Origin of the sequence: Pseudomonas asplenii (assembly GCF_001293465.1) — a bacterium.
GTDB classification, from domain to species: domain Bacteria; phylum Pseudomonadota; class Gammaproteobacteria; order Pseudomonadales; family Pseudomonadaceae; genus Aquipseudomonas; species Aquipseudomonas fuscovaginae_B.
In genome coordinates, this window is sequence record NZ_JSYZ01000019.1 from 92,537 (window position 1) to 150,207 (window position 57,671).

At 61.3% G+C, this 57,671-nt stretch carries 48 protein-coding genes and 1 tRNA gene (1 of these 49 cut by a window edge); 31 read left to right on the top strand and 18 right to left on the bottom strand.

The window, feature by feature from the left end; genetic code table 11:
- Positions 1-57: 57 nt before the first annotated feature.
- Genes PF66_RS23760 through PF66_RS23785 form a run of 6 tightly spaced genes read right to left on the bottom strand, consistent with a single transcriptional unit; the run spans position 58 to position 6,797 of the window.
- Complete coding sequence (locus PF66_RS23760) at positions 58-1,389, bottom strand: DUF58 domain-containing protein (protein ID WP_054063989.1); 1,332 nt, start codon at positions 1,387-1,389, stop codon at positions 58-60.
- A gap of 13 nt (positions 1,390-1,402) precedes the next feature.
- The gene (locus PF66_RS23765; protein WP_054063990.1) at positions 1,403-2,419 is read right to left on the bottom strand and encodes an AAA family ATPase; all 1,017 of its coding nucleotides are present in this window, start codon (positions 2,417-2,419) and stop codon (positions 1,403-1,405) included.
- Complete coding sequence (locus PF66_RS23770) at positions 2,416-3,579, bottom strand: DUF4350 domain-containing protein (RefSeq protein ID WP_054063991.1); 1,164 nt, start codon at positions 3,577-3,579, stop codon at positions 2,416-2,418. Before PF66_RS23770 ends, PF66_RS23765 begins: the two co-directional genes overlap by 4 nt.
- Positions 3,576-5,108 carry a DUF4129 domain-containing protein gene (locus tag PF66_RS23775; protein WP_054063992.1) on the bottom strand — a complete coding sequence of 511 codons (1,533 nt, stop codon included), beginning with the start codon at positions 5,106-5,108 and terminating at the stop codon, positions 3,576-3,578. The genes PF66_RS23770 and PF66_RS23775 overlap by 4 nt, the downstream gene beginning before the upstream one ends.
- Complete coding sequence (locus tag PF66_RS23780) at positions 5,095-6,075, bottom strand: stage II sporulation protein M (RefSeq protein WP_054063993.1); 981 nt, start codon at positions 6,073-6,075, stop codon at positions 5,095-5,097. The genes PF66_RS23775 and PF66_RS23780 overlap by 14 nt, the downstream gene beginning before the upstream one ends.
- A complete protein-coding gene (locus tag PF66_RS23785; protein ID WP_054064103.1) occupies positions 6,072-6,797 on the bottom strand; it encodes an RDD family protein in 726 nt (241 codons plus the stop codon). Before PF66_RS23785 ends, PF66_RS23780 begins: the two co-directional genes overlap by 4 nt.
- A gap of 162 nt (positions 6,798-6,959) precedes the next feature.
- On the opposite strand from PF66_RS23785, the gene sbcB reads away from it, so the two are divergent.
- Entirely contained in the window at positions 6,960-8,426 is a 1,467-nt protein-coding gene (gene sbcB, locus PF66_RS23790) for an exodeoxyribonuclease I (RefSeq protein WP_054063994.1), read from the top strand.
- A 62-nt stretch (positions 8,427-8,488) separates the two neighbouring features.
- Here sbcB and mvaT read toward each other — a convergent pair whose 3' ends face one another.
- Positions 8,489-8,866 carry a histone-like nucleoid-structuring protein MvaT gene (gene mvaT, locus PF66_RS23795; RefSeq protein WP_054061133.1) on the bottom strand — a complete coding sequence of 126 codons (378 nt, stop codon included), beginning with the start codon at positions 8,864-8,866 and terminating at the stop codon, positions 8,489-8,491.
- A gap of 328 nt (positions 8,867-9,194) precedes the next feature.
- Between mvaT and purU the strand changes: the two genes are divergently transcribed.
- From purU to PF66_RS23805, 3 genes are all read left to right on the top strand, one after another.
- Positions 9,195-10,043, top strand: a complete 849-nt coding sequence (purU, locus tag PF66_RS23800; protein ID WP_054061143.1) for a formyltetrahydrofolate deformylase — start codon at positions 9,195-9,197, stop codon at positions 10,041-10,043.
- Positions 10,044-10,084: 41 nt separating this feature from the next.
- On the top strand, positions 10,085-10,261 hold the full coding sequence (locus PF66_RS33225; RefSeq protein ID WP_192842815.1) for a hypothetical protein: 177 nt from the start codon (positions 10,085-10,087) through the stop codon (positions 10,259-10,261).
- 228 nt (positions 10,262-10,489) lie between these two features.
- On the top strand, positions 10,490-11,977 hold the full coding sequence (locus PF66_RS23805) for a helicase HerA-like domain-containing protein (RefSeq protein ID WP_054063995.1): 1,488 nt from the start codon (positions 10,490-10,492) through the stop codon (positions 11,975-11,977).
- Positions 11,978-11,981: 4 nt separating this feature from the next.
- Here the strand turns inward: PF66_RS23805 and PF66_RS23810 are convergent, their stop codons facing one another.
- Positions 11,982-12,437: a DUF721 domain-containing protein gene (locus tag PF66_RS23810; protein WP_054061135.1), complete on the bottom strand. Its 456-nt coding sequence runs from the start codon at positions 12,435-12,437 to the stop codon at positions 11,982-11,984.
- A gap of 308 nt (positions 12,438-12,745) precedes the next feature.
- On the opposite strand from PF66_RS23810, the gene secA reads away from it, so the two are divergent.
- The 3 genes from secA (at position 12,746) to PF66_RS23825 (ending at position 17,867) form a co-directional block, all read left to right on the top strand.
- Positions 12,746-15,487 (top strand): preprotein translocase subunit SecA, encoded by a 2,742-nt coding sequence (gene secA, locus PF66_RS23815; protein WP_054063996.1) that lies wholly within the window; start codon positions 12,746-12,748, stop codon positions 15,485-15,487.
- Between the two features lie 120 nt (positions 15,488-15,607).
- Positions 15,608-16,825, top strand: a complete 1,218-nt coding sequence (gene argJ, locus PF66_RS23820; protein ID WP_054063997.1) for a bifunctional glutamate N-acetyltransferase/amino-acid acetyltransferase ArgJ — start codon at positions 15,608-15,610, stop codon at positions 16,823-16,825.
- A 100-nt stretch (positions 16,826-16,925) separates the two neighbouring features.
- Positions 16,926-17,867, top strand: a complete 942-nt coding sequence (locus PF66_RS23825; RefSeq protein ID WP_054063998.1) for a Nudix family hydrolase — start codon at positions 16,926-16,928, stop codon at positions 17,865-17,867.
- A gap of 130 nt (positions 17,868-17,997) precedes the next feature.
- On the opposite strand, the gene PF66_RS23830 is transcribed toward PF66_RS23825, so the two are convergent.
- From PF66_RS23830 to PF66_RS23845, 4 genes are all read right to left on the bottom strand, one after another.
- Complete coding sequence (locus PF66_RS23830; RefSeq protein WP_054061139.1) at positions 17,998-18,582, bottom strand: cob(I)yrinic acid a,c-diamide adenosyltransferase; 585 nt, start codon at positions 18,580-18,582, stop codon at positions 17,998-18,000.
- 2 nt (positions 18,583-18,584) lie between these two features.
- On the bottom strand, positions 18,585-20,621 hold the full coding sequence (locus PF66_RS23835) for a sensor histidine kinase (protein WP_054063999.1): 2,037 nt from the start codon (positions 20,619-20,621) through the stop codon (positions 18,585-18,587).
- 152 nt (positions 20,622-20,773) lie between these two features.
- Positions 20,774-21,691, bottom strand: a complete 918-nt coding sequence (locus PF66_RS23840; protein WP_054064000.1) for a putative 2-dehydropantoate 2-reductase — start codon at positions 21,689-21,691, stop codon at positions 20,774-20,776.
- Positions 21,691-22,644, bottom strand: coding sequence for a GGDEF domain-containing response regulator (locus PF66_RS23845; RefSeq protein ID WP_054056512.1), 954 nt, complete (start codon positions 22,642-22,644; stop codon positions 21,691-21,693). Before PF66_RS23845 ends, PF66_RS23840 begins: the two co-directional genes overlap by 1 nt.
- Before the next feature lie 121 nt (positions 22,645-22,765).
- On the opposite strand from PF66_RS23845, the gene PF66_RS23850 reads away from it, so the two are divergent.
- Together PF66_RS23850 and PF66_RS23855 are read left to right on the top strand one after the other, a co-directional pair.
- Complete coding sequence (locus PF66_RS23850; protein WP_054056511.1) at positions 22,766-23,251, top strand: YajQ family cyclic di-GMP-binding protein; 486 nt, start codon at positions 22,766-22,768, stop codon at positions 23,249-23,251.
- A gap of 123 nt (positions 23,252-23,374) precedes the next feature.
- Positions 23,375-24,217, top strand: a complete 843-nt coding sequence (locus tag PF66_RS23855) for a mechanosensitive ion channel family protein (protein WP_054056510.1) — start codon at positions 23,375-23,377, stop codon at positions 24,215-24,217.
- Between the two features lie 273 nt (positions 24,218-24,490).
- Here the strand turns inward: PF66_RS23855 and PF66_RS23860 are convergent, their stop codons facing one another.
- Positions 24,491-25,861 (bottom strand): OprD family porin, encoded by a 1,371-nt coding sequence (locus PF66_RS23860; RefSeq protein WP_054064001.1) that lies wholly within the window; start codon positions 25,859-25,861, stop codon positions 24,491-24,493.
- 948 nt (positions 25,862-26,809) lie between these two features.
- Between PF66_RS23860 and PF66_RS23865 the strand changes: the two genes are divergently transcribed.
- Both PF66_RS23865 and PF66_RS23870 read left to right on the top strand, forming a co-directional pair.
- Positions 26,810-27,241: an HIT domain-containing protein gene (locus PF66_RS23865; protein WP_054064002.1), complete on the top strand. Its 432-nt coding sequence runs from the start codon at positions 26,810-26,812 to the stop codon at positions 27,239-27,241.
- A complete protein-coding gene (locus PF66_RS23870; RefSeq protein ID WP_054056507.1) occupies positions 27,238-27,444 on the top strand; it encodes a SlyX family protein in 207 nt (68 codons plus the stop codon). The genes PF66_RS23865 and PF66_RS23870 overlap by 4 nt, the downstream gene beginning before the upstream one ends.
- Before the next feature lie 83 nt (positions 27,445-27,527).
- Here PF66_RS23870 and PF66_RS33690 read toward each other — a convergent pair whose 3' ends face one another.
- On the bottom strand, positions 27,528-28,133 hold the full coding sequence (locus PF66_RS33690) for a cold-shock protein (protein WP_054056506.1): 606 nt from the start codon (positions 28,131-28,133) through the stop codon (positions 27,528-27,530).
- 296 nt (positions 28,134-28,429) lie between these two features.
- Here PF66_RS33690 and PF66_RS23880 point away from each other — a divergent pair, with 296 nt between their 5' ends.
- The 19 genes from PF66_RS23880 (at position 28,430) to PF66_RS23970 (ending at position 52,882) form a co-directional block, all read left to right on the top strand.
- Positions 28,430-28,900, top strand: a complete 471-nt coding sequence (locus PF66_RS23880) for a Dps family protein (RefSeq protein ID WP_054056505.1) — start codon at positions 28,430-28,432, stop codon at positions 28,898-28,900.
- 240 nt (positions 28,901-29,140) lie between these two features.
- On the top strand, positions 29,141-29,476 hold the full coding sequence (locus PF66_RS23885; protein ID WP_054056504.1) for a ribbon-helix-helix domain-containing protein: 336 nt from the start codon (positions 29,141-29,143) through the stop codon (positions 29,474-29,476).
- 181 nt (positions 29,477-29,657) lie between these two features.
- A complete protein-coding gene (locus PF66_RS23890) occupies positions 29,658-29,879 on the top strand; it encodes an FmdB family zinc ribbon protein (protein WP_026145498.1) in 222 nt (73 codons plus the stop codon).
- Between the two features lie 94 nt (positions 29,880-29,973).
- Positions 29,974-31,749 carry an aspartate--tRNA ligase gene (gene aspS / locus PF66_RS23895; protein ID WP_054056503.1) on the top strand — a complete coding sequence of 592 codons (1,776 nt, stop codon included), beginning with the start codon at positions 29,974-29,976 and terminating at the stop codon, positions 31,747-31,749.
- A 134-nt stretch (positions 31,750-31,883) separates the two neighbouring features.
- Positions 31,884-32,630, top strand: a complete 747-nt coding sequence (locus PF66_RS23900) for a YebC/PmpR family DNA-binding transcriptional regulator (RefSeq protein WP_054056502.1) — start codon at positions 31,884-31,886, stop codon at positions 32,628-32,630.
- A 149-nt stretch (positions 32,631-32,779) separates the two neighbouring features.
- Complete coding sequence (gene ruvC, locus PF66_RS23905) at positions 32,780-33,304, top strand: crossover junction endodeoxyribonuclease RuvC (protein WP_054056501.1); 525 nt, start codon at positions 32,780-32,782, stop codon at positions 33,302-33,304.
- 114 nt (positions 33,305-33,418) lie between these two features.
- Entirely contained in the window at positions 33,419-34,033 is a 615-nt protein-coding gene (gene ruvA, locus PF66_RS23910) for a Holliday junction branch migration protein RuvA (protein ID WP_054056500.1), read from the top strand.
- Positions 34,034-35,092, top strand: coding sequence for a Holliday junction branch migration DNA helicase RuvB (ruvB, locus tag PF66_RS23915; protein WP_054056499.1), 1,059 nt, complete (start codon positions 34,034-34,036; stop codon positions 35,090-35,092). It abuts the gene before it with no gap.
- Between the two features lie 138 nt (positions 35,093-35,230).
- Positions 35,231-35,698 (top strand): tol-pal system-associated acyl-CoA thioesterase, encoded by a 468-nt coding sequence (gene ybgC / locus PF66_RS23920; protein WP_054056498.1) that lies wholly within the window; start codon positions 35,231-35,233, stop codon positions 35,696-35,698.
- Complete coding sequence (gene tolQ / locus PF66_RS23925; protein ID WP_054056497.1) at positions 35,688-36,383, top strand: protein TolQ; 696 nt, start codon at positions 35,688-35,690, stop codon at positions 36,381-36,383. The genes ybgC and tolQ overlap by 11 nt, the downstream gene beginning before the upstream one ends.
- 14 nt (positions 36,384-36,397) lie before the next feature.
- Positions 36,398-36,850, top strand: a complete 453-nt coding sequence (gene tolR, locus PF66_RS23930) for a protein TolR (RefSeq protein ID WP_010444249.1) — start codon at positions 36,398-36,400, stop codon at positions 36,848-36,850.
- Positions 36,850-37,908 carry a cell envelope integrity protein TolA gene (gene tolA / locus PF66_RS23935; protein WP_054056496.1) on the top strand — a complete coding sequence of 353 codons (1,059 nt, stop codon included), beginning with the start codon at positions 36,850-36,852 and terminating at the stop codon, positions 37,906-37,908. The genes tolR and tolA overlap by 1 nt, the downstream gene beginning before the upstream one ends.
- Positions 37,909-38,148: 240 nt before the next feature.
- Positions 38,149-39,399, top strand: a complete 1,251-nt coding sequence (gene tolB / locus PF66_RS23940) for a Tol-Pal system beta propeller repeat protein TolB (protein ID WP_054056495.1) — start codon at positions 38,149-38,151, stop codon at positions 39,397-39,399.
- A 52-nt stretch (positions 39,400-39,451) separates the two neighbouring features.
- Positions 39,452-39,949, top strand: a complete 498-nt coding sequence (gene pal / locus PF66_RS23945) for a peptidoglycan-associated lipoprotein Pal (RefSeq protein ID WP_054056494.1) — start codon at positions 39,452-39,454, stop codon at positions 39,947-39,949.
- 6 nt (positions 39,950-39,955) lie between these two features.
- Positions 39,956-40,780 carry a tol-pal system protein YbgF gene (gene ybgF, locus PF66_RS23950; protein WP_054064003.1) on the top strand — a complete coding sequence of 275 codons (825 nt, stop codon included), beginning with the start codon at positions 39,956-39,958 and terminating at the stop codon, positions 40,778-40,780.
- Between the two features lie 164 nt (positions 40,781-40,944).
- Positions 40,945-41,592 carry a 7-carboxy-7-deazaguanine synthase QueE gene (gene queE / locus PF66_RS23955; RefSeq protein ID WP_054064104.1) on the top strand — a complete coding sequence of 216 codons (648 nt, stop codon included), beginning with the start codon at positions 40,945-40,947 and terminating at the stop codon, positions 41,590-41,592.
- Between the two features lies 1 nt (position 41,593).
- Complete coding sequence (gene queC, locus PF66_RS23960) at positions 41,594-42,283, top strand: 7-cyano-7-deazaguanine synthase QueC (RefSeq protein ID WP_054064004.1); 690 nt, start codon at positions 41,594-41,596, stop codon at positions 42,281-42,283.
- A 63-nt stretch (positions 42,284-42,346) separates the two neighbouring features.
- Positions 42,347-42,422, top strand: a tRNA-Lys gene (locus tag PF66_RS23965).
- Positions 42,423-42,766: 344 nt separating this feature from the next.
- Complete coding sequence (locus PF66_RS23970; protein WP_054064005.1) at positions 42,767-52,882, top strand: filamentous hemagglutinin N-terminal domain-containing protein; 10,116 nt, start codon at positions 42,767-42,769, stop codon at positions 52,880-52,882.
- 473 nt (positions 52,883-53,355) lie between these two features.
- On the opposite strand, the gene PF66_RS23975 is transcribed toward PF66_RS23970, so the two are convergent.
- Positions 53,356-54,054, bottom strand: coding sequence for an RES family NAD+ phosphorylase (locus PF66_RS23975; RefSeq protein ID WP_054064006.1), 699 nt, complete (start codon positions 54,052-54,054; stop codon positions 53,356-53,358).
- Complete coding sequence (locus PF66_RS23980) at positions 54,048-54,449, bottom strand: antitoxin Xre-like helix-turn-helix domain-containing protein (protein ID WP_054064007.1); 402 nt, start codon at positions 54,447-54,449, stop codon at positions 54,048-54,050. Before PF66_RS23980 ends, PF66_RS23975 begins: the two co-directional genes overlap by 7 nt.
- A gap of 404 nt (positions 54,450-54,853) precedes the next feature.
- Between PF66_RS23980 and PF66_RS23985 the strand changes: the two genes are divergently transcribed.
- Positions 54,854-55,183 carry a hypothetical protein gene (locus PF66_RS23985; protein ID WP_054064008.1) on the top strand — a complete coding sequence of 110 codons (330 nt, stop codon included), beginning with the start codon at positions 54,854-54,856 and terminating at the stop codon, positions 55,181-55,183.
- A 174-nt stretch (positions 55,184-55,357) separates the two neighbouring features.
- Here PF66_RS23985 and gspD read toward each other — a convergent pair whose 3' ends face one another.
- Together gspD and PF66_RS23995 are read right to left on the bottom strand one after the other, a co-directional pair.
- Positions 55,358-57,616, bottom strand: a complete 2,259-nt coding sequence (gspD, locus tag PF66_RS23990) for a type II secretion system secretin GspD (RefSeq protein ID WP_054064009.1) — start codon at positions 57,614-57,616, stop codon at positions 55,358-55,360.
- A gap of 23 nt (positions 57,617-57,639) precedes the next feature.
- Positions 57,640-57,671, bottom strand: the end of a protein-coding gene (locus PF66_RS23995; RefSeq protein WP_054064010.1) for a general secretion pathway protein GspN. The gene runs 469 nt beyond the window's last position; 32 of the gene's 501 nt are visible here — the last part of the coding sequence; its start codon lies off the right edge, out of view; it ends in the stop codon at positions 57,640-57,642.

Consider the following 57,671-nt stretch of genomic DNA (forward strand, 5'->3'; position numbering starts at 1 on the left):
ATTCCGAGCCGGTTTTTAACGCCGCATAACCAAGTTTCAAGCGATCTCGTACATAGCCTAGAGGGTGCCGGCCTTTTTCCAGCTCAGATAGCGGCTGACCAGTTCGGCACCGAGCTCGCCCGGGCGGGCATCGAGCACCGGTACGCCGTGAGCGTTCAGCCGCTCATGCAGGTGGGCGCGGGCATTGAGGTAATCGACCATGCCGCAGTAGGCGAGGGCCTCGTCCAGCGTCTGCACCGGGTTCTGGCATAGCTGGTCGAGGATTTCCTCGCGCAGGCTGGCCACCAGCACGCGATGCTGGCGACCCAGGCGCTTGACCGCCGTCAGCAACTCCTCGTCGTCCTCATCACGCAGGTTGGTGATCAGCACCACCAGAGCCCGGCGTTTCTGTCGGGCCAGGACCTGACTCACCGCCGCCTGGTAATCCGCCGGGCGCTGGCTGCTGTCCAGGTCGTAGACGGCATTGAGCAGCAGGTTGAGCTGGCCCTGGCCCTTGACCGGCGCGAGGAAGCGCGGCTGGTCGCCGGCAAAGGTGCTCAGGCCGACCGCATCGCCCTGGCGCAAGGCGACATGGCTGAGCAGCAGGCAGGCATTGAGCGCGTGGTCGAAATGCGCCAGTTCGCCATCCTGGCTGCGCATCCGGCGGCCGCAATCGAGCATGAAGATGATCTGCTGATCGCGCTCATCCTGATATTCGCGGGCAATCGGCGTGCGTTGCCGGGCGGTGGCCTTCCAGTCGATCTGGCGCAGGCTGTCACCCTCGCGGAATTCGCGCAACTGATTGAATTCCAGGCCCAGTCCGCGGCGCTGGCGTTGGCGCACCCCGAGCTGGCTGAGCCAGTTGTCCACCGCCAGCAGGCGTGCGCCGTAGAGGCGGGCGAAATCCGGGTAGACCCGGGTGGCGTCATCGAGCGCCAGATAACGCCGCCCGGACCAGAGCCCCAGCGGGCTCGGCAGCTGGATTTCGCAGCGTTCGAAGGTGAAATGCCCACGGCGTACGGGGCGCACGCGGTAGCCCAGCTCGCCCTTTTCCCCCGGCCGCAGGACGATGGACTGCGGCAGGTGCTCGAAGCCCAGGCCCTCGGGGACGTGGTCGAAGACCTGCAGCCGCAGTGCCTGCGGATAATCGTGCTGCAGCTCGATGCGGATCTCGCCCCAGCGACCCAGCGCCAGGCTGCCGGGTACCTGCCGTAACAGGCGTGGTGACGGCAGGCGCCGCAGCCGCGCGGCATCGAGCGAAGCCAGCAGCAACAGCGCCAGCAGCAGTCCCCAGCCAATCGAGTCGAGACTTTCCGGCAGTTCGACGGCGAGTGCCTTGAGCGAGCCGAGCAGGATGCCGAGCCCGAGCAGCACGCCCAGCCAGGTCAGCAGCAGTCGTGACGGTTTCATCGCGGGTGCCTGCTCACAGGCGTGGTGCCGGGACCTGGTCGAGCAGTTGCCGCAGCACCTGTTCGACCGACAGGCCTTCTATGTCCAGTTCCGCAGCGATACGCACCCGATGGCGCAAGACGGCCAGGGCACAGCCCTTCACATCGTCCGGGATCACGAACTCGCCACCGCGCAACAGGGCGCGGGCACGGGCGCCGCGCACCAGGGCGATCGAGGCGCGGGGGCCGGCGCCAAGGGTCAGGCCGGGCCAGCTGCGGGTGGCGCGGGCCAGGCGCACGGCATAGTCGAGGACCTGCCCGTCCAGCGGCAGGTCGCTGGCAATACGTTGCACGACCAGCACGTCCTTGGCCTGCAGCACGGTGCGCAGCGGCTGCACGTCGAGCATGTCGGCCCTGGTCGAGCGGGCGACCTGGCGGACCATCTCCAGTTCCTGTTCGGCATCGGGGTAGTCCATGCGCAGCTTGAGCATGAAACGGTCCAGTTCGGCCTCGGGCAACGGGTAGGTGCCTTCCTGTTCGATCGGGTTCTGCGTCGCCAGCACCATGAACGGCTGGGCGATGGGCAGTGCGCGTCCCTCCAGGGTGACCTGGCGCTCCTGCATGGCTTCGAGCAACGCCGCCTGGGTTTTCGCCGGGGCCCGGTTGATCTCGTCCGCCAGCAGCAGGTTGGTGAACAGCGGCCCCTTGCGCAGCTTGAACTGTTCGGTCTGCAGGTCGTAGACCGCGTGGCCGGTGACGTCGCTGGGCATCAGGTCCGGGGTGAACTGGATGCGCGCGAACTCGCCGCCGAAACAGCGGGCCAGTGCGCGCACCAGCAGGGTCTTGCCGAGTCCGGGAACGCCTTCGAGCAGGACGTGGCCACCGGCGATCAGCGCGGTGAGCACATCGTCGATCACCGCGTCCTGGCCGATCAGGGCCTTGCGCAGCTCATGGCGCACGGCCTGGACCAGTTGGCTGGCGCGGTGGCGCTGCTGCAGGGCATGGGCTTCGGCGTCGACCGGGGTCGACGGTTCCGTTGGATGTTCGCTCATAGGGCATTCCTGAGAGTTTGCAGGTGGGCGACCTGGCGGCTGAAGTCGGCGCTGGACAGCCGCTGTTTCGGCCGCGGGCGCAAGGCCTGGCTGATGGCGCTGATGGGTTGGCGGGTCAGGCGGGCGAGCACCTGCCACTGGTCGGCGACGGCCAGTCGTTCGAAACCGGGGTGGCGCCTGCGGGCACGGCGCAGGATGTCCTGTTGCAGGACCCGCAGCAACGCCTGCTGGCCACTGCGGCGCAACAGGAAGTCGGCGCTGGCCCGCAGGTGTTCCTGCAATTGTCGACGAGCTTTCGGTGCCGGCGCCTGCAAGGGGCCATGACGCAGGCCGACATGCCACAGCCACAAGGCAATCAGCGCGGCGAGGGCCGTCAGCGCCTGGGGGAAGTAGCGCAGCAGCAGGCTGAACAGACTGTCGTGGGCGGTGTTGAACAGCAGGGTGACGGCACTGTCCTGAGCCAGGTACCAGAGCAGCCAGGCGTTGTCGTAGCGGCCGATGGCGGCGTTGGTCCAGAGGTCGGCGTCGGTCAGTACGGTGACCGAGCCCAGGCCGTAATTCATCTGCATCAGATGGGTGGAGGTGGCGCTGTTGGCCCAGGATTGCACCAGGTTCTTCGGATCGGACAGATGGAAGGCGGTGTCGAAGCTGAAGTAGGCGGGGGCTTCTTCATCCTCAAGGTACATGCGGGTCAGTTTCGGGTAGTACGGGTCTTCGGGTTCCGGTCCGTCGCCCTTGAGGTCCCGGCTCAGGGTCTGGCGCAGTTGCACACGGTCCAGCAGCAGGTCACCGCTGCGTCCCAGTTTCGGGTCCCACAGCGCTTGGGCGACGAACAGCAGGCGTCCGCCGGCCCGTGCCCAGTTGAGCACCTGGTCGGCCTGGCGTGGGGTCATGTCCGAGCGATCGCCCAGCAGCATCAGGGTGTGGTGGCGCGGCTCGAGGTCCGGCAGGATGCGCAGATCGTTGGCATGGCTGACCGCGAGACCCCGCTCGCGCAGAAAGCTTTCCGCGGCGAGATAGGGATAGGCGCGGGCCTCGGGCGAGGGGCCATGGTCGATGACCACCTCATGGGGTTCCACCCGGTGATAGACGTACAGGCCCAGGCCGAGCAGCAGGCCGCCGATCAGTCCGGTGCCGAGCAACCAGGAGCGGCGCTTCATGGGCGCACCTGCGGGCCGAACAGCACGCGCCAGCCGTTGCACAACTGCTGTTGCAGGTGAGGCGGCGGCAGGTGGTGGCCGTAGGCGAGATTCTGCCAGTGGTCGGTGAGTTGCTGGCTGAAGGCCTGGAGTGCCGGTTGCTGCAGTTGCGCGACCCGTGCCAGGACCTGGCCCTCGGTGTCGGCGCTTTTCAGCGGCAGTTGGAAATCATGCAGCAGGCGGCTCAGCAGGCCGCGATAGAGCAGGCTCATGGCCTCGCGTGGCTGGCTGGGCCAGAGCGCTTCGGCGCTGGCGGCGATGTCCTCGGGCAGGCTGTCGACGCCCAGTTCGAGACCGAACAACTGCGCCGGGGCATCGCCCCGTGGTTTGGCCGGTGGCTTCGGGCGGCGGCTGACGAAGGTCTGCAGCCAGTCGCGGTAACGCCAGAGCAGCCAGGCGGTCAGGCCGAATACCGTGCCCCAGAGCAGCACCGACAGGCCATCGGCGAGTCGGCCGAAAGTGTGGCTGTCGAGCAGGCCAAGCAGGCTCTGCAGCCAGCCGGGAGTCGCCTTGGGGTGTGGTTCTTCGGGAGGTTGCGTCAATCGCCAGCGGGTGATGGTTTCCCGGTTCCTGAAGGGGGGCGCGTCCAGCAACCGGGTGATCGAGTCATGGGCCTGCTGACTGCTCAGCGGTTGTTGCAGCAGGCGCGGACTGTTCGGTGCTGGCGGTTCGGCGGCCAGGCTCGGGCTCGGACTGCCGATCAGCAGCAGGCCGCCGATCATCAGGCTGGCAATGGCCGGTGCCAGTCGCTGGCGCAGTTGGCGGAAGATCAGCTCGATGTCCCAGGCCTCCAGCACGGTGCGCCGGTTCAGGTAGAGGCTGAAGCCGCAGGCGACGTAGACCGGCTCCCAGGCAATCAGCACCAGGGCGTAGAACAGATTGGTCAGGTGCTCCAGCCACCACCAGTCGAATTGGGCGGCGAACACCACTTTCTGCCAGTCCCAGTCGAGTTCGACCTGGCGCGGCAGCAAGAGATAGAAGAGTGCCATGCAGCCGATCCACAGCACCGTTTCCAGATGCACGCCGATCAGCGTCAGCCAGTGGGCGCCACGGCTCGCCTGGGGCAGCAGGACGCGCAGGCGTTGCTGGCGGGCCTCGCCGCCGAGCCCTTCGAGCTGCTGCACGGGCAGGGTGAAGCTGCGGCTCATGCTCAGGCGGCGCCAGGTCAGGCTCGCCAGCAGTTGCGGCTTGAGCAGTCGGGGCCAGGCCTGCAGCGCCTGTTTCAAAGTCGGGGTGTCGCCGAACAGCGCCCTGGACAGGATGTGCAGCGGCAAGCGTTCGAAGGCCGGCTTGAGCCACCAGAACAGCAGTAGGGCAATCGACGGGTGTTCCCAGAACAGCAGGCTGAGCAGGGCGAAGACCGGCAGGGTGACGATCGCCCAACTGATCATCAGCAGGCCACGGTGTTGCCGTGCGAGCAGGATGCCCAGGTCCATGGCCTCCCAGGTGCTGCGCGGGCGGATCGCGACGCTGGCGTCAGTCAGGCGCATGGCGGTTCCGTCCGGCGCAGAGCAGATAGCCGCCGACCAGCAGCCACAGGCCGCCGCCCACCAGGTACTTCACCGTGTTCGTCGGCTGGGTCAGGGAGGACCAGTAGGCTTCGATGAAGGCGGCGATCAGCAGGAACAGGATGACCCCGGCAACCAGGCGAATACTGCTTTTCGCCGCCAGGCGCAGGGCTTCGCCGCGGGGCAGGCGGCCTGGCGCCAGCAGCGACCAGCCCAGTTGCAGCCCGGCAGCGCCGGCCAGGGCGATGGCGGTCAGCTCGAAGGCACCATGGCCGATGACGAAGGACCAGAAGGTCTGACCGAAACCGATCTGGGTCAGGTGGCCGGCCACTGCACCGATCGTCAGGCCATTGAACAGCAGGAAGAACAGGCTGCCGAGGCCGAACAGCAGGCCGCCGGCGAAGGTCTGGAAGGCAATGCCGATGTTGTTCATGATGTAGTAGCCGAACATCGCCCAGTCCTCGCTGGAGGCCCGGGCGGCGGTGCGACCCAGTCGGCTGGCGTCGGGATCGTACATGCTCTGCATGTCGGCGACCTGCTGCGGGCTGACGACGCTGTAGACCAGGTCCGGGAACAGGTAGACCAGTACGCCGGTCAGCAGCAGGCTGCCGAAGAACAGCAGGCAGGCCGCCAGGACGAACGGCCATTGCTGGCGCACCAGTCGGGGAAAATCGGCAAGGACGAAGCCCAGCAACTGGCCGCCCAGGCGGCTGCGATGCCGGTAGAGTTGCTGGTGCCCGCGCAGGGCCAGTTGCTGCAGCGGGTCGACCAGGTGACTGCTGTAGCCGCGTTCCCGGGCCAGGGCCAGTTGATGGCACAGCCGCCGATAGGCTGTGGGAAACTCCGTGCTCGCATCGGCCTTGGCCTTGCCGCGCTCGAGTTGCTCGAGCAGCTCGCCGAAACGTTGCCACTCGGGCTGGTGGCGGCTTTCGAACAGACCCTGTTTCATGTCGGCCCCAACAGGCCGCGGGCAATGCCGTTCAGCTCGCTCACCGCCAGCGACGGTGGCACCCGCAGTACCGGGGCCAGCAGGCTGGCCAGTTCCTCGACCCGCTCGGCGGACAGTTCGCCCTGGCGCTCGGCAAAGCTCAGCAGGGCCCGCTGCTCGTGCAGGCGCAGGGCGAATGCCGCGGTGCGTGGCATGGCATCAGGCAGGCTGGGGCGTTTCAACGCCTGTTCGCGGTAGATCACCAGGGTGCCGCCGGCCAGGTCACCGAGGCGCTTGAACGCCGGGTGCTGCAGGCAACTGAGTGCGCCCAGGCAGTAGCCGAACGGCAGCATGTCGACGAAGCGCAGCAGGTTGCGGGTCAGCGAGGCGGACCAGCCGATCGGCGTACCGTCGTCGTGCACCACCCGCAGCCCCATCAGTTGCTTGCCGGGCGAACGGCCCTGGTTGAGCACTTCGAACAGCACCATGTACCACCAACTGACCAGGAACAGCAGGATCGAGCCGAGTCCGGCGCCCAGCTTGTCCAGCAGCGCCAGGACCGACAGCAGCACCCCGAGGATCACGCCACGTACGCCCAGGTCGATGGCGAAGGCGACCGCCCGCGCCGGCAGGCCGGCCGGGCGCAGGGGCAGGTCGATACCCTCCGGGGTTTCGACCTGGTGACGGGTGTCCAGTGGCGTTGGCAGCGGTGCATTCCTTGTCAGGCGTGAAGTCTGGCACATGATCGGCATGTGGGCCGATCCTAGCCAGCGCTGGCGGGCTGCGCAACTGAACTCTTGCTGCGCGGCCCTGCAATCGCTTGTATGGATAAGTTGTGCCGTGCGTCTGGCCCAGCGGACGGTCGAGCGCCTAGACTGCTGCAGTCTTTTGTTCAGGAATCCGCCGTGACCTCCATCTTCTGGTACGACTACGAAACCACCGGGATCAATCCGCGCAACGATCGCGCCCTGCAGGTGGCAGGCATCCGTACCGATGCCGAGCTCAACGAGATCGATGAACCGGTCAACCTCTATTGCCGGCCCAGCGAGGACATCCTGCCTCATCCGGCGGCCTGCCTGATTACCGGTATCACCCCGGGCCTGCTGGCCAGCCAGGGCCTGGACGAGGCCGATTTCATGACGCGGGTGCACGCCCAACTGGCGCGGCCGGGGACCTGCGGCGCCGGCTACAACACCTTGCGTTTCGACGATGAGGTGACCCGCTACAGCCTGTATCGGAATTTCTTCGATCCTTATGCCCGCGAATGGCAGGGGGGCAACAGCCGCTGGGATCTGATCGACGTGGTGCGTACCGCCTATGCGCTGCGTCCGGAGGGGATCGTCTGGCCGCAGGAGGACGGGCGGGTGACCCTCAGGCTGGAGCGGCTGACCGCGGCCAACGGCATCGACCATGGTCATGCCCACGAGGCCCTCTCCGATGTGCGGGCGACCATCGCCCTGGCCCGGCTGATCCGGGAAAGGCAGCCGCGGCTGTATGACTGGCTGTTCCAGTTGCGCAGCAAGCAGCGTGTGCTCGATCAGATTCGCCTGTTGCAGCCCATGGTGCATATCTCCGGGCGTTTTTCCGCCGCCCGCAGCTACCTGGGGGTGGTTCTGCCGCTGGCCTGGCATCCACGCAACCGCAACGCATTGATCGTCTGTGACCTGCATGAGGATCCGCAGCCGCTGCTGGACCTCGATGCCGAGTCGTTGCGTCGACATCTTTATACCCGCCGCGAGGACATGGCCGAGGGGCAATTGCCGGTACCGCTCAAGTTGATTCATGTCAATCGCTGCCCGGTAGTGGCGCCGATGAATGTTTTGCGCGAGCCGGACCGGCAGCGCCTGCAACTGGATATGGCGCTTTATGAATCCCGGAGCCTGCGACTGAATGCCGCACAGGAAGTTTGGCGGGATAAAGTCCAGGCGATTTACGCGGCCGAGGATTTCACGCCCAGCGAGGACCCGGAGCAGCAGTTATACGACGGTTTTCTCGGTGACCGGGATCGTCGTTTATGTGAACAAGTCCGCAATTCCGGGCCCGAGCAACTGGCTCGCGATCAGTGGCCTTTCGATGATGAGCGCTTGCCTGAATTACTTTTCCGTTATCGCGCGCGCAACTTTCCCGGGAGCTTGAGTGAAGAAGAGCAACAGCGCTGGCAGAGGTTTTGCCGAGAGCGCCTGAGTGACGCCAGCCGGGGCGCGCCGAATACCCTGGAGCAATTTCGGCAGGCACTCGCCAGCAGTTTTTCCAATGCCACGGCGGAGCAGGCAAAAGTGCTCGACGAATGGCAGCATCATGCACAGTATTTGTGCGCTCGTTTTAACGTCTCGCTGGACCGAACAGGCCGGCAGGGGAAAACGAGTCAATAAAAAAACGCCAGCAAGCTGGCGTTTTTCTGACGGAGCGCGAGGCTCTACGACGGGTCTTTCGCTTAGCCCAGCAGAGTGGCCCAGCTTTCAACCACGTCACCACCCCACTTGGCTTTCCACTCTTTCAGAGTCTTGTGGTTGCCACCTTTGGTTTCGATGACTTCGCCGTTGTGCGGGTTCTTGTACTGCTTGACCTTGCGCGCACGCTTGGTACCGGTAGTTTTGACCGCGCCGCCACGTGGGGCTTTTTCCTTGGCGTGTGGGTCGAGGATCAGTTGGCAGTCGCGCAGCGACTTGCCGTACTTGGCCAGCAGGGCGCGCAGTTGCTCTTCGAACTCCATTTCCTTTTTCAGGGCGCCGTCTTTTTCCATCGCAGCCATCTGCGCTTGCAGTTCTTTGATAGCTTCTTCAGTGGCGCGATATTTGTTGATCAGGGACATGAGGACTACCTTATGTGATTCGTGTATGACAGGGACAGTGCTGTAATAGTAGTCAGACAATTTGCCTAAGTAAACAAGTAAGAGAATGTTTGTTGCATTTGATACTTTAAACTTTGTCGATTGCCGATGTGTGCCAGTTAGATGTTGTGCCCGGCTCCCCTGAAAATAGTCTGGCGCGTGGGAGGGCTGAACTATCGGAATTGCCACGGGGCCTGTAGCTGTATGCGTCCGGTGAGGCCCGGCCGGTGTGCTCTTGCAAGGAATACTGCAGTTTTGCCGCGCAATCGCTAGAATGGCCGCCTTTGCGAAGTTCTGGAGTTTCCCCCTCATGCGCACTTTCCGGCTGGTGATCGCTTGCCCCGACCGCGTTGGCATCGTTGCCAAAGTCAGTAATTTCCTGGCGTCCTACAACGGCTGGATCACCGAAGCGAGCCATCATTCCGATAATCAGAGCGGCTGGTTCTTCATGCGTCACGAAATTCGTGCCGACAGCCTGCCGTTCGGCCTGGAGGCTTTCCGCGAGGCGTTTGCGCCGATCGCCGAAGAGTTTTCCATGACCTGGCGTATCACCGACACCGAGCAGAAGAAGCGCGTGGTGCTGATGGCCAGCCGCGAGTCCCACTGCCTGGCCGACCTGCTGCACCGCTGGCACAGCGACGAGCTGGACTGCGATATCGCCTGCGTGATCTCCAACCACGACGACCTGCGCAGCATGGTCGAATGGCACGGTATCCCCTACTACCACGTGCCGGTGAATCCGCAGGACAAGGCGCCGGCGTTCGCCGAAGTCTCGCGCCTGGTCAAGCACCATGAAGCCGATGTGGTGGTGTTGGCGCGCTACATGCAGATCCTGCCGCCGCAGTTGTGCCAGGAGTATGCTCACCAGGTGATCAACATCCACCACAGCTTCCTGCCGTCGTTCGTCGGTGCCAAGCCCTACCACCAGGCCTCGATGCGTGGGGTGAAGCTGATCGGCGCGACCTGCCACTACGTGACCGAAGAGCTGGACGCCGGTCCGATCATCGAGCAGGACGTGGTTCGGGTCAGCCACAGTGATAGTATCGAAGACATGGTGCGTTTCGGCCGCGATGTCGAGAAGATGGTGCTGGCCCGTGGCCTGCGTTACCACCTGGAAGACCGTGTGCTGGTGCACGGCAACAAGACCGTGGTGTTCTGATAGCCGTTTGATAGCCCGCTGGCGGGCCTGGAGGTTTGATCATGGGCGACCCACTCGACAAGGCCACCTCCAAGGCACCGCCGACCCTCGGTGAAGGCTGCCTCAGCCGTTACGACCCCGAGGCCATGAGCAGCGAGGACGGCACCGAGTTTCCCGGTGCCGCCGAACTCTGGCGGCAGATGCAGGAAGCCCCTGCAACCGACAAGCCCGCATCCTGAGCCCAGGCCTGTTCCCTTTCCGATATCCCCCCTACCGAGCCCGATGCTGAGCTCAGGATTCCAGTGGCCAGGCATGCGATGGAAGGTTGCGTGCGCCGAGCCGGATTGAGCCTAAGCTGATAAGGCCTCTGCTCCCCAGGGGACGTGCGGTTCGTGCTGTCGAGCGTTTGCGGATCGATCCCCTCGTTTTCAGTTGGGCAGGCTCAAGAATCGATTGGGGGAGATGACATGAATGATGCTTCGCAGCTTGTGTTCGGCGCCGGCCCCGATGGTCTCGCCGTCGGCCAGGCCTTGCGCCTGGGCAATCGCCACGGTCTGATCGCCGGTGCGACCGGAACCGGCAAGACCGTCACCCTGCAGCGCCTCGCGGAGGCGTTCAGCGAGGCTGGCGTTGCGGTGTTCGCAGCGGATATCAAGGGCGATCTCTGTGGCCTCGGAGCTGCGGGCAATCCCCAGGGCAAGATTGCCGAACGGATCGCCGGCATGCCCTGGCTCGACTATAAGGCTGGGGGTTACCCACTGACCTTGTGGGATATCCACGGGCAGTCCGGTCATCCGTTGCGTACAACCCTGAGCGAGATGGGGCCTTTGCTGATCGGTGCCTTGCTGGAACTGACGGACAGCCAGCAGTCGGCATTGTACGCCGCCTTCAAGGTGGCCGATCGCGAAGGCTTGCTGTTGCTGGACCTGAAGGACCTCAAGGCCCTGCTCAATCATCTCAAGGAGCATCCGCAACTGCTGGGTGAGGACGCGGCCCTGATGACCACCGGCTCCAGCCAGGCGTTGCTGCGGCGCCTGGCCACCCTGGAGCAGCAGGGCGCCGAGGCCTTGTTCGGTGAGCCGGCCCTGCAACTGGAGGATATCCTGCAGCCGGCCGGCGACGGTCGTGGGCGGATTCATCTGCTCGATGCCAGCCGTCTGGTGCATGAGGCGCCCAAGGTCTATGCGACCTTCCTGTTGTGGCTGCTGGCGGAATTGTTCGAGCAGTTGCCCGAGCGTGGCGATGCCGACAAGCCGCTGCTAGCACTGTTTTTCGACGAAGCGCACCTGCTGTTCGCCGGAACCCCCAAAGCCCTGCAGGACCGCCTGGAGCAGGTTGTCCGGCTGATTCGCTCGAAGGGGGTCGGGGTATTCTTCGTCACCCAGTCGCCGGGTGATCTGCCCGACAGCATCCTGGCGCAGTTGGGTTTGCGTATCCAGCATGGCTTGCGTGCCTTCACCGCGCGGGAACAGAAGTCGTTGCGGGCCGTTGCCGAGGGCTTTCGTCCCAATCCGGCGTTCGATGCCTTGTCGGTGCTGACGGAACTGGGGATCGGCGAAGCGCTGGTGGGAACCTTGCAGGACAAGGGCACGCCGGCCATGGTCCAGCGCGTCTTGATCGCGCCGCCACAGTCGCGGATAGGCCCGTTGAACGGGGCCGAGCGAGCGGCGCTGATCGCCGGCTCGCCGCTGCTCGGTCGATATGACCGGCCCATCGATCGTGAGTCGGCCTATGAAATCCTCCTGGCTCGCAACACGCCGGGGGCGGAGCCTGTGTCTCCCATTGACAAGCCGGCTGGCGAAGACCCGAGCCTGGCGGACAAGGCGGGCGAGTTTCTTGGGTCGGTGGCCGGGCAGGCGCTCAAGTCCGCCGTGCGCCAGGCCGCCAATCAGTTGGGGCGACAACTGGTGCGCGGCTTGATGGGCTCGCTGCTCGGTGGCAGCAAGCGGCGCTGACGACTCAGGCCTTGGGGCGGGCGTGGCTGGCCAGGCGTTCGAGGGCGGCGCGCAGTTTCGGGTCGCTGATGCCCTCGGCCGTCTCCTGGATGGTTTGCGCCGCGTTGGCGGAGAGGTCCAGGGTGTGACCGGCGGCGCCCTGCTGGACGGTCGGTGGTTGCACCTTGAACAGGATACGGATCAGCCCGCTGAACACGTCGAAGGCCTGCAACTGCCGTTGCAGACGCTTCTGCTGGTAGCGCAGGCGGGTCGCCCAGTGCCCGTCGGTGACGATCAGCAACAGGGTGCCTTCACGCCACGACGCCACGTGACAGTGCTCGCGGGCAGCCGGCTGCAACTGGGTTTCCACCAGTCGCTGCAGGTGCGCGAGGCGCTGGGCGTGGCCGAAAATCGCCTTCAGCGGCTTGGCTTCGCGAAGCAGGACGGCGGGCGCCCGGGCCGGGAGAGGGCGAAATGCCATGATTTGGACACCTTAGGTAACAGAGCCGCCATGGTAGCAGAAACCGCCTGCACAGCCGGTCCCCATTGATGCGGGCCGGCTTTGCCCCTAAAGTCTGCACCCAAGTTCCGGGCTTGATGGCTTGAAGTTCGGGAAAAAGACCCTATTTTAGAGTGGCCCCGTAAAAGCGCTGTGCCAGTATCGTGGAATAACGCCACTTTTCTCACCACCGTTTCCGGGTAGAATACTCGTTCGCATGCGGCCATGAGGGCTGCTCGGGCGACTCTTGGGGCCGCCCTCCATCCCTATGTGTGGAAGAACCTGCCGATATGTTTGCGCCTTTGTTAAAGAAACTTTTTGGAAGCAAGAACGAGCGTGAAGTCAAACGCATGCTCAAGACGGTACAGATCGTCAATGCCTTCGAAGAGCAAATGGTGGCCCTTTCGGACGAGCAGTTGCGCGCCAAGACCGGAGAGTTCAAGGCCCGCATAGCCCAAGGTGAAACCCTCGACAAGATCCTGCCGGAGGCTTTCGCCGTTGCCCGTGAGGCCGGCAAGCGTGTCATGGGCATGCGCCACTTCGACGTGCAGTTGATCGGCGGCATGACCTTGCACGAAGGCAAGATCGCGGAAATGCGTACCGGTGAGGGTAAAACCCTGGTGGCAACCCTGGGTGTTTACCTCAACGCACTGTCCGGCAAGGGCGTGCACGTGGTGACGGTGAACGACTACCTGGCTCGCCGCGACGCCAACTGGATGCGTCCGTTGTATGAATTCCTCGGTCTGACGGTGGGGGTGGTCACCCCGTTCCAGCCGCCGGAAGAGAAGCGTGCCGCCTACGCCGCCGACATCACCTACGGCACCAACAATGAATTCGGTTTCGACTACCTGCGCGACAACATGGCGTTCAGCATGGAAGAGAAGTTCCAGCGCGAGCTGAACTTCGCCGTGATCGACGAAGTCGACTCCATCCTGATCGACGAAGCCCGTACCCCGCTGATCATTTCCGGCCAGGCCGAAGACAGCTCGCGGTTGTACACCGAGATCAACAAGCTGATCCCGCGACTGACCCAGCACGTCGAGGAAGTCGAGGGCGTGGTGACCCAGGAAGGTCATTTCACCATCGACGAGAAGACCCGCCAGGTCGAACTGAACGAGGCCGGTCACCAGTACATCGAGGAAATGCTCACCCAGGTCGGCCTGCTGGCCGAGGGCGAGAGCCTGTACTCGGCGCCCAACCTGGGCCTGTTGACCCACGTCTATGCCGGCCTGCGTGCGCACAAGCTGTTCCACCGCAACGTCGAGTACATCGTGCAGGATGGCCAGGTGGTCCTGGTCGACGAGCACACCGGTCGTACCATGCCGGGCCGCCGCCTGTCCGAGGGCCTGCACCAGGCCATCGAAGCGAAGGAAAACCTGAACATCCAGGCCGAAAGCCAGACCTTGGCTTCGACCACCTTCCAGAACTACTTCCGTCTCTATACCAAGCTGTCCGGCATGACCGGTACCGCCGACACCGAAGCGTTCGAGTTCCATCAGATCTACGGTCTGTCGGTGATGGTGATCCCGCCGAACAAGCCGCTGGCGCGCAAGGACTACAACGACCTGGTGTTCCTGACCGCCGAAGAGAAGTACGCGGCGATCATTGCCGATATCGAGGAGTCCCTCAAGCAGGGCCGTCCGGTGCTGGTGGGTACCGCGACCATCGAGACCTCCGAGCACATGTCCAACCTGCTCAAGCAGAAGGGCATCGAGCACAAGGTCCTGAACGCCAAGTTCCACGAGAAGGAAGCGGAAATCATTGCCCAGGCCGGTCGTCCGGGCGCGCTGACCATCGCCACCAACATGGCCGGTCGTGGTACCGACATCCTGTTGGGCGGCAACTGGGAAGTCGAAGTCGCCTCCCTGGAGAACCCGACACCGGAGCAGATCGCGCAGATCAAGGCTGATTGGCAGAAGCGCCACCAGCAGGTGCTCGAGGCGGGTGGCCTGCAGGTGATCGCTTCCGAGCGTCACGAATCGCGGCGTATCGACAACCAGTTGCGCGGTCGTGCCGGTCGCCAGGGCGACGCCGGTTCCAGCCGCTTCTACCTGTCCCTGGAAGACAGCCTGATGCGTATCTTCGCCTCCGATCGGGTGAAGAACTTCATGAAGGCCCTGGGCATGCAGCCGGGCGAGGCGATCGAGCACCGCATGGTGACCAACGCCATCGAGAAGGCCCAGCGCAAGGTCGAAGGCCGTAACTTCGATATCCGCAAGCAACTGCTCGAGTTCGACGACGTCAACAACGAACAGCGTAAAGTGATCTATCACATGCGTAACACGTTGCTGGCTGCCGACAATATCGGCGAAACCATCGCCGACTTCCGTCAGGACGTGCTCAACGCCACCGTCAGCGCCCATATTCCTCCACAGTCGCTGCCCGAGCAGTGGGATGTGGCGGGCCTGGAGTCGGCCATCGAGAGCGATTTCGGCGTGAAGCTGCCGATCCAGCAATGGCTCGACGAAGACGATCACCTGTACGAGGAAACCCTGCGCGAGAAGCTGCTCAACGAGTTGCTGGCGGCGTACAACGAGAAGGAAGATCAGGCCGGCGCCGAAGCCCTGCGCACCTTCGAGAAGCAGATCGTGCTGCGTGTGCTGGACGACCTGTGGAAAGACCACCTGTCGACCATGGACCACCTGCGTCACGGTATCCACCTGCGCGGTTATGCGCAGAAGAACCCGAAGCAGGAGTACAAGCGCGAGTCGTTCACCCTGTTCTCCGAACTGCTGGACTCGATCAAGCGCGACTCGATCCGCGTGCTCTCCCACGTTCAGGTGCGCCGCGAAGATCCGGCCGAAGAGGAAGCCCGCCTGCGTCGCGAAGCCGAGGCACTGGCCCAGCGCATGCAGTTCCAGCACGCCGAGGCGCCTGGCCTGGAAGCGTCGGAAGCCGAGCAGCAGGGTGAAGAGGTCGATGTCGCCCTGGCCACCGCACCGGTACGCAACGAACAGAAACTGGGCCGCAACGAACTGTGCTACTGCGGTTCGGGCAAGAAGTACAAACACTGTCACGGCCAGATCAACTAAGGTTTCTGCCGGACACTGAAACACCCGCGCCGCGACCGGCATCAGCCGTCGCGGCGTTTTTCCATTTGAAACACTGTCCGTTGTGGCGACAGTGCATATCACCTTGAGAGGAGCGCATTCATGGCTGTTGGTCTTGGTCCTTTGCCAACGTTGCACCCGGTCGCCGGTTTTGAACTCGGTATCGCCTCGGCCGGAATCAAGCGCCCCGGGCGCAAGGACGTGGTCGTGATGCGTTGTGCCGAAGGTTCCACGGTGGCTGGCGTGTTCACCCTCAATGCCTTCTGCGCGGCGCCGGTGATCCTGGCCAGGCAGCGCGTGCAGGGCACGGTACGTTACCTGCTGACCAACACCGGCAACGCCAACGCCGGCACCGGTGAGCCCGGCCTGGCCGCTGCCGCGCGCACCTGTGCCAAGCTGGCCGAGCTGGCGGGTGTCGATGCCGAGGCCGTGCTGCCGTACTCCACCGGGGTGATTGGCGAGCCGCTGCCGGTCGAGAAGATCGAGGGTGCCTTGCAGGCGGCCCTGGACGACCTGTCCGTGGACAACTGGGCCGCTGCCGCCACCGGCATCATGACCACCGATACTCTGCCCAAGGGCGCCAGCCGCCAGTTCCAGCATGACGGCGTGACCGTCACCGTGACCGGCATCAGCAAGGGCGCCGGGATGATTCGCCCGAACATGGCGACCATGCTCGGCTACATCGCCACCGATGCCAAGGTTTCCCGCGAAGTCCTGCAGAACCTGATGCTCGACGGCGCCAACAAGTCGTTCAACCGCATCACCATCGATGGCGACACCTCGACCAACGACTGCTGCATGCTCATCGCCACCGGTCAGGCCAACCTGCCGGAAATCACCGAAGCCAGCGGCCCGCTGTTCGCCGCGCTGAAACAGGCGGTGTTCGAAGTCTGCATGGAAGTGGCCCAGGCCATCGTTCGCGATGGTGAAGGTGCAACCAAGTTCGTCACTGTCGAAGTCAACGGTGGCGGCACCCACCAGGAATGCCTGGATGTCGGTTACACCGTGGCTCACTCGCCACTGATCAAGACCGCGCTGTTCGCTTCCGACCCGAACTGGGGTCGTATCCTGGCGGCGGTGGGGCGTGCCGGCGTACCGAACCTGGACGTGAGCAAGATCGACGTGTTCCTGGGCGAAGTGTGCATCGCCAGCCGTGGCGCTCGTGCCGCGACCTACACCGAGGAGCAGGGGGCGGCGGTGATGTCCCGTGAAGAAATCACCATCCGCATCGAGTTGGGCCGCGGTGACTGCAGCGAAACCATCTGGACCACCGATCTGTCCCACGAATACGTGAAGATCAACGCGGAATACCGTACGTAAGTACCCGCGTCCCTGTGGGAGTCATCGCGAATGGCTCCCACGGCTTGCCGGACGAGGCTGTTCAGCTTCGGTGGATGGCAGATTTATAGGAGCTTTCAGCGTGAAACGCGTACATGTGGCTGCGGCCGTTATTCGAGGCAACGATGGGCGGATCCTGATCGCCCGGCGTGCCGACTCCCAGCACCAGGGTGGCCTGTGGGAATTCCCTGGCGGCAAGGTCGAGGAGGGCGAAGCGGTCCAGGCGGCACTGGCCCGCGAGCTGCAGGAAGAGCTGGGCATCGTGGTGACCGAAGCCCGCCCGCTGATCAAGGTGCAGCACGATTATCCGGACAAGCAGGTGTTGCTGGATGTCTGGGAGGTTTCGGCCTTCACCGGCGAGCCTCACGGTGCCGAGGGCCAGCCACTGGCCTGGGTGACGGCGCGGGAATTGCCGAACTACGAGTTCCCGGCGGCCAACCAGCCGATCGTCGCCGCTGCCCGTTTGCCGGGCGAATACCTGATCACCCCGGATGGCCTGGAGACTGCGCAACTGTTGCAGGGCATCCAGAAGGCGATTGCCGGCGGCATCAGGCTGGTCCAGTTGCGTGCACCGAATGGTTTCGATCCCAAGTACCGCGATCTGGCGGTCGATGCGGTCGGGCTGTGTGCCGGCAAGGCGCAATTGATGCTCAAGGGGCCGTTCGAGTGGCTGGGGGATTTCCCTTCGGCCGGTTGGCATATCACCTCCGCACAACTGCGCAAGTACGCGGCTGCCGGACGTCCGCTGCCCAGGGAGCGCTGGCTGGCGGCGTCCTGCCATGATGCCGAGGAGTTGGCATTGGCCGAGCAGATGGGCGTGGATTTCGTTACCTTGTCGCCGGTGCAGCCAACTCGGACCCACCCGGATGCGCAACCTCTGGGTTGGGAGCGGGCCGGACAACTGATCGCCGGTTTCAACAGGCCGGTTTATCTGCTGGGTGGGGTTGGCCCTGGTGATTTGTCGCGTGCCTGGGAAAGCGGTGCCCAGGGTGTGGCCGGCATTCGGGCGTTCTGGCCGGACTGATGGCCTGAAGACCAAGCCGGATTTATCCGCGGATGGCCCTCGGGCCATGTTCCAGCAGTACCGTCGCATTCGCGGATAAATCCGGCTTCCACCGTTATCCCGCTTTCACAGGAAGATCGGGAGGGGATTGTCAGTGGGAAACCGGCTTCTTGGCCGCTTCCCACAGGACCTCGGCAATCTTCTCGCGTCGGGCAATCAGCCTGGCGGTGACGAAAAACAGATCCGACAGCCGATTGATGTAGGCCATGCCCACGCCGCCCAGCGGCTCCAGGGCATTGAGCTCCTGGCAGCGGCGTTCGGCACTGCGTGCCAGGCTGCGGCAGACGTGGGCCTGGGCAATCAGCATCGACCCGCCTGGCAGGATGAAATTCTCCAGAGGGCCGAGTTCTTCGTTCCAGCGGTCGATAACGGCTTCCAGCCGTTCGATTTCGCTCTTGTCCAGCGCCTGGTACTCCGGCATGGCCAACTCGCCGCCGAGGTCGAACAGCCGATGCTGGCAAGGCGCAAGCACCTCGATCACCTCCTCCAGTTCCGGGTGGATCACCACCAGTTCCGCCAGCCCCGCCAGGAGCAGCCCAAGCTGGCTGTTGAGGCTGTCGACCTCGCCGATGGCCTCGATCCGTGGATGGTTCTTGGGTACGCGACGACCGTCGCCCAGCCCGGTTTCGCCGGTGTCACCGGTCCTTGTATAAATCTTCGACAGGCGAAAACCCATGGTTACAACTCCGTTTTATTGAGTTCGGGAAGCAGGGCCTGGTTGCTGGCCAGCGGCAGGCGCAGGGTGAAGCAGGTGCCCTGGCCGGGAGTCGACTGCACTTCCATCTGGCCCTTGTGGTTGTTGGTGATGATGAAATAGGACACCGACAGTCCGAGGCCGGTGCCCTGGCCGATCTCCTTGGTGGTGAAAAACGGTTCGAAGGTGCGCTTGCGGATGCTTTCGGGCATGCCGATGCCATTGTCCTCGACCTGGATTTCCGCCCAGGGCGGATTCAGCCGGGTGCGCAGGGTGATGCGCCCCGGTTCGCGGTCGTCGTCACGCTGGTGGATGGCCTGGGCGGCATTCTTCAGCAGGTTCAGCAGCACTTGCTCCAGTTCGTTGGCGGTACCGGGCACCGGCCCGAGCAGCGGATCGAACTGGCGGATGATGGCCTGGCCCTTGAAGTCGAAGCCGATGGCCAGGTCGAAATCGTTACCGGCGATCTCCACGGCCTGGTCGATCAGCGCCGGCAGGTCGCAAGGCGCCATTTCCCGCTTGCTGCGCCGGCTGAAACTGAGCATGTGGGTGACGATCTTCGCCGCCCGTGCCCCGGCCTGCTGGATGCCGTCGAGCAACTGCGGCACTTCGCGGCTGGTGAGGTACTGGTTGACGGTGCCCAGGTCGATACCGGCCTGTTCGGCGTATTCGAGGTTTTTCGGCAAATCCGAGGACAGGCGCCGACGGATGTTCTGCACGTTGTGCAGGATCGCCCCCAGCGGATTGTTGATCTCGTGGGCCATGCCGGCGGCCAGCCCACCGACCGAGAGCATTTTCTCCGACTGCACCATCATCTCTTCCAGGGACAGGCGCTGGGTGATGTCGTCGATCCGGATCACCACGCCGCGGCCGGCCCCCCCCATCAGCGGGTAGAAGGTCAGCGCATAGTGGCGGGCTTCGTCGTCCTTGATCCAGGTGACCCGCTCGATCTTCGCCACGGTGTGCTGCTCGACGGTGTCCTTGAGTTGCGGCAGGAAGGGCTTGAGCGGTTCGAAGGCGAGGAAGATCGGCTGGTTCAGCGCTTCGTCCAGGCGGGTCCCGGAAAGCGCGCTGGCCTCCTGGTTCCACTGGGTGACGTACAGCTGTTCGTCGAGGGCGATCAGCGCCGAGGGCATGGAGTCGATGATGCTGTTGAGGTAGTTCTGAAAGCCCGTGAGTTTCTTCTCGATCTTGCTGCGGACCTGGACTTCGAGTTCGAGCTTGCGGTTGGTATGGCGGGTTTCTTCGGCCAGCCCCTGGGCCTGGTCGTAGGCCGCCTGAGACTCGTCGCGGGCGCGCTTGAGCTGCTGCTCGCGGGCTTCGATGCGCGAGAGCATGGTATTGAAGGCTTCGGCCAGGCTGCCGATCTCATCGTGGTTGCCCCGTGATGCGCGCAGCGAATAGTTTTCTTCGCGGGTGACCTGGCGCGACAGCTCCTCCAGTTCATGGATGGGGCGGGTGATCAGTCGCTTGATCTGCCGGGCGATGATCAGCCACAGCAGCACGCTGAAGATCAGGATGCCGAGGCTGGCGGTCAGGGTCCCGGTGTAGAAGGCCACCGGCAGTTCGCTGCTGGCCACCAGCAGCAGGTGCCCGGGCGCCTGCCCGGGACGGGGCATGTCGATGACCTGGTTGCTGCGAAACTCGGTCAGGCGCCAGGCCTCGACGTGCCGATAGCGTTCCGGCAATTTCAGGCGGTCGCTGTGTTGCAGTTGGGCCAGCCGCTCGCCCTTGCCGTCATAGATGGCGGCGGCCCGCAGGGGTGAATAGGTGTTGAGTTCCTTGAGCAGGGCTTCGGCGTTGTCCGGGGATTCCAGGGCCCGGCTGGCGAGGCTCGGGTTCGATACCAGCCGGCCAATGGTCTGCAGCGCCTGGGGGGCCATGCTTTCCTGGGAGATCCAGTAGGCGGCGCTGATGAAGGTCAGGTTGGCGACCAGCAGTACGGTGATCAGCAGTACCAGCAACGCGGCGAGGAGTTTCTGACCGACCGGGAGGTTTTCTAGGCGCTGGCGCAGGGGCATCACGGGTCCTGTCTGGCAAGGGGGGAGGAAGCGGCGGGCCTCGATCGGGCCTGACCGTCACTGAGTGTATCAAACCGTCGATTTTTGCCGCGGCTTTTGCAAAGGCGCGGATTGAACGCTTCGCAGCGATATGAGGGTAGCCCGACTGTCGATCAGTCGCTTGGCAAGCCGTGGCTGGCCAGGTGCGTGGTCAGCCGCTCGTGCAGTTGTTCCAGGTGCGGCAGGCTCAGCTGGTGGCGTGCCGCCGCCGCGCAGGCATAACCCAGCAGGTAGCTGATTTCGGTACGCCGACTGTGGGCGACATCCTGGTACATGGAGGAGTAGTTCGCGGCCGTGGCCTGTATCACTCGCTGCACTTCAGCGTGCAGGTCCTCGGCGGCCGCTGGCTGGCCGCAGCACTCCAGCAGTTCCGTCAGTTCGGCGCAGAGGGTGGCCACTTCGCAATGATGCTCGAGCAGGCCACCGTTGCGGCAGCCGTAGAGCACCGTCAACGGGTTGATGGCGCAGTTCAGCGCCAGCTTGCGCCACAGCCGGGTCAGGATCCGGGTGTTCCATTCGTGGGGAATACCCGCCCGGGTCAGGTCTTCCAGCCACAGGGGCGGCTCGGGGTGGGCCGCATCGCCGAGCCAGGTGAAGCCATGGCCGGCGAACACCACCCGCCAGTCTTCCTCGCGAAACGCGCCTTCGGTGCTGGAGGCGAAGAGGCAACGGACGCCCGGAGCCAGCGCCGCCACCGCATCCTGGCTGCCGAGGCCGTTCTGCAGCAGGATCAGCTCGGCATTGTCGCTCAGGCGCGGGAGCAGCCGGGCCACCGCGGCTGGCGCGTCATAGGCCTTGCAGGCGACCAGCAGGCGGGTAATCGGTTCGTTGGCGTCGCCGGTCTCGGCGGGAATGGCGAACGACTGTGCCTGGCCCTGTTCCACCAGGGTCAGGCCGCCACTGGCCTCGTAGGCTGCCAGACGGGCCGGGTCGCGCAGGATCAGCCTGACCGGCAGCCCCGCCCGTGCCAGGCGTGCGGCCCACAGGCTGCCCAGGCTGCCGGCACCGAGGACATGCCAGGGGCTGCCCATCAGTCGCGGGCCGGCAGGCGCTTGGCGCTGACCACGCCGTCGGCATAGGACTGCGCCAGCAGTTGCGCGGCTTCATCGAACAGGGTCTGCTGGTCCAGGGGCAGGCACTTGCTGTCCAGGCCCACCAGGCTGATGCCGGCCTTCAGCTCGACCGGCCCCTCGTTGGTCATGAACGGCTTGAGATTCAGGCCGTCATACAGGCGCTTGAAGCTGCTCGGGGCGCAATCGCGCAGGTCGGGCGGCATGGTCATGAGCACGAAATGCTGGTCATCCAGGCGTGCCAGCACATCCAGCGGCCGCACCAGTTGCTGCAGGCGGCGGGCGATGCCTTGCAGCAGCTCGTCGTAGAAGTCGATGCCATACTCGCGCTGCAGCTCGCCCGCCTGCTGGACACCGATCAGCAGGTAACAGATGGCACCGCCACGGGCCTGCACCTGGCGCAGGCTGTCGGTCAGCTTCTGGCGCAGGTAGCGGGAGTTGCCCAGGCCCGTCAGGGAGTCGACGAGGTTGCGCTGTTCGAGGCTGGCAATGTTCTGGCGCAGCAGGCGGTTTTCCTGGCGCAGGCGCTGCAGGGTGCTGCACTGGCGATCGGCAGCCAGTACGCGGGTCAACAACAGGCGCTCGATATCTTCCGGGGCGATCAGGTCGTCGATGTCGTTGGGCGAAGCATCATCGAGCAGAGCGAGCGGCGCTTGCGAACTGATCAGCAACACATAGGTGTAGTGATCGTTCATCTCGTCGCGCTGCCTGACCTTTTCCGCCAGCTTCAGCCCGGACTCGCCGGCGCAGACCACCACGCTGGCGGCACGCTGGTCGATCTGTTCCAGGGCCAGGATCGCGTCGTTGGCCTGGCGTATGTCCTGATATCCCGCACGCTGGAGGCTGCTGCCAAAGGCGCTGCTCACCAGATGATCATCACTCACCAGCAAAATGCTCAGGTCCGGGTTAGGCATGGGGGGCTCTTAAGTGAATGAGTGGGAGGAAGAACCGTTATAATGCTGGCGGATTTTAACCGTCAAACCCGGCGCGCTCCATCGGTATCGGGCGCGCCAAGATTAAATTTGGAGAAATCGCATGCCGTCGTTCGACGTGGTATCCGAACTGGACAAACACGAAGTCACCAACGCCGTCGAGAACGCCGTCAAGGAGCTGGACCGTCGTTATGACCTCAAGGGCAAGGGCTCCTTCGAGTTCAAGGACAAGGAACAGACCGTCAGCATGACGGCCGAGGCCGAGTTCCAGCTGGAGGCGATGCTGGAGATCCTGCGCATGGCCCTGGTCAAGCGCAAGATCGATGTGAAATGCCTGGAGGTCAAGGATGCCTACGCTTCCGGCAAGGTGATGAAGCAGGAAGCGACCTTCAAGGAAGGCATCGACAAGGAGATGGCGAAGAAGATCGTCGCGCACATCAAGGATTCCAAGCTGAAGGTGCAGGCGGCCATCCAGGGTGAGCAGGTCCGCGTCACCGGCAAGAAGCGTGACGACCTGCAGGAAGCCATTGCTAACCTGCGGGCCAAGGAATTCGACCTGCCGCTGCAATTCAACAACTTCCGCGACTGATACGGTCCGCCAGGGAACCTCTGGAAGTTATCGGCGTCGGAGGGCCCAGGCGCGGCAGAAACGGTTGAGCCCGTGGGGTATCGGTCGTTTCACCGGGCAATCGCACGATAACAGGAGAGAACAATGGATCTGAACGCGGAAATGGATCATCTCATCAAGGCCTCCCAGGCCTGGATACCGATGATCATGGAGTACGGCAGCCGGGTGCTGCTGGCGATCGTCACCCTGGCCGTGGGCTGGTGGCTGATCAACAAGCTGACCGCCAAACTGGGCAAGCTGCTGGCCTTGCGCAATGCGGATCTGGCGTTGCAGGGCTTCATCAGCAGTCTCTCGAACATCGCCCTCAAGGTCATGCTCAGTATCAGTGTGGCGTCGATGATCGGCGTGGCGACCACGTCGTTCGTGGCCGCGATCGGTGCCGCGGGCCTGGCCATCGGCCTGGCGTTGCAGGGCAGCCTGGCGAACTTCGCCGGCGGGGTGCTGATCCTGATGTTCCGGCCGTTCCGCATCGGTGACACGATCACCGCGCAAGGCATTACCGGTACCGTCGACAACATCCAGATCTTCCACACCATCCTGCGCACCGGCGACAACCAGACGGTGATCATGCCCAACGGCAACCTGTCGAACGGCATCATCACCAACATCAACCGCCAGGCCACGCGCAAGGTGGTGTTCGATGTGGGCGTGGATTACGAAGCCGATCTGCAGAAGGCCCGCGAAGTGTTGCTGGAGCTGGCCAAGGACGAGCGCGTACTCGCCGACCCGGCGCCGGCGGCGGTGGTCTCGGCGTTGGGCGACAGTTCTATCACCGTTTCCCTGCGGGTGTGGACGAAGACCTCCGATTACTGGGACCTGATGTTCAAGTTCAATGAGCATGCACGGGATCGCCTCAAGGAAGCCGGAATCGATATTCCGTTTCCACAGCGGGTCATTCGGGTGATGCAGGAAACGCCGGTTAAATAAGCTGGCCCATATCTGTGCGAGCAGTCCGGTACCAATGAAAGGGACCCCCAGGAGGGTCCCTTTTTATTGTTAGCATTTTAATGAAGGCTTCGGGTGGTGTAGTTCCGGCTGGCGCCGAGTGGTATGGGGGAAGACAAGTACCGGAAACAGCTTTGTATTCAATGCGTTGTTTTTGTTAGCTGGCTATTCAGTAGTTAGCGATGGTTTTCTTTTCCACAGGCAATAAAAAGGCCCATCACAAGGATGGGCCTTTCTTCAAGCGAGTATCGCTGATTACTTCTTGGCGATAGCCATCAGGTCGAGTGGGTACTCGGTGATCAGGCGGAACTCGTTGATGTTGCCTTCGCCTTCGTCGGCGTTGGCACGGTGCCAGGCTTGACGAGCGCGGAAGGACAGGTCTTTCAGAGGACCAGACTGGACCACGTATTTGGCTTCCAGGTTGGTTTCGTGGTGACGGCCATCGCTGCCGTACAGAGGGTTGCCGTCGTTGTCGCGGTACCGGCTGTTGGCGGCGAGATGGGTGCCATCAATGCCTTCGCCATGGACATAACGAGCCATGAAGCTCAGGCCTGGGACGCCGTATTCAGCCATCTTGATGTCATAGCGCAGCTGTACCGAACGCTCGCCTGGGGCGTTGAAGTCGGAGTACTGGATGGAGTTGGCCAGGAAGATCGAGTCGCCACCACGGTTGTTGTTACCCACACCGATGTAGTCGAACGGGGTATCGCCGTGAACCTTCTGGTATGCCAGGGTGATGGTGTGGGCCTTCAGGAACGAGTAGGCGGTTGCGAACGAGTAGGCGGTGTTGCTGATATCGCCAGCCAGGCTCTTGCCGGTATCGGTGGTGCGATACAGGTTGAAGTCGAAGTTCAGTGACTGGTCGGAAGCCAGGCCCAGAGTGTAGTTCACGTTGGCATAGTACTGGTTCCAGATGTCCTCGAGCTTGGCACCATACAGCGAAGCGGTCAGGTCTGGAGTGATTGCGTATTTGCCGCCAGCGTAGTCGATGCTCTTGGCTGCAACACCGGCATAGGTTGCGAACAGGTTGCCGTTGTGGCGAGTCTGGTCCTGGCTGCTGCCACCGGTGAAGTGGCCGGCTTCCAGATCCAGGTCTTTGACTTCACTGCTCTGCAGTTGCAGGCCGCTGGCGGTCTGTTGGAACAGACGGGAACCGCCGACTGCAAATACGGGGGCGGTGCTCGGCTGGAAGTCACCGACTTTCAGTTCGGTCTTGGAGACGCGGAACTTGATCGCCGCACCAGCTTTCCCGAAGCTGTTGTTGTTGTCGCGAACGCCATTGGCATCAGCGACGCTGCGGCTGATGTTGCCCGAGCCGGATTCTTTGTCCTGGCCGCTGAGCAGGAAGCCTGCGTCGCCATAGCCTTCAACTGCCACACCAACGGTGCCTTGGGTGTAACCCGAGCTGAACTTGCCCAGGAAGCCCTGGGTCCAGTCTTCCTGGTCCTTGGCGGTGTTTTTGCGGTCACGGTTGAAGTAGTAGTTCTTCAGAACCACACCTGCCGAAGCGCCTTCAACGAAACCCTTGGCATCGGCCTGGTCGGTCACGAAAGGTTCAGCCATTGCCAATTGAGTGCCTGCTGCCGAAACGGCCAGGGCGATCATGCTCCACTTCATCACGCGCATCGTGATTTGCTCCTTTGGTTTTTAGGAAGAGTACTGCCGTCCCACCTGTATTTTTATCTGGGCGGCTCTTTCTTTTTGTGTCGGCGCAAACTTATATCACGCTGACAAACTTGGCGATACTTGCTCACCTATCCTTGCGGCTTCTTTACGAGCGTGTCGCAAAAAGCTCGCTCCATGTCGCAAATACACAGCCTTTTATTGGCTGTGCAACTCAGCGCAGTTTTCGGACCCATGAGCATAGATAAGAAATACATATGTTCAAGCTCCGAACTGTCGCTGGTTGCACTGTACTGCTTTGTTACCGTGTCGCGGAGCTTCAGCGTCCGATCAGGCCCTCTGTGGCGACTGTGTCGTAACTCAATGCAACAAGCATGCACAAAGTCGAAAAATCGCCAGAAAATATTTCCATGACTGCCTGGTCACGCTGAAACCCTTATGAAACCTGGGGGCAGCACCGTGGCTCGTGGTGCTTGACGTATTACTTTCCCTTGTGCTGCTAATCCATTGATTACCTGTAAAAAGCCAAAAACGTTACCGGTTCACACCGTCTGCGGGGTAACCGGTGGGCAAAAGGTGCACCAAGAATAGTCGCTCTGTGTGCTTTTGGTGCAGAGCTGCCTGTAGGCTGTTGCCGATCGTACAGTCACCGTTTTCCTGTGAAAGGCTGTGCCAAGGATGGCATGGCGGATCAGGAAAGGTTTTCAGGAAAAGATGACGCTTTGATTATGCCGCAGCATTTTTTTGCTGCCGGCCGAGAACGGTGCAGACCGGTTCCGTAATGGTGCGTGAGGGTCGGGGCCCGTTCGTGGGCCGGATCATTCGCCGCTATCGGCAGCCGTACGGTGAACTGGCGGGCGAACGCGGGTATCCTGAGCGTCTTGCCTGCGGGGCGGTCGTCGTCGGACTGCCGGCCCGGTCAGGCCAATCAGTCAAGCAGGAGTGTTTACGGTGTTCGTTCTCGATTCGCGTCTTCAACAAGACACCTTGCCGATGGGCGACTTTCCGTTGTGTCGCCTGCTGTTATCCAACGATTCGAACTACCCCTGGTTCATTCTGGTGCCGCGGCGTGCGGACATCAGCGAGGTGTTCGAGCTGGACGCAGCGGACCAGGCGCAGTTGTGGCATGAAACCGCCGCGCTGGCCCAGGCTCTCAAGCAGGCCTTCAAGGCGGACAAGATGAATGTCGCGGCCCTGGGCAACGTGGTCAGCCAGTTGCACATGCATGTCATCGTTCGTCATCGGGGCGATGCGGCCTGGCCTGCGCCAGTCTGGGGCAAGCACCCGGCCAGGCCCTATGCCGAGGCGGAGGTTGCCGCGATCCGCGAGCGGCTGGGTTCGGTACTGGCCGACGGCTTTTCCTTTGTGCAGGCGCACTCATGAACCTGGAAGAACGTGTTACCGAGCTGGAAACCCGTCTGGCGTTCCAGGATGACACCATCCAGGCGCTCAACGATGTGCTGGTGGGGCAGCAGCGGGAAGTGGAGCGTCTGCAATTGCAGATGGCCGCCCTGATCAAGCGTCATGAGGAAATGCTGGGGCAATTCGGCATTGCCGAGGATGAGGCGCCACCGCCCCATTACTGAAGCTGGCCAGACCGGGTTGGCAGGCATGAAAAAACCGCGAGCCGTCTGACGGCATCGCGGTTTTTTTTCGAGCGGGAAAAGACTCAGCGACGCGGCGATGCCGCCACCACGTCTTCGGCCTGCAGGCCCTTGTCCCGGTTCATCACCGAGAACTCCACGCGCTGGCCTTCGACCAGAACGCGGTGGCCTTCGCCCCGAATGGCGCGAAAGTGCACGAAAATATCATCGCCGGAGTCCCGCGAGATAAAGCCGAAGCCCTTGGAGGTGTTGAACCACTTCACAGTGCCGGTATCGCGGTTGCTCATGTCGTAGTTGTGCGAAGCGGTCGATGGCGAGGACTTCTTGTAGAAACTGACCGCCAGATGCAGCAGTACGGCAATCACCGCGGCTGCCAGACTCAGCAGTACGGCAGGCTGGCCGGCGATCATCGGCAGGGGGGCGAGCAGTACCAGGATCTGCAGCACGACCGCGAGGATCAGCAGGGCGCTGACCAGGTTTTGCAGTTGATGACGAGGACCCTTGTTCCAGTAGGGAATCACTGGTGCGAGGATCAGGTTGAGCAAGCCGAAGAATGCCAGGTACAGCGCATCGGGTTGTTGCAGGTAGGGCAGGGCTTCGGATCGCAGGCTGGGTATAAAGGAAAGCAGCAGGGCGACGGCGCCCGTTAGCAGGTGGACGATTTTCAACATTTGATTGACTCACTCAAGATTGATAACACGGAAGAGCTGGCAGCCCACGGTTCGCTTCTGACAAAAAAAGGTGAGGCGTTGGGCACGTGTTCTACCAGCCTATGCGTCGTGCCAAGGTGCGGCATGACGACACGCTATCTATTTAACAGCAAAGCCCGGGCCTTCTCAAATCAACGGCTTGAGCGGTCCTGAGGGGCTCTGGGGCGCAGTTCCCCGGTGCTGCACGGGCCGGCGAGTCTTGCTAGAGTGGTCCTACACCTTCAAGGTGTGACTTCAATCACGTCAAGGGGATGCATATGGCTATTGATATCGGTATCAGCGAAGCAGACCGCAAGTCCATCGTCGAAGGGCTCTCCCGTCTGCTGTCGGATACCTATGTGCTCTATCTGAAGACCCACAACTTCCACTGGAACGTCAGCGGCCCGATGTTTCGGACCCTGCACTTGATGTTTGAAGAGCAATACAACGAGCTGGCGCTGGCCGTGGACCTGATTGCCGAGCGGATCCGGGCGCTCGGCTTCCCGGCTCCGGGTACCTATTCGACCTATGCCCGCCTGTCTTCGATCAAGGAGGAGGAAGGGGTGCCGAGCGCCGAGGAGATGATCCGGCAGCTGGTGCAGGGGCAGGAGGCGGTGACTCGTACCGCGCGTGGCATTTTCCCGTTGCTGGACAAGGTCAGCGATGAGCCGACCGCCGACCTGCTGACCCAGCGCATGCAGGTGCATGAGAAGACCGCCTGGATGCTGCGGGCCCTGTTGGAAGACTGATACGTGGCGCACGGGTGAGCCGCCGGCTCATTCGTGCGGGCCCCGCGAAACATGCCCATGGGTCAGGGCGGCAGCCATTCTTGCGGTACGGCGCCGACGTTCCTCGTTTTCTGGTCGCTTCATCCTACGCAGGCCATGGTTCGGTCTGCTGGATAAGGAATTTTGCCTAATGTTTCATGTAGGTGAGATTTTCCAAGAGCGCCCTTATTCAAGGGCGTGCAGCGACGGAGTGCGAGGAAGATGGTGCAGTTGAATCAGTGTTTGGGGGACTCCGGTCTGTTTCGCAAGGCCAGGCCCGATCCCATGTTGCTGGAGTTTGATATCGGCTTGGCCAAGCCGGTTTCGCGGTCCGTTCGCCTGAACGGCTTTGCGACCTGCCTGCGCCTTGAAGAGGTGTACTGGAAAGTGCTGGCCGACATGGCCGGCATCAACAAGTGCACGGTCAATGCATTGCTGTCCAATGTCGATATGGAAGTGCATCTGCGTTATGGGGGGGTAAAGAATTTCAGTGGCCTGATACGCGTCGTCTGCATGGTGCACCTGCTGACGCTGGGTCGCTTGCAGCATTCGACCTGAAGGTGTCTCTCCCGTGCCGCCAGCCACCGGTCGTGATGGGGTAGGCGACTGGAGGGAGCGGGATGGCCGGTCATACGGCTGCAAAGCCTCGATTTAACAGATATAATCCCGCTCTTTGCTGCATGGCCCGACTCTGGGCTCGGGCAGCAGTGATGTCGTTATCTGATTGTCGAGACGCCCCATGCCCATGTACGACTACCAATGCGCTTCCTGCGGTCATCAGCTGGAAGCCATTCAGAAAATCAGCGCCCCTCCTCTGGTCGATTGCCCTGCCTGCCAGGCGCCAGAGCTGAAGAAGATGCTTTCTATGCCGGGCTTCCGCCTCAGCGGTACCGGTTGGTACGAGACCGATTTCAAGACCGGCGCCAAGAAAAACCTGGCCGGTGGCGACAAAGCCGACTGAAAATGAGCGACACGAGCGGGCTCTGACACGCCAGGGACACCGGGGTGTGCCAGACCTCCACCGAATTCGAATTACGAGAAGTGAAACCACGACCATGATGCGCAGCCATTATTGCGGCCAACTGAACGAGAGCCTGGAAGGCCAGGAAGTCACCCTTTGCGGATGGGTCCACCGTCGTCGCGACCATGGCGGGGTGATTTTCCTCGATATCCGTGACCGCGAGGGCCTGGCCCAGGTGGTCTTCGACCCGGATCGCGCCCAGACCTTTGCCACCGCTGACCGTGTGCGCAGCGAGTACGTGGTGAAGATCACCGGCAAGGTGCGCCTGCGTCCGGCCGGTGCCGGCAACGCCAACATGGCGTCGGGCATGATCGAAGTGCTGGGCTACGAGCTGGAAGTGCTGAACGAAGCGGAAACCCCGCCGTTCCCGCTCAACGAATACTCCGACGTCGGCGAGGAAACCCGCCTGCGCTATCGCTTCATCGACCTGCGTCGTCCGGAAATGGCCGAGAAGCTGCGCCTGCGTTCGCGCATGACCACCAGCATCCGTCGCTACCTGGACGAGAACGGCTTCCTCGACGTCGAGACGCCGATCTTGACCCGTGCGACCCCGGAAGGCGCCCGCGACTACCTGGTACCGAGCCGTACCCACGCCGGCAGCTTCTTCGCCCTGCCGCAATCGCCACAGCTGTTCAAGCAACTGCTGATGGTGGCCGGCTTCGACCGCTACTACCAGATCGCCAAGTGCTTCCGCGACGAAGACCTGCGCGCCGACCGCCAGCCGGAATTCACCCAGATCGACATCGAGACCAGCTTCCTCGATGAAAAGGACATCATGGGCCTGACCGAAGGCATGATCCGCAACCTGTTCAAGGAAGTGCTGGGTCTGGAATTCGGCGAATTCCCGCACATGACCTGGGACGAGGCCATGCGCCGCTACGGTTCCGACAAGCCGGACCTGCGTATCCCGCTGGAGCTGGTGGACGTTGCCGACCAGCTCAAGGACGTCGAATTCAAGGTCTTCAGCGGCCCGGCCAACGATCCGAAGTGCCGTATCGCCGCACTGCGCGTGCCTGGCGGCGCGAGCATGCCGCGCAGCAAGATCGACGACTACACCAAGTTCGTCGGCATCTACGGTGCCAAGGGCCTGGCGTACATCAAGGTCAACGAGCGCGCCAAGGGTGTGGAAGGCCTGCAGTCGCCGATCGTCAAGAACATCCCCGAGGCCAACCTCAACGTCATCCTCGATCGCGTGGGTGCGGTCGATGGCGACATCGTGTTCTTCGGCGCCGACAAGACCAAGATCGTCTGCGAGGCCCTGGGCGCGCTGCGGATCAAGGTCGGTCACGACCTGGAGCTGCTCACCAGCGAGTGGGCACCGATGTGGGTCGTCGACTTCCCGATGTTCGAAGAGAACGACGACGGCAGCTTCACCGCACTGCACCACCCGTTCACCGCGCCGAAGTGCACCCCTGAAGAGCTGGAGGCCAACCCGGCCGGCGCCCTGTCGCGTGCCTACGACATGGTCCTGAACGGCACCGAGCTGGGTGGCGGTTCGATCCGTATCCACCGCAAGGAAATGCAACAGGCGGTGTTCCGTCTGCTGGGCATCAACGAAGCGGAACAGGAAGAGAAGTTCGGCTTCCTGCTCGACGCCCTGAAGTACGGTGCTCCACCCCATGGTGGCCTGGCCTTCGGTCTGGACCGCCTGGTGATGCTGATGACCGGCGCCCAGTCGATCCGTGAAGTGATCGCCTTCCCGAAAACCCAGAGCGCGGCCTGTGTCATGACCCAGGCTCCAGGTCTGGTGGACGCCAAGGCCCTGCGCGAATTGCACATTCGCCTGCGCGAAACACCCAAGGCCGAGTAATCCGGCTCTTGTGGGCGCATCCTAGGATGCGCCCTTTCTTTTATACGGTTCGAAATTTCTGTTTGCCGGTCGGCGCCCATGGCGCGACGGGCAATGTTTCACGGCAATATTTCAAAAGAGCATCGGAGCGAGTTATGGCGGGTCATTCCAAGTGGGCGAACATCAAGCACCGCAAAGAACGTCAGGATGCCAAGAAGGGCAAGATCTTCACCAAGTGGATTCGTGAGCTGACGGTCGCTGCCCGCCAGGGCGGCGCTGATCCGGGTTCCAACCCGCGCTTGCGCCTGGCGCTGGACAAGGCCCTGGGCGCCAACATGAGCCGCGACATCATCGATCGCGCGGTCGCCCGGGGTGCCGGCAACGCCGACACCGACGACATGGTCGAGCTGAGCTACGAAGGCTACGGCCCGGGCGGGGTGGCGGTGATGGTCGAATGCATGACCGACAACCGCAACCGTACCGCTGCCGCCGTGCGTCATGCGTTCAGCAAGTGTGGCGGCAACCTCGGCACCGACGGTTCGGTGGCCTACCTGTTCGAACGCAAGGGGCAGATCTCCTTTGCGCCGGGTATCGATGAGGACTCGCTCATGGAAGCCGCCATGGAGGCCGATGCCGACGACGTGGTAACCAACGAGGACGGCTCCATCGACGTGTTCACCTCGTTCTCCGGTTTCTATGCCGTGCGCAATGCCCTGGAAGCGGCCGGCTTCAAGGCGGGAGACGCGGAAATCGTCATGCTGCCGACCACCAGCGCCGAACTCGATCTCGAAGGGGCGGAAAAGGTCCTGAAGCTGATCGACATGCTCGAAGACCTGGACGATGTGCAAAACGTCTATTCCAACGCCGACATTCCCCAGGCGGTGCTGGAACAGCTCGGCTGACCGCTGCATGCCCCTGTTCCCCAGGGGCCTGATCCGCTGTCCGGGAGGAGCGGGGCGCTATCCTCCCGGCAGTCCTCTATCGACCTGCATGCATATACAGTAGATACTGCGCGTCATTGGCAGGCTTTCTCGATCGAACCGCAGGCGTTATGACTCTTATTCTTGGTATCGACCCAGGTTCGCGGATCACCGGTTACGGTGTGGTGCGCGATACCGGGCGTGGTTGTGTCTATGTGGCGTCGGGCTGCATCCGTACCGGCAGCGGTGAGCTGCATGAGCGCTTGCAGGTGGTCTACCGCAGCGTGCGCGAGGTGATCCAGACCTACGGCCCGGTGACCATGGGCATCGAAAAGGTGTTCATGGCGAAAAACGCCGACTCGGCACTCAAGCTCGGCCAGGCCCGTGGCGCGGCGATCGTTGCCGGTGCCGAGGAAAACCTGGAAATCGCCGAATACACCGCGACCCAGGTCAAGCAGGCGGTTGCCGGGACGGGTGGGGCTAACAAGGAGCAGGTGATGCTGATGGTGATGCATCTGCTCAAGCTGACCAGCAAGCCGCAGGTCGACGCCTCCGACGCCCTGGCGATCGCCCTGTGTCATGCCCACACCCGTTCGAGCCTGTTGCCCCACGGATTGGGGGCGGCAAGGACCCGTGGCGGTCGCCTGCGTCTCTGATAGCATCATCAGCTTAAACAATTTTGCTTGTCGATAGAGCTTCCTGCCGGATGATGGCGAATCTATCGTTCTGTTCATCAGTCACCGGCCCGGCCGGCAATAAGGACCTGATACGTGATTGGACGTTTGCGCGGCACCCTGGCTGAAAAACAGCCGCCGCACCTTATCCTCGATGTGAATGGCCTGGGCTATGAAGTGGAAGTCCCGATGACCACGCTCTACCGCCTGCCGTCGGTCGGCGAAACGCTGACGCTGCACACGCATTTGGTCGTGCGCGAGGATGCCCAGTTACTCTATGGTTTCGTCGGCAAGCGCGAGCGCGACTTCTTTCGCGAGCTGATCCGCCTCAATGGGGTTGGGCCCAAGCTCGCGCTGGCGCTGATGTCCAGCCTGGAGGTCGATGAGCTGGTGCGTTGCGTATCGGCCCAGGATGCCTCGGCGCTGGTCAAGGTGCCGGGGGTCGGCAAGAAGACCGCCGAGCGTCTGCTGGTCGAACTCAAGGACCGGTTCAAGGCCTGGGAAACCGTGCCGAGCATCTTCGCCCTGGTACCGAACCAGCCGGACGGGGCGCCAGCGGCGCCGGTCGCCAGCGCCGAGACCGATGCGGTCAGTGCGCTGATCTCCCTGGGCTACAAGCCACAGGAAGCGAGCAAGGCGGTTTCCGCCATCAAGGAAAAAGGCTTGAGCAGCGAAGAGATGATTCGTCGCGCCCTGAGGGGAATGATTTAAGTGATTGAAGCCGATCGTTTGATAACCGCTTCCGGCGGCCGTGACCGCGAGGAGGTCCAGGACCGGGCGATTCGCCCGCTGAGCCTGGCCGAGTACATTGGCCAGCCCACGGTCAGGGAGCAGATGGAGCTTTTCATCCAGGCCGCCCGGGCGCGTGGCGAGTCCCTGGACCATACGCTGATCTTCGGCCCGCCAGGGTTGGGCAAGACCACCCTGGCCAACATCATCGCCCAGGAAATGGGCGTGTCGATCAAGAGCACTTCCGGCCCGGTGCTGGAGCGGGCAGGCGACCTGGCGGCGCTGCTGACCAATCTCGAGCCCCATGACGTGCTGTTCATCGACGAAATCCACCGGCTTTCACCGGTCGTCGAAGAGGTGCTGTACCCGGCGATGGAGGACTTCCAGCTCGACATCATGATCGGCGAAGGCCCGGCGGCGCGCTCGATCAAGCTGGACCTGCCGCCGTTCACCCTGGTCGGGGCGACCACCCGTGCGGGCATGCTGACCAACCCGTTGCGTGACCGTTTCGGTATCGTCCAGCGTCTTGAGTTCTATAACACGGCGGACCTGGCGACGATCGTCAGTCGTTCGGCGGGCATTCTCGGCCTGCCGCTGGATGCCGAAGGCGCCTTCGAGGTCGCCCGGCGTGCGCGCGGCACGCCGCGGATCGCCAACCGCCTGTTGCGGCGTGTTCGCGATTTCGCCGAGGTGCGGGCCAAGGGGCATATCACCAAGGGCGTGGCGGACCTGGCACTGAACCTGCTGGATGTCGACGAACACGGTTTCGACCATCAGGACCGGCGCCTGCTGCTGACCATGATCGAGAAGTTCGACGGCGGCCCGGTAGGGGTCGACAGCCTGGCGGCGGCGATTGGTGAAGAGCGTCATACCATCGAGGACGTGCTGGAGCCGTACCTGATCCAGCAGGGCTACATCATGCGCACGCCACGCGGGCGGGTGGTGACCCGTCACGCGTATCTGCATTTCGGTTTGAACGTGCCGTCGCGGCTGGGCGAAACGCCTGTTGCAGACGAGTTTCTCGATGCGTTGGATGGCTGAGCGGGCGGCCGGAACTGATTTATTCGTGGTTCGTGCTGTCCTACGGGCTGGCATCACGATTCTTCATGTAAAAAGTCGTATAAGTATGAAAAACAGTTGCCTGGCCGGATTGGCAACCTGAGGAGTAAGCACTAGAGTATGCGCGCGCAAAACGGGCTTCAGTCGTTCGCACATCGCTGTCGCGTTTATTACGAGGACACCGATGCCGGCGGCATCGTCTATTACGTCAATTACCTAAAGTTCATGGAGCGGGCTCGAACCGAGCGGCTACGGGAGCTGGGCTTCGCCCAGTCCGAGCTGGTGGGGGAGAACCTGTTGTTCGTCGTGCATTCCAGCGAAGCACGCTACCACGTGCCGGCGCGACTGGACGACGAGCTGTTGGTTAGTGCGGATGTCATTGAACTGAACCGTGCGAGCCTGCGTTTCAAGCAGCAGGTTCGTCGTGCAACGGATTTAACGCTGCTCTGCGAAGGGCAGTTCCTGGTGGCCTGTGTGCGCGCCGACAGTTTGAAACCCCGGGCCATTCCAGAAGCCTTGCGGTCGGCCTTTGCCGACACAAGCGGCGCGGGTACTCACTTAGAGCAGGAGATAAAGCGTGGAAGCTAACGTCGTCGACCATTCCTCCATGTGGAGTTTGGTCAGCAATGCCAGCATCGTGGTGCAATTGGTCATGCTGATCCTGGTGGCTGCCTCAGTCACCTCGTGGATCATGATTTTCCAGCGCAGCAATCTGCTGCGCGCCGGTCGTCGTGCCCTGGAGAGCTTCGAAGAGCGCTTCTGGTCGGGGATCGACCTGTCCAAGCTGTACCGTCAGGCTGGCAGCAACCCGGATCCGGATTCGGGCGTCGAGCAGATCTTCCGTGCCGGTTTCAAGGAATTCTCCCGTCTGCGCCAGCAGCCTGGCGTCGAGCCGGAAGCGGTGATGGAAGGCGTGGCCCGTGCCATGCGCGTGGCCATCTCCCGTGAAGAGGAAAAGCTCGAGCAGAGCCTGCCGTTCCTCGCCACCGTCGGTTCGGTCAGCCCGTATGTCGGTCTGTTCGGTACCGTGTGGGGGATCATGAACTCCTTCCGCGGCCTGGCCACTGTCCAGCAGGCGACCCTCGCCACCGTGGCTCCCGGTATTGCCGAAGCCCTGGTGGCCACCGCGATCGGCCTGTTCGCCGCGATTCCGGCTGTCGTGGCCTACAACCGTTTCGCGGCCCGGGGTGAAACCCTGATCGGTCGCTACTACACCTTCGCCGACGAGTTCCAGGCGATCCTGCACCGTAAAGTGCACACCAGCGAAGAGTAGGCAGGTAGATCCCCATGGCCCGAGTTCGCCACAAACGCAAGCCGGTCGCCGAGATGAACGTGGTGCCATACATCGACGTGATGTTGGTATTGCTGGTTATCTTCATGGTGACCGCACCCATGCTCAACCAGGGTGTGAAGGTCGATCTGCCCAAGGTTTCCAGCGAAGCCTTGCCGCAGGACAACAACACCCAGGTCCTGACCATTTCGATCAAGGCTGACAAGACCTACTACTGGAACCTTGGCAGCGAAGTCGACACCGACAAGCAGCAGGACAAGGCGATGACCTTGCCGCAGATGACCGATGCGGTCACCAAGATCATTCGTGCCGGCAACGAAGCCGGCAAGCACACCCAGGTCTTCATTCGTGGCGACAAGAGTGTCGACTATGGCGCCGTGATGGGTGCGATGGGTGGTCTGCAGAAAGCGGGTGTCGGTAACGTCGGTCTGATTACCGAGGCGCCCTGATGCACCAACAGAGAGAGCCGTCCGCCTCGGAAAGCTACTTCTGGCCCAGCGTCTGGGCGATTGGCCTGCACGTCCTGATCTTTGGCCTGCTGTTCGTCAGCTTCGCCATGACTCCGGAACTGCCCCCGGCCAAACCGCTCGTCCAGGCGACCCTGTACCAACTGAAGTCGAAAAGCCAGGCAACCACCCAGACCAATCAGAAGATTGCGGGTGAGGCGAAGAAATCTGCCGCGCGCCAGACCGAAGTCGAGCAGTTGGAGCAGAAGAAGGTCGAGCAGGAAGAGATAAAGGCGGCGGAACAAAAGAAAGAAGAGGCGGCTCAAAAGGCCGAAGAAGCCAGGAAAGCGGCAGAGGCTCAAAAGGCGGATGAAGCCAAGAAAGCCGATGACGCGAAGAAGGCTGCCGAAGCCAAGAAGGCCGAAGAGAAAAAACAGGCTGACATAGCCAAGAAAAAGGCCGAGGAAGAGGCCAAGCAAGCCGCTGAAGAAGAGGCCAAGAAAAAGGCCGCTGAAGAAGCGAAGAAAAAGATAGTCGAGGACGCGAAGAAGAAAGCCGCGGAAGACGCCAAGAAGAAAGCTGAAGCTGAAGAGGCGAAGAAGAAGATCGCCGAAGACGCGAAGAAGAAAGCAGCAGCCGATGCGGCCAAGAAGAAGCAGGACGCCGCACGCAAGGCCGCCGAAGAGAAGAAGGCGCAGGCACTGGCCGACTTGCTTTCCGACACGCCGCAGCGTCAGCAGGCCCTGGCGGATGAGCAGGGTGATGAGACCGCGGGCAGTTTCGACGATCTGATTCGTATCCGGGCGGCGGAAGGCTGGACGCGTCCACCTTCGGCACGCAAGGGCATGGCGGTGACGCTGCAGATCGGCATGTTGCCTGACGGCACCGTGACGACGGTTTCGGTGGTCAAGGGCAGCGGTGATGGTCCGTTCGACGCCTCTGCGGTGGCAGCGGTCAAGAACATTGGTCGTCTGACGGAGATGCAGGGATTGAAACCGGCCGACTTTGCTCCTTATCGTTCGTTCAAGATGACCTTCACGCCTGACGATCTGGCACCGTAAGGCGTCTCTTTCGAATGCTATCGCCCCTGGGTTGTCTCAAGGCCGCAGGGGCGATGGTCGGTTCGACGTATCGGCGGCAGCGGTGGTCAAGAGTATTGGTTGCCTGATGGAAATGCAGGGAATGAAATCGAGCGATCCGGTTCCTTTTCGTTCCTTCAAGATGACATTTACACCTGAGGATCTAGCCTTGTGAGAAACCTTCTTCGAGGAATGCTTGTCCTGATCTGCTGTCTGGCAGGGATGGCAGTGGCAGATGAAAAGAACATTCTGGTCACCAGCGGCACCGATCGGGCGACCCCGATCGCCGTCGTACCGTTCGGCTTCCAGGGCGGCAGCGTGCTGCCCGACGACATGGCCCAGATCATTGGCGACGACCTGCGTAACTCCGGTTACTACTCGCCGATCCCGCGGCAGAACATGATCAGCCTGCCGACCCAGGCCGGCGAAATCATCTACCGTGACTGGAAGGCCCTGGGCGCCCAGTACATCATGGTCGGCAGCATTGTGCCGGCCGGTGGTCGCCTGCAGGTGCAGTACGCGCTGTTCAACGTCGCCACCGAGCAGCAGGTACTGACCGGCAGCGTTTCGGGCAGCGTCGACCAGTTGCGCGACATGGCGCACTACATCTCCGACCAGTCGTTCGAAAAGCTCACCGGCATCAAGGGGGCGTTCTCCACCCGCATGCTGTACGTGACGGCCGAACGCTTCTCGGTGAACAACACGCGCTACACCCTGCAGCGTTCCGACTATGACGGTGCCCGTGCAGTGACCCTGCTGCAGTCGCGCGAGCCGATCCTGTCGCCGCGTTTCGCACCGGATGGCAAGCGCATCGCCTATGTCTCGTTCGAGCAGAAGCGTCCGCGCATCTTCATCCAGCACATCGATACCGGTCGCCGTGAGCAGCTGACCAACTTCGAAGGCCTGAACGGCGCCCCGGCCTGGTCGCCGGACGGTACCCGCCTGGCGTTCGTGCTGTCCAAGGACGGCAACCCGGACATCTACGTGATGAACCTGGCTTCGCGCCAGATCAGTCGCGTGACCAGCGGCCAGGGCATCAACACCGAACCGTTCTGGGGCAAGGATGGCTCGACCATCTACTTCACCTCCGACCGTGGCGGCAAGCCGCAGATCTACAAGACCAACATCAATGGTGGTGGTGCCGAACGGGTAACTTTCATCGGCAACTACAACGCCAACCCGAAACTTTCGGCTGACGAAAAAACGCTGGTGATGATTCATCGCCAGGATGGTTTCACCAACTTCCGGGTGGCAGCTCAGGATTTGCAGCGCGGTAGCGTAAAAATCCTTACAGACACCAACCTTGATGAGTCAGCTACTGTTGCGCCAAACGGCACCATGGTAATCTACGCCACCGCCCAGCAGGGCCGGGGAGTCTTGATGCTCGTGTCCATCAACGGACGCGTAAGGCTCCCGCTTCCTACCGCTCAAGGCGAAGTCAGAGAACCTTCCTGGTCCCCTTACCTGAACTGACGCGGCGCTATACGTTTTACTTAACACACTGGGGTTCATTAGGAGTTTCACGATGGAAATGCTGAAGTTTGGTAAATTTGCTGCGCTGGCCCTGGCCATGGCTGTAGCTGTAGGTTGCTCGTCCAAAGGCGGCGACAACGCTGGTCAAGGCGCTGTTGATCCTAACGCTGGCTACGGTGCAAACACCGGTGCCGTCGACGGCTCCCTGAGCGAAGAAGCCGCTCTGCGCGCAATCACCACCTTCTACTTCGAATACGACAGCTCGGACCTGAAGCCAGAAGCCATGCGCGCTCTGGACGTTCACGCCAAGGACCTGAAAGCCAACGGCAACCGCGTTACCCTGGAAGGCAACACCGACGAACGTGGTACTCGTGAGTACAACATGGCACTGGGCGAGCGTCGTGCGAAAGCCGTTCAGCGCTACCTGGTTCTGCAAGGTGTTTCCCCAGCTCAACTGGAGCTGGTTTCCTACGGTAAAGAGCGTCCAGTCGCTACCGGCCACGACGAGCAGTCCTGGGCTCAAAACCGTCGCGTCGAACTGCGTAAGTAATTCGTCATGCGAACGTGCCGTCGTGCTGTAACTGTATTGGCTCTCAGCCTCCTGCCGCTTGCGGCATGGGCTGCGGTTCCTGTGGTCGATGACAACTCCGGCTATAACAATAGCGGTGGAAGTTATCCGCCAGCGGGTTACGGTACGAACGGCGCCTATGCCGGGTCAGGGGCTGCGGCTCCTGTCTCGGCACAGGGCGAACTGTTCAACCAGTTGCAACGCATGCAGGACCAGATTGCGCAACAACAGGGCGTGATCGAGGTTTTGCAAAATGATATCGCGCGCATGAAGCAGGAAAACCTGGAGCGATACCAGGATCTTGATCGTCGCATAGGCAGTGGCGTCGCTCCGGCGGCTGCAACGCCTGACAATTCTTCCAGCGGTGGCAACACGAATGCCGCCGCCGGTGCTGCACCTGCTGCCCAGGCCCCAGCGGCCAGCAGCGAACCTGGTGATCCGGCGAAGGAAAAGCTCTACTACGATGCGGCCTTCGACCTGATCAAGGCCAAGGACTTCGACAAGGCCAGCCAGGCGTTCGGCGCGTTCCTGCGCAAATACCCGAACAGCCAGTACGCCGGCAATGCCCAGTACTGGTTGGGTGAAGTGAACCTGGCCAAGGGTGACCTGCAAGGTGCCGGCCAGGCCTTTGCCAAGGTCAGCCAGTTGTATCCCAAGCATGCCAAGGTGCCTGACTCGCTGTACAAGCTGGCTGACGTAGAGCGTCGCCTGGGTCACACCGACAAGGTCAAGGGCATTCTGCAGCAGGTCGTTTCCCAGTATCCGGGGACCTCGGCAGCCCAATTGGCCCAGCGGGACCTGCAGCGCATGTAAGGCGTTGTCGACCCGAATCAAGAAACCCGCGCCTGCCGCGGGTTTTTTCGTTAGAATTGTTGCCCTTTTTATGAAACACGCCGTTCTGGATTATGCGATTGCAGGTTCATTGCGGTGCCTGACGGAGGCGGACAGCCTGTTTAGCTGTTACGCCCGTGGCGGATATGCAAGACACATTGAGAATCACCGAAGTTTTTTACTCGTTACAGGGTGAAACGCGGACTGCTGGGCTGCCCACGGTATTCGTGCGCCTGACGGGTTGCCCCCTGCGCTGCCAGTATTGCGACAGTGCCTACGCCTTCAGTGGCGGCAGTATCCTGTCGCTCGACAGCATCCTCGACCAGGTCGCCAGCTACCGGCCGCGCTACGTCTGCGTGACGGGCGGCGAGCCACTGGCCCAGCCCAACGCCATTCCCCTGCTCAAGCGGCTTTGCGATGCCGGCTACGAGGTATCCCTGGAAACCAGCGGTTCGATGGACATTTCGCCGGTGGATACCCGTGTCAGCCGGGTGGTCGACCTGAAGACCCCGGGCTCGAAGGAAGTCCATCGCAATCGTTATGAGAACATCGAGCTGCTGACCCGCAACGACCAGGTCAAGTTCGTGATCTGTTCCCGTGAGGACTACGACTGGTCGGTGTCCAAGCTGATCCAGTACGGTCTGGAGAAGCGGGCGGGGGAAGTGCTGTTTTCGCCGAGCCACCACGACCTGTCGGCACGCGACCTGGCGGACTGGATCGTTGCGGACAACCTGCCGGTGCGCTTGCAGATGCAGTTGCACAAATATCTTTGGAACGACGAGCCGGGGCGCTGACATGACCACTCAAGCAAGCACTGAAAAGAAAGCGGTAATCCTGCTGTCCGGCGGCCTCGACTCGGCGACCGTGGTGGCCATGGCGCGTGCCCAGGGCTACAGCTGCTACACCATGAGCTTCGACTACGGCCAGCGTCACCGTGCCGAACTGCAGGCCGCCGAGCGGGTGGCCCGTGACCTGGGGGCGATCGAGCACAAGGTCATCGGCCTGAACCTCAACGGCATTGGCGGCTCGGCGCTGACCGACAGTTCCATCGACGTGCCCGAAACGCCGGGCGAGGGCATTCCGGTGACCTACGTGCCGGCACGCAACACGGTGTTCCTGTCCCTGGCGCTCGGCTGGGCCGAGGTGCTGGGTGCGCGGGACATCTTCATCGGGGTGAACGCGGTGGACTACTCCGGCTACCCGGATTGCCGTCCCGAGTTCGTCGAGGCCTTCGAAACCCTGGCCAACCTGGCGACCAAGGCCGGCGTCGAGGGCGACGGCTTCCGGATCCAGGCACCGCTGCAGAACCTCAGCAAGGCCGATATCGTGCGTGAAGGTGTGCGCCTGGGGGTCGACTATTCGCTGACCGTGTCCTGCTATCAAGCGGATGCCAACGGCTTTGCCTGTGGGAAATGTGACAGCTGCCGCCTGCGCGCGGAAGGCTTCGCCGCGGCCGGAATCGACGACCCCACGAAATATTTTTGATTTTTTTCGCGTAGGGTGTTGAATTCCCGTTATAAATCAGTATTATACGCGCCACCACACAGCGGGTCGTTAGCTCAGTTGGTAGAGCAGTTGGCTTTTAACCAATTGGTCGTAGGTTCGAATCCTACACGACCCACCATATTCAGCAGTACTCGAAGAATCCGGAAGGCCCACGACAGTGAGGATTTCCGGATTTTTTTTCGTCTGCGGAAAAATCGGGCTTCCTGTTTTCAGCCTCTCGGTACCCCTCTCCTAATTCCCTCGTGCGCGCCGCGTTGAGCTTGATCATTCTTCATCGTTTTCAAACGTAACTGTATCGAAACATTACTGAAGAATTGTTGACGCCATAGATACGTCTCTCTACTATCGCGCCACTATATTGATATCACTCTCTGTTTCGAGGGATCACGCAGGTATTCGCTCACCTTCAAGGTGAGTCCTGCGCTGTGAACTCCTAAGCGCCTCCGTGCATCGAGACACCACATGGACGTTCGTCAGTTCGCCTTCCTGGCGGGGCAGCCTTCTGCGGCCCTGAAAAAGCGTGAGTACTTCCTGGGCATGCCCAAGCGTGGGCTGGCTTTCATCCTGGCGAATGCCATGTTCTGGCAGCCGCTGTGGGCGCAGGCAGACGGTATTGTCGTCAGCGCGCCAGGGGCCTCTCTGGGTCAGGCTGCGAACGGTGTTCCAGTCGTCAATATCGCTGCACCCAATGCCAGCGGCCTCTCGCACAACCAGTTCCACGACTACAACGTCGGGCCCAGCGGGGTCATCCTCAACAACTCAACACAAAACCTGCAAAGCACCCAATTGGGTGGCTACATCATCGGCAACAGCAATCTCAACGGTCGCGCTGCTTCCACCATCCTCAACGAGGTCAACGGCGGCAGTCCCAGCCAGTTGCGTGGCTATACCGAAGTAGCGGGGCAGTCGGCCCATGTGATCGTCGCCAACCCCTATGGCATCACCTGTAACGGCTGTGGCTTCATCAACACGCCGCAGGCGACGCTGACCACCGGCAAACCAGTGGTTGAGAACGGCGAGGTCAGCCGCTATCAAGTCGACCAGGGCAGTGTGTCTATCGAAGGCGCGGGCCTGAACGCCAACAATATAGACCGCTTCGAGATCATCACCCGCTCGGCCAAGCTCAATGCCGAGATCCAGGCGAAGAACCTGACCATCGTCGCCGGTGCCAACGACGTCGATGCCAGGACCCTCCAGGCGACCGCGCGCGCAGCCGATCCGGCCAGCGCACCGCAATTGGCGATCGACTCCTCGGCCCTGGGCGGCATGTACGCCGGGGCGATCAAGCTGGTGGGCACCGAAGCCGGTGTCGGGGTGAAGCTCGACGGCAAGATGGTCGCCAGCGGGGGTGATATCCAGCTCGATGCCAACGGCCACCTGAGCATGGTCGATACCGCGGCGACCGGTGCGGTCAACGTCAAGGCGCAGAGTCTGGAAGCGAAGGGACCGGTTTATGCCGGCACCACCCTGGACGTGAAGACCGCCGGCGACCTGACCAGCCAGAACAACCTGGTGGCCAAGGACCGCATCACCGTGAACAGCGGCGGCCAACTGACCAACAACGGCATCATCGAAGCTGGGGTCAATGCCGATAACAGCCGCAATACCGAAGGCGACGTTGAAGTCACCGCGCAGAACTTCAGCAACAGCGGCAAGAGTGTCATCGCCAGCCGCGACCTGAAGGTCACCGCTACCCAGGCCCTGGGCAACCAGGGCGGTACCCTGAGTGGCCAGCGCCAGGCCATGGTCACTGCCGGCACCCTCGACAACCAGAACCGGGGCCGGGTTCTCAGTGCCGACCGCCTGAACCTGACCGCCGACACGGTGCTGAACGGGCAGGGCGGCCTGATCAACAGCGTCGGGCAACTGACCGCGACCCTCGGCCACCTGAACAACAATGCCGGTGAAGTCTCGAGCAAGGCCAGCAGCACGCTGATCCTCGGCACCCTGGATAACCTCACCGGTCTGGTGATGGCTGAAGATCTGCTGGACATCACCGCCAGCGGTGCACTCAACAACCAGGGCGGTCGCATTGGCTCGAACCACACCCTGGCCCTCAAGGGGCAGGCGCTGGACAACACTGGAAAAGGGCGTATCACCGCCCAGCAGAAGCTGGACCTGAACGTGGCTCACCTGGATAACTCGGGGGGCTCGCTGATCACCAATGGCTCGTTGGGCCTCACCGCCAGCACGGTCGATAACGCCAAGGGTCGTATCTCCAGCAAGGATGATCTGACAGCCACCGTCACCACCTTCAACCAGCAGGATGGTGCCTTGCTGACCGAGGGCAACCTGACCCTCAATGGCGGCAGCCTGGATAACAGCAATGCCGGCCTGATCTCTGCCAAAAAACTGCTGGTTCTCAAGGTCGACAGCATCGACAACCGGGCCGGTGAGATTTCCAGCGTGCAGGCGGTCAACCTGAACGGCCAGAAGCTGGACAACAGCGAAGGCGGCAAGGTGCTCTCCGATACTGCGCTGGAGCTCAAGGTCGCCCAGGTGATCAACCGGAGTCTGGGGCAATTGGTCAGTCAGGGCAGCACCACGCTGACCGGTAGCACGCTGGACAACAGCGGTGGCAAGCTGACCGCACAATCGGGCCTGGTCATCACCCTCGATGGTGCCCTGACCAACCAGATGGCGGGCCTGATCAGCAGCGAAGGGACCCTGACGGCCCATGCCGGCAGTCTGGATAACAGGGGCGGCAGTTTCTCCAGCGCCGGGCTGTTGCAACTGAGCAGCACGGGAGCGCTGGTCAACCAGGGTGGTCGCCTGGTCACCGACAGCGGCATAGAGCTGCACAGTACGAGCCTCGACAACCGCCAGCAGGGCACCATCAGTGGCCTGGGGCCGTTGTCGATCCATACCGGTGATCTCGACAACAGCCACGGCGGCTTTCTCAGCAGTGGCGATACCCTGGACCTGACCGCCGGGCAACTGACCAACCAGGACGGCGGCCGTATCGGCGCCGCCAAAGCCCTGACCGCCAGCGTCAGCGGCCTGGATCAGCAAGGTGGCGAGCTCAAGGGCGAGGCCTCGATCAACCTGGACCTCAACCAGGGGCAACTGAATAACCAGGGTGGCTTGATCAACGCCCCCGTGCTGGTGCTCAACAACCTCAAGGGGGGGAACAACCAGGGCGGTGAAATCTCCAGCGCCCAGGCCTTCACCCTGGCGGCCGACAGCCTGAACAACGACAGCGGCAAGCTGCTGAGCAACCAGGCACTCACCTTGCGCATCGAGCAGGCCCTGAGCAGCATCAAGGGCATGATCGCGGCCGCCTCGCTGGATGTGCGCGCCGGCAGTCTCGATAACAGCGGCGGTACGCTGACCAGCCGTGCGGGGCTGGATCTGCTCGTCAATGGTCAGGTCACCAACCGCAATCAAGGGCTGATCAATGCCAGCACCGGTCTGACGCTCAACAGCAGCGGCCTCGATAATCAGGGCGGCAGCCTGCTGGGTAGTGCGATCGCCATCGACTTCGGTGCCACCAAGGGCGATCTGAACAACGCCGGCGGCCGGATCACCACGGCCGGTAACCTGACCATCGATCACCTGCGCGACCTGAACAATCAGGGCGGTGAGCTGAGCAGTGCTCAGAGCCTCAGCCTGCAAGCCCGGACCCTGGACAACAGCAACGCCGGCAAGCTGATCAGCAACGACCTGCTGAGCCTGAGGGCGGACAGCCTGGTCAACCAGAACGGTGGCCTGCTGTCCGGCTGGGAAGGGCTGACGGCCAATGGCGGCAGCCTCGACAACCGTAACAGCGGTACGCTCTCCAGTCGTAACGGCAACGTAGCCGTGACTCTAGGCGGGGCATTGCTCAACGGCAACGCGGGCGCGCTGGTCAGCCAGAAGGTGCTGACCGTCAATGCGGCGAGTCTGGACAACAGCGACAAGGGCATCATTTCCAGTGGTCAGGGGCAGACCCTGACGGTCAGTGGCGTGTTGAACAACGCCACGGGCGGCTCCATCGACAGCGGTGCGGCCCTCACCTTACAGGCGATGGCGCTGAACAGCGGCGGCACGATCAACGCCCAGCAGGCGCTGACGTACACCGGCACCACGCTGGACAACAGCAACGGCACGTTCAGCGGCAGCGCGGCGGTGACGCTTGACCTGCTGGGTGCGCTGACCAACAGCAACGGCAAGTTGTCCGCTGGCGGTCCGCTGCTGATCCAGCGCAGTACCCAGATCAACAACCAGGGCGGTGCGCTTTCCAGCCAGGGACTATTGAGCCTCCTGACCGGCAGCCTGGATAACAGCAACCGCGGCACGCTCGCGGCCACCGACAAGCTCACCGTCACCTCGACTGGTAGCGTGCAGAACGGTAATGCCGGTTTGATCGCCAGTGCCAGTGGCGATCTGCAACTGACCGCCGCCAGCCTCGATAACGCCAAGGGCTCTCTGCAAGGGCAAGGTACGGTCAACCTCGATGTGAGCGGCGATATCGACAGTCAGGGCGGCAAGGTGATTGCTCAGACGGGCAACCTGCTGATCAAGGCTGGCAATCTGGATAATCGGGGAGGTGTGCTCTCCAGTATCAAGGGTAGCTTCGAGAGCAATGTTGTCGGGGTGCTGAGGAATGGCCATGACCTCAACCGCCAAGGTGGCCTGGTACAGGCCCAGCGCCTGAAGCTTAATGCCCTGGGCGGAATCGACAACTACGGCGGCCGTTTCGCGGCCCAGGCCGGCGAGGTCGTCATCGATGCCGGCGTGGCCGGCAACATCAATAATCGTGACGGCATTATCCATGCCAAGGGCCTACTCAAGGTCAGCGGCAACGACTTCGACAGTGGTGGCGACAACGGGGGGCAGGTTGCCGCCAGCCAGATCGACCTCAAGCTCAACGGCACCTTGAGCAACCGCAAGGGTGTTATCGAAAGTGACAGTGACCTTTTGGTCACGGCTGCCAGCGTCGACAACCAAGGCGGTCAACTGCGTGCGCTGGGAACGGGGGGCAAGACCGAGTTCCAATTGGGAGGGATGTTCGACAACCGTAATGGCCGCCTGGAAACCGCCAGCAACGACCTGCTTCTGAACGCTTCCGGCTTCCAGAACCAGGGTGGCAGCCTGTTGCATCTGGGCAACGGTACGCTGGGTATTTCCACAGCCAACGTACTGGCGGCTGGCGGCAGGCTTGTGACCCGAGGTGACCTGACGCTCACGGCGGACGAGTGGACCAACAGCAGTGTCATCCAGGCCGGGAAGCTGACACTGAATATCGGCACCCTCAATCAACTGGCGGGCGCCCAGTTGCTGGCGTCCAACAGTCTGGTGGGAACAGGCGGCAACTGGAGCAATGAGGGGCTGCTTGCCAGCGATGGCAATGCCAGTCTGAACCTGACCGGTAGCTATGGTGGCAGCGGGCGTTACAGCAGCCTGGGGGCTCTGGGCTTGACCGCTGCTCAGGTGAACCTGGGTAGCAGCGCAAGTATCGCAGGTGGTGCGCAGACCACTCTCAACATTGCCGGCCAACTGAACAACTATGGCCGTATCACCTCCGCTGCCGGTATGACCGTGAGCGCCGGAGCGATCAACAACTACGGCACTTTGGGAAGCACTGGCAATCTGCGCCTGAGCGCATCGAGTCTCTTGAACGACAAGGGGCTGGTCTTCAGCGGCGGCGATATGGCGCTGCGCACTGACACCTTTACCAACCGCTATGCCGATGTCTACAGCTTCGGCAATCTCGCTATTGCCAGGGACGACAGCAATGGCCTGAGTTCATCGATCAACAATATTTCGTCGACGATTGAAAGTGGTGGGGATCTGAGCCTGTCGGCTACTCATATCGAGAACCGGAAGGATGTTTTTGAAGTAACGGGTGGCATGGTTTCAGCCTACATAGGAATACGCTGCTACAGCTGCTCAGGGTTTGTTCCTGTTGCTGGATATCAAGAAGATGGTCATCTGGTTTGGGTGCAGAACTATAAGTCGCAGATAGTTCAGGACTCGGCCGCAGCAAATATGATAGCTGGGAAGAGTTTTCAGGCCAACGGTCAAGACTTTCTTAATTCAGCATCGACGCTTAGTGCTGCTAATAACCTCACTCTCAATATGCAGAACTTCACCAATCAGGGCGCTTCTATTGGTGACTACAGCGTAAGACGTTCCTTTTTACCTAATGTTGATCTTCGCAACATGGGGTTCTGGATTTCGGTGTTGAATTACAATGCTGCTAATGACTCAAACACCAGCTATTCCTCTGGTATCCCTGTTCTACATGCTTGGAATGCCAATAATACTGAGTCCTCATTCAGAGTCATTTATAAGTCTGGGGGGCGAGAGGTTGATCCTTACACTTCCTTTGGCATCGTGCATGTCGATGGTCATCCAGACTCCAGATCTATCTCCTCATCTCATTACAACCCAAACGGTCCCTTTGCCGATGCTCCTGCCTCTGTGCAAAACGGTACCTTCTTTGAAAATACCATTACCTATACCAGCCCATCCACCTACGCCAACGCCGTAGTCCAGGCTGGCGGGGCCGTAAACATAACAGGAACCAAAAGCCTCACCAACAGCGTCGTACGCGAGGGTGTGGTCATCGACGGTGTCGCCTCCCGTGTCGGTTCGACTCAGGTCGGCAACAGCACCGCGACTCTGGTCAATATCAATCGACAGCTCCCCCCGGATCTGGCTCAGCAACAGGTCAACCCGCTGACCCTTCCTGGTTTCAGCCTGCCGACAGGACAGAACGGCCTGTTCCGTCTCAGCGATACATCGAGCACCACTCCCGCTGACAAGGGCCCGCAAAACTGGAGCCTGGGCGGTACCAGCCTCAGCGCCGTCCAACGGCAACAAGCACAGCCCACGTCGCAACTGACCAGCGTCGCGCTTTCAGACAACACCCAGACCGGCAGCACTGGCCCGGGCGCCCTGGTTCGTGTCCAGGGCCTGCCCAGCACCGCCAGCCAATCCCGGCCACAGAAATACCTGATCGAAACCAACCCGGCGTTCGCCGACCTCAAGCAGTTCGTGAACTCGGATTACCTGCTGTCGAAGGTGGGTTACAGCGACGAGGAAAGCACCAAGCGCCTGGGCGACGGTTTCTATGAGCAGCGGCTGATCCAGCAGGCGGTGGTCGCCCGTACCGGCCAGCGCTTCATCGACGGCCAGACTTCCGACGAGGGCCTGTTCAAGTACCTGATGGACAACGCCATCAGCAGCAAGCAGCAACTGAACCTCAGTGTCGGCGTAAGTCTGACCTCCGCCCAGGTTGCGGCCCTGACCCACGACATCGTCTGGATGGAAAAACAGGTGGTCAACGGCGAGGAGGTCCTGGTCCCGGTGCTCTACCTGGCCCAGGCCAACAATCGCCTGGCCCCGAACGGCGCGCTGATCCAGGGCTCGGACGTCAACCTGATCGCCGGGACGAACCTGGAGAACAGCGGCACCCTGCGCGCCAGCAACAACCTGTCCATGTCGGCCGGGAACAACCTGGTGAACGCTGGTCTGGCTGAGGCCGGCGATCGCCTGAATGCACTGGCGATCAATAACGTCGTCAACAAGGCCGGCGGCATTATCGCCGGCCGTGACGTCAGCCTCACCTCCGTCTCGGGCGATATCACCAACGAGCGCACGGTCAGTACCTATACCAACACCATCGACGGTTACCTGTACCGCAATGATGTGGTGGACAGTGCCGCACGTATCGAGGCGGCGAATGACCTGACACTTAATGCCGCACAGGACGTCAACAACGTCGGCGGCGTGCTCAAGAGTGGTGGCGATACCAACATCAAGGCCGGGCGTGATGTGAACATCGTCTCCGCCGAGCAACATGACAGCACGAAGCTGGGGCGGATCAAGAGCAACAGCATCAGCCAGTACGGTTCCGATGTGGAGGTTGGCCGTGACCTCAAGGTTCAGGCCGGTCGCGACCTGGCCGTGGTCGGTAGCCGCATCGATGCCAAGCGCGACATCAGCATGGACGCCGTCGAGAACCTGACGGTCAGCTCCGCGGCCAATGAAAGCCATGCCGACTACAAATCGAAGAAACTCAAGATCCAGGAAGACCACGTCAAGCAGGTGATGAGCAGCCTGACGGCGGGTGGCGACGTGAACCTGAATGCCGGCAAGGACATGACCCTGGTATCCAGCCGGATCACCGCCGGTGATGAGGCCAAGCTCATTGCTGCTGGTGAGCTGAATGTGCTGGCGGCGCAGGACAGTGACTACTCGCTGTACGACAAGAAAAAGAAAGGCAGCTTCGGCAGCAAGCAGACCAGGCGCGATGAAGTGACGAAGGTCACTAATATCGGCACGTCAATTCAGACCGGTGGAGACTTGCTGCTCAAGAGTGGCGGCGATCAACGCTACCAGGTCGCGAAGCTTGATAGCGGCAATGACCTGACCATCGATAGTGGTGGTGCGATCACCTTCGAAGGCGTGAAGGACCTCGATCAGGAGAGTCACGAGAAGAGCAGTAGCAGTTTCACCTGGACCTCCATGAAGGGTAAAGGCCACACGGATGAAACCCTCCGTCAGAGCCAGATGGTTGCAAAAGGTCAATTGACGATAAAGGCAGTTGAAGGGCTGCACATCGATATCAAGCAGATCGACCAGAAAACTGTCAGCCAAGTGATTGATGCAATGGTCCAGGCTGACCCTCAGCTGGCTTGGCTAAAGGATGCCGAGAAGCGTGGTGATGTGGACTGGCGGCAAGTGAAGGAGATGCACGACTCCTTCAAATACAGCAACTCCAGCCTCGGGCAAGGGGCGATGCTGGCAATCATCATCATTGTTTCGGTGTTGACCGCCGGCGCTGCAAGTACTCTGGCTGCTTCGGCAGGCAATGCTGTTGGCTTTGGTGCCGGCAGCACGATGGCGGCGGCCACGGCGACGACATCTGCTGGGCTAGGGAATATTGTCGCGTCGGCGGTAATGACCTCGATGGCCAGCAATGCCGCTGTCAGTGTCATCAACAACAAGGGCAATCTGGGGGCAACCCTCAAGGACCTTACATCTTCGGACAGCCTGAAAGGTTATGCATTCGCTGGCATTACAGCTGGCATAGGGGCGCAATTCGATCTGAGTTACAACCCGACGAAGTTAGGATTTGACGTACCCAGTTTTGCTGCAGTTGCAAAGAAGGTAGCTGCGGATTCGCTAATCAAGACTGCCGTCTATGGTGGTGATCTGGCTGAGAACCTGGTCAATACCGCGTTGAGTTCTGCTGTAAGCATTGGTGGGGCCGTGGGTGCGAACCGGGTGGGTGATCTGGTCCTGGCCGATGGCAGCTTGTCCAAGATCGCCTTGCACGCCGGTGTCGGTGGGCTGTTGGCTCAGGCGATGGGCGGTGACTTCCGGGCCGGAGCACTGGCGGCGGGAGCGAACGAGGCGATGGTCGAGTTCCTGGCCGACAAACTCTTGCCCAAGGGGGTTGCGGAAAACACTCCAGAATACCAGCGAGGTGTTGCAAATCTGGTGGCAGCATCGCAGCTCATCGGCGTGCTTTCTGCGGCGGTGACGGGAACGGATGCGAATGTTGCCGCGGCGGTAGGTGCCAATACCGTCCAGAATAACTACCTCAGTCATTCCCAGCTTGAAAGAGCGGCTCGGCAACTCAGTCAATGTTCGTCTGAGGCTGACTGTGATGCCATTGAGCGTCAGTACAAGGAAATCAGTAAGGACCAGGAGATTGCTGCTGTTGCCGACTGCATCGCCAACTCGGCTGCCTGCAAGGAATACTCGACTATTGCCGCCAATGCCAGGGTAGACCTCAATAAGGTCTATGACGCGCTGGACAATGGTTCCGAGTACGCTGAAAAGGCTCTGAACAGGCTGATTGGAGAGAACATCGAGTTCCAGCAGATTCTGGCGCTGGCGACATCAGGGCATACTTCAGATGCTTTGGTCGGGGCAATGCAGGCCAAATGGGATCTGAACGATGAGCAAACTCAGATTCTCAGGGAGAACTTGTTTGTCATCGGGTCTGTGGCTGCTGGTACGACAGCGATTGGTGCTGGCAAAATAGTGGCTCTGTTGAGAGCGGCTGGTGCAAAAGGATCTACCTCGAAGAATTTGAATCCGACCAGTTCTAAAGCAGACGAGGAAGCAACTGAGCTAGTAGATAGAAATGTCTTACCTGGCCCCGGTAAGTCATTGACACCTGTGTATAAAGATACGGAGACCGGTTTGAATGCGGTTAATCCGATTTATTCAAATCAACAAGAAAGGGCTAAAGAACTGGGCTATGATCCTGCTAAGGCAAAGCTGGAGCTGCATGAAGGGCAAGTGGCGGTTCAGTTGGAAAATACATTCGGTAGTACATTGAAACGTGTGGAACCATTGAAAGATGGAAAGAATCCGGACTTTGTATTCGTTGATGGTCCTTATTCAGGTAAGACTGTCGATTTTTTGTGGACTGATTCGAGTAGGGCTGATCAGATTAATAAGTTTTTTTCGAATAATTCGGCAAAGAATCGGGAGCAGCTTATAGATCATATTAATAAAGCAGATATGGTTCCGCTGGATTATAGGGTTCTTAGTTCTGAGAATCAGAGTATGGTTAATGGTTGGATAAAGACTCTGTCTGTAGAACAGCAGGGAAAATTATTGATTCTGCGGTGATATTATGGGTATGTATATAGCAATAAGCGAAGGGGTCGGTTGGGGCGCTTCAGGTGGGGTTATTGATTGTATTATTGAGGGTACAAGATCGCATTTTTCCCCAGGGCAAGAAGGCTGCATGAGGAAAATATACGAGGCTTTGGATGAGCAGGCGCAAAGTTTTATTGTGTTGGATAATGCCACGGTTGAATGTTTTAACTTGTTTTATCGTCATTGTGAGGCCGCAATGAACGGTTTTCGAGAAAGTGAGCGAGGTAGAGTTGTTCCGGCGAGTTATATTCCCGGAATACTGTGGAACTGGTCTGAGGTTTTAAGGCTTATGCGAGAAGATCCTAGATATAGGGAGGATCTGTCTTAATGGTACCTATGGGGTGTCCCCCCAGCCCTTGCGGCAGAAACAAGCAAAAAGATGGCGAATTTATTTCTTACTGATCATTCGGACACAGATTGAGCGCCAAGAAATAGATCCGACATCACGCGCTGGATACGAGCTTATTGACGCTGGTGATTTGCTTGTTCCAAATCATTTCGTAATGGCTCGATTGGATGATCGAGGCAACGTGTCGAGGGGTGGTCAGCGCCCAGCAGGTATTGCCCGGCGAACGAACGGAGCGATAGCGCAGGCCTGAGGCCTTGGCCTTCTTCACATCACGGCCGAGCGCTCTGGAAGCGCTGTAATCGTCTGGTGCGTAAATCGGGTGCGTCATGGGTAGCACAGTAGCGTCCAGTACACCCACCTCATCGAATTGGCAAGTCAGACCACGAAAGACGAAGCGCTCGTAGTTCAGTCCTTGCACTTTACTCCAGTACGCCTCTTGGTGATGGCGAACCTCGGCGATGGCAGTATCCATGGTGTCAGCCAGGTACAGCATGCCGAACGATCCATCGCCGAAGCGGGATCCATCAGGGTTCACGTGGGTAAATGGCGCGGTGGCGTAGGAGCAGCCGGTGATGCCAAAAGGGATTTCGCTGAGCGGAATCAGGTTGATGGTGCCCACTTCGTTTTGCAGGCGGGGATTGGTCAAGGCCTGAACTTGGTAAAGAATATCGAACTCGTCAGCGTTGGCCACGTCATCGAACAGAGCGATAGGAGGAAACTTGGAGTTCACCAGCCGATACGACTTGATGGCGCCCTCACTGCGCAGCACGTTCAGATCAGCGGCGTTTACCATTGGGCGCCTCGCAAGGCGTCAATTCGACGGAAAGTTTCGTACAGGTTGATGAACGAGCCGGTGGCCATGATTTCCAGCGGGGTTCTGCCTTCGAAAAAATCGTTGTCGTTGGCCATCCGTGGAAAGCCATACACGTTTTCCGGGTTGTCGAAGACCGTTCTAAGCGCACCATGAACGTTCAGGATGAGGCTGATACGGGCGAGCTGGTCATCATCCAGGCTCACGGTGCGACCTTGTTCCTTGACGCGCGAGTAGGTGCTGCGCGATATGCGAAGGGTGTTCTCGATCTCCTTGGGGGTTGCTTTCCAGCGTTCCATGATGGTGACTGCGGTGCGCAGCGCAACTGCGCCGGCATCCTTTGTGGACGGTGTCCGTGCAGGGGGGGCTTGGCTCATGTCTGGCACTCCGATTGCTTGGTCTTTAGATTGAAATATACGAATATTTAGTCTTCAGATCAATTTTGTGCTTGTCCGGCCACAGGGATATTTCAGGTTTCCAGACCTGGATCGCAGGCCTTGCAGCGACAGGCGAAGACTAGTGAGCGGACCCGGCAGGCACAAGGCGAGAGGGCTTTCCAGGAGTGTTCAGGCGAGGAAAAGGGAATTGTCCGGTGCTTGGGTTTGGCGCCTCGCAAACAGACACTCGATTTTGGCTCTAAAAATCTCATCTCCGCTCGCGTTCACGCTGGTGGAGGTTTGGGATTCGCGTGAAATGCATGGCATCCACGTCGACCAATTGGTCTCGAGCGGTCGATGGAACGTTATGCCGCGCTACGCGATGCTGTCCCTGGTGAGTAGCCATGGCAATGACACTCGAAGTCTTACCGGCAGCGCTTTACTCGATGCGCAACGTAAAGCCTGTTCTTGCTGACGATGGCTCGTCCATCCTCCATAAAACACTTGAAACGAATCTGGAAAACAAGGCGATCTATATCGCCACGCCGTTGATCGTCTACATCAAGCAGGGCAAGCAGATTATTCGCGACTATGACAGAGTGGCCAATGTCGTCGACGAGAATCATCTGATCTTCCTCTCCAAAGGCGTTTATACGGTGTCGGACTACGTGACTGGCAGCGATATCTTCGAGGCGGTGCTGCTGTTTTTCGACGACAAGCTGATCGCAAAGTAGGGATATGAAAATACCTCCCACTTCATCAAGCTCTACAAGCAACGGTACGGTGTCACGCCGAAGAAAGCCAAGACCGTCGCCACAGAACTGTAGCGTGGCAAGTCCGGCCCTCCATTCCCAGCCCGCGTGTCGAGCCGTCCCAACTGATCCGACCATTCATGGGCGCTGGCGAACCTACCTGACCTTGGCCTGAATGGGCTTCATCAACTGCATCTGCTGGCGATACTCGTCGGTGATCTGCCTGGCCTCGCTGTTGCTTGTGATCACCCGTGGCGTGATCAGCACGATCAGTTCCGAGCGACCACGCTGGCGACGGGTATTGCCGAACAACCAGCGCAGGCCGGGAACCCGACCCAGGTAAGGCACGCTGTTGTCGCTGCCATTTTCGTTCTGCTTGATCAGGCCGCCGAGCAGGATGGTCTGCCCGCTTTGTACCGCCACCTGGGTCGACACCGCCCGGGTGGAGATGGTCGGGTTGCCGTTGGCATCGACGGTGCTGCTGGCGTTGCTGACCTGTTGCTGGATATCCAGGTACACCAGGCCGCCGGGGTTGATCCGGGGCACCACGTCGAGGATCACGCCGGTCTGGATGTATTGCACCGAGCTGGTGCTGATGGTGGTGGTATTGGTGTTGATGGTGGTCTGGTTGATCGGGATGTTGTCGCCAACCTGAATCTGCGCCTGCTGGTTGTTCATCACCACCAGCGACGGGGCCGACAGTACGCGGGTGTTGCCCTCGGTCTCCAGGGCGTGCAGGGCCACTTGCAGGTTGTTGCTGACGAACGAGTAGAGCAGCGCGTCGGTGCTGCCCAGGGCCGCGCCGCCCTGGCCCAGCGCACCTTGGCTGCCGGAGGCGTTTTCGATGCCCTTGGTGGTGGCGTTGCCGGCCAGGCGCCCCAGGTACCATTGCACCCCGAGGTTCAGCGAGCCGGTCAGGCTGACTTCCAGAATCCGCGTTTCGATCTGTACCTGCAGCGGTGTGTTGTCGAGCCGTTGAATGGCCGACTGGATCTCGGCCCATTGGCTCGGCCGGCTGCGCACCAGCAGCTGGTTGCTGCTTTTTTGCGCGGAAATGCGTACCGAGTTCGTCGGATTGCTGGCGTCGGGCCTCGCCCTTGAGGTATTCGCGGCAGTGGGTGGCCCCAGTTGCAAGTCGTCTGCTGCCCGGTCCGGCGAGACAGGGGTGTCGGCGTCGTTTCTCACCGGCGGCGGCAGGCTCTGGCTGCCACCGGTGTTGCCGGGCAACCCGAGGCCGTTGCCGGCCGCTGCGCCAGGCCCGCTGCCGAAACCGTTACTGGTCAGCGTCACGGTGCGCAATCCCGGCGCGACCTGCGCCGCGGCATCCTCGGTGACCGGCTCGTCGCTATAGATCTGGCGCAGGTAACGGGCCAGGTCGGTCGCCTTCATGTTGCGCACGTCGTAGACATACATCTGCGGCTCATCGCCGCCGCCCTGGTCGATGGTGTCGATCCAGCGGCGCACATCGTTGAGGTATTCCGGTTGTGACGAGATGGCGACAATCGCATTGGTGCGTTCGATGGGCAGCAGGCGCAGCATGCCCGCCAGCGGTGTACCGCTCTGGGCGCCGAACAGGCGATCGAGTTCAGGCATCAGTTGCGTGACATTGGCCCGCTTGAGATTGAAGACGCCGATGGACATGCCCTTGAGCCAGTTGACGTCGAAGGTGTCGATGGTCTGCTGGTAGTTGTTCAGCTCCTCCGGGGTGCCGGCCATCACCAGCGCATTGCGCGAGGTATCGACGACCAGGAAGGCACTCTCGCGGGCAAACGGCTTGAGCAGCTTCTGCATATCGAGCGCTGCGATGTAGTTCAGCACGAAAAAACGCGCGCTCAGGCCATTGCCCGGGGGGGCAATGGATTGGCTGGGCGTGAGCTGGCCCGCGACCGCCTGGTTGGCCGGCAGAACCAGATAACGCTCGCCCTGGCGGACGATCGCGTTGTTGGTCCAGGACAGCAGCGTTTCGAGAATGGAAAAGGCCTGGGCCTTGTCCACCGGTTTCGAGGTCGAGAAGGTCACGTCCCCCGTCACCCCCTGGCCGATACCATAGTTCTGCTTGAGCACATCGCCGAGGATGACGTTGACCACCGCCTGGATCGGTACGTTGGCGAAGTTGAGCATCGTTCCGGCATCGTCTGCCGGGGACGGGCGCGGCCTTGCGGTCGCGTGGTCATGGCTGGCCGCACCCGGGCTGCTGCGGATGATCGACGGGCCTGAAACCGGCGGCGCCGGGTAGGGCGCCAGGGGGACCGCGGCAGGTACCGTCGCGGGTTCCTGGCGCGGTCGATCCGTGCCCGTGCCCGCCAGTCCCTGGCGCAGCAACAGGTCATCTTGAACTTCATCGGTCACGGGCGAGGTGCAGCCCGTGAGCAGGATGACGCCGATCAGGCAGGGCCGGGCGATTCGTTCGATCACATCGATTCATCCTTGTAGAGCGCCTAATGCGCGGCGGTGGCCGGCAATTTCAAAA

What these genes read in the sequence shown, in the direction of transcription:
- secA (WP_054063996.1), top strand. Translation starts at nt 12,746, where the DNA reads ATGTTTGCGCCTTTGTTAAAGAAACTTTTTGGAAGCAAGAACGAGCGT.
- PF66_RS23760 (WP_054063989.1), bottom strand. Translation starts at nt 1,389, where the DNA reads ATGAAACCGTCACGACTGCTGCTGACCTGGCTGGGCGTGCTGCTCGGG.
- PF66_RS23860 (WP_054064001.1), bottom strand. Translation starts at nt 25,861, where the DNA reads ATGCGCGTGATGAAGTGGAGCATGATCGCCCTGGCCGTTTCGGCAGCA.
- PF66_RS23890 (WP_026145498.1), top strand. Translation starts at nt 29,658, where the DNA reads ATGCCCATGTACGACTACCAATGCGCTTCCTGCGGTCATCAGCTGGAA.
- PF66_RS23985 (WP_054064008.1), top strand. Translation starts at nt 54,854, where the DNA reads ATGGCAATGACACTCGAAGTCTTACCGGCAGCGCTTTACTCGATGCGC.
- pal (WP_054056494.1), top strand. Translation starts at nt 39,452, where the DNA reads ATGGAAATGCTGAAGTTTGGTAAATTTGCTGCGCTGGCCCTGGCCATG.
- aspS (WP_054056503.1), top strand. Translation starts at nt 29,974, where the DNA reads ATGATGCGCAGCCATTATTGCGGCCAACTGAACGAGAGCCTGGAAGGC.
- PF66_RS23835 (WP_054063999.1), bottom strand. Translation starts at nt 20,621, where the DNA reads ATGCCCCTGCGCCAGCGCCTAGAAAACCTCCCGGTCGGTCAGAAACTC.
- PF66_RS23850 (WP_054056511.1), top strand. Translation starts at nt 22,766, where the DNA reads ATGCCGTCGTTCGACGTGGTATCCGAACTGGACAAACACGAAGTCACC.
- ruvC (WP_054056501.1), top strand. Translation starts at nt 32,780, where the DNA reads ATGACTCTTATTCTTGGTATCGACCCAGGTTCGCGGATCACCGGTTAC.
- PF66_RS23975 (WP_054064006.1), bottom strand. Translation starts at nt 54,054, where the DNA reads ATGGTAAACGCCGCTGATCTGAACGTGCTGCGCAGTGAGGGCGCCATC.
- mvaT (WP_054061133.1), bottom strand. Translation starts at nt 8,866, where the DNA reads ATGTCCCTGATCAACAAATATCGCGCCACTGAAGAAGCTATCAAAGAA.
- PF66_RS23805 (WP_054063995.1), top strand. Translation starts at nt 10,490, where the DNA reads ATGAATGATGCTTCGCAGCTTGTGTTCGGCGCCGGCCCCGATGGTCTC.
- PF66_RS23775 (WP_054063992.1), bottom strand. Translation starts at nt 5,108, where the DNA reads ATGCGCCTGACTGACGCCAGCGTCGCGATCCGCCCGCGCAGCACCTGG.
- PF66_RS23855 (WP_054056510.1), top strand. Translation starts at nt 23,375, where the DNA reads ATGGATCTGAACGCGGAAATGGATCATCTCATCAAGGCCTCCCAGGCC.
- PF66_RS23980 (WP_054064007.1), bottom strand. Translation starts at nt 54,449, where the DNA reads ATGAGCCAAGCCCCCCCTGCACGGACACCGTCCACAAAGGATGCCGGC.
- tolB (WP_054056495.1), top strand. Translation starts at nt 38,149, where the DNA reads ATGGCAGTGGCAGATGAAAAGAACATTCTGGTCACCAGCGGCACCGAT.
- PF66_RS23885 (WP_054056504.1), top strand. Translation starts at nt 29,141, where the DNA reads ATGGTGCAGTTGAATCAGTGTTTGGGGGACTCCGGTCTGTTTCGCAAG.
- tolR (WP_010444249.1), top strand. Translation starts at nt 36,398, where the DNA reads ATGGCCCGAGTTCGCCACAAACGCAAGCCGGTCGCCGAGATGAACGTG.
- PF66_RS23765 (WP_054063990.1), bottom strand. Translation starts at nt 2,419, where the DNA reads ATGAGCGAACATCCAACGGAACCGTCGACCCCGGTCGACGCCGAAGCC.
- PF66_RS23845 (WP_054056512.1), bottom strand. Translation starts at nt 22,644, where the DNA reads ATGCCTAACCCGGACCTGAGCATTTTGCTGGTGAGTGATGATCATCTG.
- purU (WP_054061143.1), top strand. Translation starts at nt 9,195, where the DNA reads ATGCGCACTTTCCGGCTGGTGATCGCTTGCCCCGACCGCGTTGGCATC.
- PF66_RS23780 (WP_054063993.1), bottom strand. Translation starts at nt 6,075, where the DNA reads ATGAAACAGGGTCTGTTCGAAAGCCGCCACCAGCCCGAGTGGCAACGT.
- tolA (WP_054056496.1), top strand. Translation starts at nt 36,850, where the DNA reads ATGCACCAACAGAGAGAGCCGTCCGCCTCGGAAAGCTACTTCTGGCCC.
- ybgF (WP_054064003.1), top strand. Translation starts at nt 39,956, where the DNA reads ATGCGAACGTGCCGTCGTGCTGTAACTGTATTGGCTCTCAGCCTCCTG.
- PF66_RS23840 (WP_054064000.1), bottom strand. Translation starts at nt 21,691, where the DNA reads ATGGGCAGCCCCTGGCATGTCCTCGGTGCCGGCAGCCTGGGCAGCCTG.
- PF66_RS23830 (WP_054061139.1), bottom strand. Translation starts at nt 18,582, where the DNA reads ATGGGTTTTCGCCTGTCGAAGATTTATACAAGGACCGGTGACACCGGC.
- ybgC (WP_054056498.1), top strand. Translation starts at nt 35,231, where the DNA reads ATGCGCGCGCAAAACGGGCTTCAGTCGTTCGCACATCGCTGTCGCGTT.
- PF66_RS33225 (WP_192842815.1), top strand. Translation starts at nt 10,085, where the DNA reads ATGGGCGACCCACTCGACAAGGCCACCTCCAAGGCACCGCCGACCCTC.
- PF66_RS23880 (WP_054056505.1), top strand. Translation starts at nt 28,430, where the DNA reads ATGGCTATTGATATCGGTATCAGCGAAGCAGACCGCAAGTCCATCGTC.
- PF66_RS23870 (WP_054056507.1), top strand. Translation starts at nt 27,238, where the DNA reads ATGAACCTGGAAGAACGTGTTACCGAGCTGGAAACCCGTCTGGCGTTC.
- queE (WP_054064104.1), top strand. Translation starts at nt 40,945, where the DNA reads ATGCAAGACACATTGAGAATCACCGAAGTTTTTTACTCGTTACAGGGT.
- PF66_RS23770 (WP_054063991.1), bottom strand. Translation starts at nt 3,579, where the DNA reads ATGAAGCGCCGCTCCTGGTTGCTCGGCACCGGACTGATCGGCGGCCTG.
- PF66_RS23900 (WP_054056502.1), top strand. Translation starts at nt 31,884, where the DNA reads ATGGCGGGTCATTCCAAGTGGGCGAACATCAAGCACCGCAAAGAACGT.
- PF66_RS23970 (WP_054064005.1), top strand. Translation starts at nt 42,767, where the DNA reads ATGGACGTTCGTCAGTTCGCCTTCCTGGCGGGGCAGCCTTCTGCGGCC.
- PF66_RS23810 (WP_054061135.1), bottom strand. Translation starts at nt 12,437, where the DNA reads ATGGCATTTCGCCCTCTCCCGGCCCGGGCGCCCGCCGTCCTGCTTCGC.
- PF66_RS23785 (WP_054064103.1), bottom strand. Translation starts at nt 6,797, where the DNA reads ATGTGCCAGACTTCACGCCTGACAAGGAATGCACCGCTGCCAACGCCA.
- queC (WP_054064004.1), top strand. Translation starts at nt 41,594, where the DNA reads ATGACCACTCAAGCAAGCACTGAAAAGAAAGCGGTAATCCTGCTGTCC.
- PF66_RS33690 (WP_054056506.1), bottom strand. Translation starts at nt 28,133, where the DNA reads ATGTTGAAAATCGTCCACCTGCTAACGGGCGCCGTCGCCCTGCTGCTT.
- argJ (WP_054063997.1), top strand. Translation starts at nt 15,608, where the DNA reads ATGGCTGTTGGTCTTGGTCCTTTGCCAACGTTGCACCCGGTCGCCGGT.